This window comes from Ottowia sp. VDI28 (genome assembly GCF_049532675.1).
Taxonomy (GTDB): Bacteria; Pseudomonadota; Gammaproteobacteria; order Burkholderiales; family Burkholderiaceae_C; genus Ottowia.
Window position 1 is genome coordinate 3,641,517 of sequence record NZ_CP149820.1, and the last position, 56,687, is coordinate 3,698,203.

Annotated in this window: 57 protein-coding genes and 3 tRNA genes (2 of these 60 cut by a window edge); 6 read left to right on the forward strand and 54 right to left on the reverse strand. The window is 61.3% G+C overall.

All coding sequences use genetic code 11. From position 1 onward, the window contains the following. From WJU18_RS17190 to WJU18_RS17225, 8 genes are all read right to left on the reverse strand, one after another. Positions 1 to 157 carry the 5' portion of a hypothetical protein gene (locus WJU18_RS17190; protein ID WP_423454198.1) on the reverse strand. The gene continues 26 nt to the left of window position 1, outside the view, so the window shows 157 of its 183 coding nt (coding positions 1–157); the start codon lies at positions 155 to 157; the stop codon falls past the left edge of the window. Next, entirely contained in the window at positions 154 to 966 is an 813-nt protein-coding gene (locus tag WJU18_RS17195; protein WP_423454200.1) for a branched-chain amino acid ABC transporter permease, read from the reverse strand. The genes WJU18_RS17190 and WJU18_RS17195 overlap by 4 nt, the downstream gene beginning before the upstream one ends. Further along, entirely contained in the window at positions 963 to 1,826 is an 864-nt protein-coding gene (locus WJU18_RS17200; protein ID WP_423454202.1) for a branched-chain amino acid ABC transporter permease, read from the reverse strand. The genes WJU18_RS17195 and WJU18_RS17200 overlap by 4 nt, the downstream gene beginning before the upstream one ends. A gap of 169 nt (positions 1,827 to 1,995) precedes the next feature. Beyond that, complete coding sequence (locus tag WJU18_RS17205; RefSeq protein WP_423454204.1) at positions 1,996 to 3,147, reverse strand: ABC transporter substrate-binding protein; 1,152 nt, start codon at positions 3,145 to 3,147, stop codon at positions 1,996 to 1,998. Between the two features lie 321 nt (positions 3,148 to 3,468). Continuing rightward, complete coding sequence (locus tag WJU18_RS17210; protein ID WP_423454206.1) at positions 3,469 to 6,495, reverse strand: IPTL-CTERM sorting domain-containing protein; 3,027 nt, start codon at positions 6,493 to 6,495, stop codon at positions 3,469 to 3,471. Between the two features lie 93 nt (positions 6,496 to 6,588). Then, complete coding sequence (locus WJU18_RS17215) at positions 6,589 to 7,332, reverse strand: response regulator transcription factor (RefSeq protein WP_423454208.1); 744 nt, start codon at positions 7,330 to 7,332, stop codon at positions 6,589 to 6,591. Positions 7,333 to 7,945: 613 nt separating this feature from the next. Further along, a tRNA-Asn gene (locus WJU18_RS17220) sits at positions 7,946 to 8,021 on the reverse strand. A gap of 191 nt (positions 8,022 to 8,212) precedes the next feature. Next, positions 8,213 to 8,288 (reverse strand) — tRNA-Asn (locus WJU18_RS17225). Between the two features lie 157 nt (positions 8,289 to 8,445). Here WJU18_RS17225 and WJU18_RS17230 point away from each other — a divergent pair. From WJU18_RS17230 to WJU18_RS17250, 5 genes are all read left to right on the forward strand, one after another. Next, a tRNA-Ser gene (locus WJU18_RS17230) sits at positions 8,446 to 8,535 on the forward strand. Positions 8,536 to 8,701: 166 nt separating this feature from the next. After that, positions 8,702 to 9,862: a tyrosine-type recombinase/integrase gene (locus tag WJU18_RS17235; RefSeq protein ID WP_423454210.1), complete on the forward strand. Its 1,161-nt coding sequence runs from the start codon at positions 8,702 to 8,704 to the stop codon at positions 9,860 to 9,862. A 41-nt stretch (positions 9,863 to 9,903) separates the two neighbouring features. Beyond that, complete coding sequence (locus WJU18_RS17240; protein ID WP_423454212.1) at positions 9,904 to 10,563, forward strand: SOS response-associated peptidase; 660 nt, start codon at positions 9,904 to 9,906, stop codon at positions 10,561 to 10,563. 66 nt (positions 10,564 to 10,629) lie between these two features. After that, entirely contained in the window at positions 10,630 to 10,911 is a 282-nt protein-coding gene (locus WJU18_RS17245) for a hypothetical protein (RefSeq protein WP_423454214.1), read from the forward strand. An 8-nt stretch (positions 10,912 to 10,919) separates the two neighbouring features. Continuing rightward, entirely contained in the window at positions 10,920 to 11,288 is a 369-nt protein-coding gene (locus tag WJU18_RS17250; protein WP_423454216.1) for a hypothetical protein, read from the forward strand. A 24-nt stretch (positions 11,289 to 11,312) separates the two neighbouring features. Here WJU18_RS17250 and WJU18_RS17255 read toward each other — a convergent pair whose 3' ends face one another. Together WJU18_RS17255 and WJU18_RS17260 are read right to left on the reverse strand one after the other, a co-directional pair. Continuing rightward, the gene (locus WJU18_RS17255) at positions 11,313 to 11,594 is read right to left on the reverse strand and encodes a hypothetical protein (RefSeq protein ID WP_423454218.1); all 282 of its coding nucleotides are present in this window, start codon (positions 11,592 to 11,594) and stop codon (positions 11,313 to 11,315) included. Between the two features lie 31 nt (positions 11,595 to 11,625). Further along, positions 11,626 to 12,354, reverse strand: coding sequence for a crAss001_48 related protein (locus tag WJU18_RS17260; RefSeq protein ID WP_423454220.1), 729 nt, complete (start codon positions 12,352 to 12,354; stop codon positions 11,626 to 11,628). Positions 12,355 to 12,429: 75 nt separating this feature from the next. Between WJU18_RS17260 and WJU18_RS17265 the strand changes: the two genes are divergently transcribed. Beyond that, positions 12,430 to 12,711 (forward strand): hypothetical protein, encoded by a 282-nt coding sequence (locus WJU18_RS17265; protein ID WP_423454222.1) that lies wholly within the window; start codon positions 12,430 to 12,432, stop codon positions 12,709 to 12,711. A gap of 6 nt (positions 12,712 to 12,717) precedes the next feature. Here the strand turns inward: WJU18_RS17265 and WJU18_RS17270 are convergent, their stop codons facing one another. The 44 genes from WJU18_RS17270 to WJU18_RS17485 form a co-directional block, all read right to left on the reverse strand. Further along, positions 12,718 to 13,164, reverse strand: a complete 447-nt coding sequence (locus WJU18_RS17270) for a hypothetical protein (protein ID WP_423454224.1) — start codon at positions 13,162 to 13,164, stop codon at positions 12,718 to 12,720. Further along, the gene (locus WJU18_RS17275; protein WP_423454226.1) at positions 13,161 to 13,310 is read right to left on the reverse strand and encodes a hypothetical protein; all 150 of its coding nucleotides are present in this window, start codon (positions 13,308 to 13,310) and stop codon (positions 13,161 to 13,163) included. Before WJU18_RS17275 ends, WJU18_RS17270 begins: the two co-directional genes overlap by 4 nt. Further along, positions 13,307 to 13,492, reverse strand: coding sequence for a hypothetical protein (locus WJU18_RS17280; protein ID WP_423454228.1), 186 nt, complete (start codon positions 13,490 to 13,492; stop codon positions 13,307 to 13,309). Before WJU18_RS17280 ends, WJU18_RS17275 begins: the two co-directional genes overlap by 4 nt. Continuing rightward, positions 13,492 to 14,181 (reverse strand): glycoside hydrolase family protein, encoded by a 690-nt coding sequence (locus WJU18_RS17285; protein WP_423454230.1) that lies wholly within the window; start codon positions 14,179 to 14,181, stop codon positions 13,492 to 13,494. The genes WJU18_RS17280 and WJU18_RS17285 overlap by 1 nt, the downstream gene beginning before the upstream one ends. A 13-nt stretch (positions 14,182 to 14,194) precedes the next feature. Further along, entirely contained in the window at positions 14,195 to 14,407 is a 213-nt protein-coding gene (locus tag WJU18_RS17290; RefSeq protein ID WP_423454232.1) for a hypothetical protein, read from the reverse strand. A 1-nt stretch (position 14,408) separates the two neighbouring features. Then, positions 14,409 to 15,254 (reverse strand): hypothetical protein, encoded by an 846-nt coding sequence (locus WJU18_RS17295; RefSeq protein WP_423454234.1) that lies wholly within the window; start codon positions 15,252 to 15,254, stop codon positions 14,409 to 14,411. 54 nt (positions 15,255 to 15,308) lie between these two features. Beyond that, entirely contained in the window at positions 15,309 to 15,728 is a 420-nt protein-coding gene (locus WJU18_RS17300) for a hypothetical protein (protein ID WP_423454236.1), read from the reverse strand. 21 nt (positions 15,729 to 15,749) lie between these two features. Further along, positions 15,750 to 16,202, reverse strand: coding sequence for a hypothetical protein (locus WJU18_RS17305; protein WP_423454237.1), 453 nt, complete (start codon positions 16,200 to 16,202; stop codon positions 15,750 to 15,752). A 508-nt stretch (positions 16,203 to 16,710) separates the two neighbouring features. Further along, on the reverse strand, positions 16,711 to 17,136 hold the full coding sequence (locus tag WJU18_RS17310) for a hypothetical protein (protein ID WP_423454239.1): 426 nt from the start codon (positions 17,134 to 17,136) through the stop codon (positions 16,711 to 16,713). Positions 17,137 to 17,138: 2 nt separating this feature from the next. Next, a complete protein-coding gene (locus WJU18_RS17315) occupies positions 17,139 to 17,300 on the reverse strand; it encodes a hypothetical protein (RefSeq protein WP_423454241.1) in 162 nt (53 codons plus the stop codon). After that, positions 17,297 to 18,016, reverse strand: coding sequence for a hypothetical protein (locus WJU18_RS17320; RefSeq protein ID WP_423454243.1), 720 nt, complete (start codon positions 18,014 to 18,016; stop codon positions 17,297 to 17,299). The genes WJU18_RS17315 and WJU18_RS17320 overlap by 4 nt, the downstream gene beginning before the upstream one ends. Next, entirely contained in the window at positions 17,958 to 18,467 is a 510-nt protein-coding gene (locus WJU18_RS17325; RefSeq protein ID WP_423454245.1) for a hypothetical protein, read from the reverse strand. The genes WJU18_RS17320 and WJU18_RS17325 overlap by 59 nt, the downstream gene beginning before the upstream one ends. Before the next feature lie 16 nt (positions 18,468 to 18,483). Then, complete coding sequence (locus WJU18_RS17330) at positions 18,484 to 19,143, reverse strand: hypothetical protein (protein WP_423454247.1); 660 nt, start codon at positions 19,141 to 19,143, stop codon at positions 18,484 to 18,486. Next, positions 19,140 to 19,556, reverse strand: a complete 417-nt coding sequence (locus WJU18_RS17335; protein ID WP_423454249.1) for a hypothetical protein — start codon at positions 19,554 to 19,556, stop codon at positions 19,140 to 19,142. Before WJU18_RS17335 ends, WJU18_RS17330 begins: the two co-directional genes overlap by 4 nt. Positions 19,557 to 19,606: 50 nt before the next feature. Beyond that, positions 19,607 to 21,412, reverse strand: coding sequence for a hypothetical protein (locus WJU18_RS17340; protein ID WP_423454251.1), 1,806 nt, complete (start codon positions 21,410 to 21,412; stop codon positions 19,607 to 19,609). Between the two features lie 2 nt (positions 21,413 to 21,414). After that, positions 21,415 to 21,669 carry a hypothetical protein gene (locus WJU18_RS17345; RefSeq protein ID WP_423454253.1) on the reverse strand — a complete coding sequence of 85 codons (255 nt, stop codon included), beginning with the start codon at positions 21,667 to 21,669 and terminating at the stop codon, positions 21,415 to 21,417. Between the two features lie 182 nt (positions 21,670 to 21,851). Beyond that, a complete protein-coding gene (locus tag WJU18_RS17350; protein ID WP_423454255.1) occupies positions 21,852 to 24,395 on the reverse strand; it encodes a hypothetical protein in 2,544 nt (847 codons plus the stop codon). Further along, positions 24,392 to 25,561: a hypothetical protein gene (locus tag WJU18_RS17355; protein WP_423454257.1), complete on the reverse strand. Its 1,170-nt coding sequence runs from the start codon at positions 25,559 to 25,561 to the stop codon at positions 24,392 to 24,394. Before WJU18_RS17355 ends, WJU18_RS17350 begins: the two co-directional genes overlap by 4 nt. Continuing rightward, a complete protein-coding gene (locus tag WJU18_RS17360; protein WP_423454259.1) occupies positions 25,555 to 26,265 on the reverse strand; it encodes a hypothetical protein in 711 nt (236 codons plus the stop codon). Before WJU18_RS17360 ends, WJU18_RS17355 begins: the two co-directional genes overlap by 7 nt. Next, a complete protein-coding gene (locus tag WJU18_RS17365) occupies positions 26,262 to 27,347 on the reverse strand; it encodes a hypothetical protein (protein WP_423454261.1) in 1,086 nt (361 codons plus the stop codon). Before WJU18_RS17365 ends, WJU18_RS17360 begins: the two co-directional genes overlap by 4 nt. A gap of 13 nt (positions 27,348 to 27,360) precedes the next feature. Continuing rightward, a complete protein-coding gene (locus tag WJU18_RS17370) occupies positions 27,361 to 28,161 on the reverse strand; it encodes a hypothetical protein (RefSeq protein WP_423454263.1) in 801 nt (266 codons plus the stop codon). Between the two features lie 76 nt (positions 28,162 to 28,237). Continuing rightward, positions 28,238 to 31,933, reverse strand: a complete 3,696-nt coding sequence (locus WJU18_RS17375; protein WP_423454265.1) for a PLxRFG domain-containing protein — start codon at positions 31,931 to 31,933, stop codon at positions 28,238 to 28,240. After that, positions 31,930 to 39,192 (reverse strand): hypothetical protein, encoded by a 7,263-nt coding sequence (locus WJU18_RS17380; protein WP_423454267.1) that lies wholly within the window; start codon positions 39,190 to 39,192, stop codon positions 31,930 to 31,932. The genes WJU18_RS17375 and WJU18_RS17380 overlap by 4 nt, the downstream gene beginning before the upstream one ends. Before the next feature lie 54 nt (positions 39,193 to 39,246). After that, on the reverse strand, positions 39,247 to 41,142 hold the full coding sequence (locus tag WJU18_RS17385) for a hypothetical protein (RefSeq protein WP_423454269.1): 1,896 nt from the start codon (positions 41,140 to 41,142) through the stop codon (positions 39,247 to 39,249). Positions 41,143 to 41,161: 19 nt separating this feature from the next. Next, positions 41,162 to 41,767: a hypothetical protein gene (locus tag WJU18_RS17390; protein WP_423454271.1), complete on the reverse strand. Its 606-nt coding sequence runs from the start codon at positions 41,765 to 41,767 to the stop codon at positions 41,162 to 41,164. Positions 41,768 to 41,826: 59 nt separating this feature from the next. After that, positions 41,827 to 42,411, reverse strand: coding sequence for a hypothetical protein (locus WJU18_RS17395; RefSeq protein ID WP_423454273.1), 585 nt, complete (start codon positions 42,409 to 42,411; stop codon positions 41,827 to 41,829). A 61-nt stretch (positions 42,412 to 42,472) separates the two neighbouring features. Further along, the gene (locus WJU18_RS17400) at positions 42,473 to 42,952 is read right to left on the reverse strand and encodes a hypothetical protein (protein WP_423454275.1); all 480 of its coding nucleotides are present in this window, start codon (positions 42,950 to 42,952) and stop codon (positions 42,473 to 42,475) included. 61 nt (positions 42,953 to 43,013) lie between these two features. After that, positions 43,014 to 44,306 (reverse strand): N4-gp56 family major capsid protein, encoded by a 1,293-nt coding sequence (locus tag WJU18_RS17405; protein ID WP_423454277.1) that lies wholly within the window; start codon positions 44,304 to 44,306, stop codon positions 43,014 to 43,016. Between the two features lie 10 nt (positions 44,307 to 44,316). Further along, on the reverse strand, positions 44,317 to 45,360 hold the full coding sequence (locus tag WJU18_RS17410) for a hypothetical protein (RefSeq protein ID WP_423454278.1): 1,044 nt from the start codon (positions 45,358 to 45,360) through the stop codon (positions 44,317 to 44,319). A gap of 236 nt (positions 45,361 to 45,596) precedes the next feature. Then, the gene (locus WJU18_RS17415; RefSeq protein WP_423454279.1) at positions 45,597 to 45,878 is read right to left on the reverse strand and encodes a hypothetical protein; all 282 of its coding nucleotides are present in this window, start codon (positions 45,876 to 45,878) and stop codon (positions 45,597 to 45,599) included. A 73-nt stretch (positions 45,879 to 45,951) separates the two neighbouring features. Next, positions 45,952 to 48,285 carry a hypothetical protein gene (locus WJU18_RS17420; protein WP_423454280.1) on the reverse strand — a complete coding sequence of 778 codons (2,334 nt, stop codon included), beginning with the start codon at positions 48,283 to 48,285 and terminating at the stop codon, positions 45,952 to 45,954. Between the two features lie 7 nt (positions 48,286 to 48,292). Then, on the reverse strand, positions 48,293 to 50,020 hold the full coding sequence (locus WJU18_RS17425; protein ID WP_423454282.1) for a terminase: 1,728 nt from the start codon (positions 50,018 to 50,020) through the stop codon (positions 48,293 to 48,295). Then, positions 50,004 to 51,008, reverse strand: coding sequence for a terminase small subunit (locus tag WJU18_RS17430; RefSeq protein WP_423454283.1), 1,005 nt, complete (start codon positions 51,006 to 51,008; stop codon positions 50,004 to 50,006). Before WJU18_RS17430 ends, WJU18_RS17425 begins: the two co-directional genes overlap by 17 nt. A gap of 39 nt (positions 51,009 to 51,047) precedes the next feature. After that, a complete protein-coding gene (locus WJU18_RS17435; protein WP_423454284.1) occupies positions 51,048 to 51,239 on the reverse strand; it encodes a hypothetical protein in 192 nt (63 codons plus the stop codon). A gap of 34 nt (positions 51,240 to 51,273) precedes the next feature. Next, on the reverse strand, positions 51,274 to 51,771 hold the full coding sequence (locus WJU18_RS17440) for a hypothetical protein (RefSeq protein ID WP_423454286.1): 498 nt from the start codon (positions 51,769 to 51,771) through the stop codon (positions 51,274 to 51,276). After that, complete coding sequence (locus WJU18_RS17445; RefSeq protein WP_423454287.1) at positions 51,768 to 52,223, reverse strand: hypothetical protein; 456 nt, start codon at positions 52,221 to 52,223, stop codon at positions 51,768 to 51,770. The genes WJU18_RS17440 and WJU18_RS17445 overlap by 4 nt, the downstream gene beginning before the upstream one ends. Further along, positions 52,220 to 52,558: a hypothetical protein gene (locus tag WJU18_RS17450; RefSeq protein WP_423454289.1), complete on the reverse strand. Its 339-nt coding sequence runs from the start codon at positions 52,556 to 52,558 to the stop codon at positions 52,220 to 52,222. The genes WJU18_RS17445 and WJU18_RS17450 overlap by 4 nt, the downstream gene beginning before the upstream one ends. Continuing rightward, positions 52,555 to 52,887: a hypothetical protein gene (locus WJU18_RS17455; protein WP_423454291.1), complete on the reverse strand. Its 333-nt coding sequence runs from the start codon at positions 52,885 to 52,887 to the stop codon at positions 52,555 to 52,557. Before WJU18_RS17455 ends, WJU18_RS17450 begins: the two co-directional genes overlap by 4 nt. Continuing rightward, positions 52,880 to 53,329, reverse strand: a complete 450-nt coding sequence (locus tag WJU18_RS17460) for a hypothetical protein (protein ID WP_423454293.1) — start codon at positions 53,327 to 53,329, stop codon at positions 52,880 to 52,882. Before WJU18_RS17460 ends, WJU18_RS17455 begins: the two co-directional genes overlap by 8 nt. Beyond that, entirely contained in the window at positions 53,326 to 53,526 is a 201-nt protein-coding gene (locus WJU18_RS17465) for a hypothetical protein (protein ID WP_423454295.1), read from the reverse strand. Before WJU18_RS17465 ends, WJU18_RS17460 begins: the two co-directional genes overlap by 4 nt. Further along, the gene (locus WJU18_RS17470; protein WP_423454297.1) at positions 53,523 to 54,062 is read right to left on the reverse strand and encodes a hypothetical protein; all 540 of its coding nucleotides are present in this window, start codon (positions 54,060 to 54,062) and stop codon (positions 53,523 to 53,525) included. Before WJU18_RS17470 ends, WJU18_RS17465 begins: the two co-directional genes overlap by 4 nt. Further along, the gene (locus WJU18_RS17475; protein ID WP_423454298.1) at positions 54,059 to 54,661 is read right to left on the reverse strand and encodes a hypothetical protein; all 603 of its coding nucleotides are present in this window, start codon (positions 54,659 to 54,661) and stop codon (positions 54,059 to 54,061) included. The genes WJU18_RS17470 and WJU18_RS17475 overlap by 4 nt, the downstream gene beginning before the upstream one ends. Further along, the gene (locus WJU18_RS17480) at positions 54,618 to 55,592 is read right to left on the reverse strand and encodes a DUF1376 domain-containing protein (protein WP_423454300.1); all 975 of its coding nucleotides are present in this window, start codon (positions 55,590 to 55,592) and stop codon (positions 54,618 to 54,620) included. The genes WJU18_RS17475 and WJU18_RS17480 overlap by 44 nt, the downstream gene beginning before the upstream one ends. A gap of 56 nt (positions 55,593 to 55,648) precedes the next feature. Continuing rightward, positions 55,649 to 56,687 carry the 3' portion of a DNA-methyltransferase gene (locus WJU18_RS17485; protein ID WP_423454302.1) on the reverse strand. The gene runs 158 nt beyond the window's last position, so the window shows 1,039 of its 1,197 coding nt (coding positions 159–1,197); its start codon lies beyond the right edge, outside the window — the gene reads right to left on this strand; its stop codon occupies positions 55,649 to 55,651.

The following is a 56,687-nucleotide window of genomic DNA, read 5'->3' on the forward strand; positions in this document are numbered from 1 at the left end:
ACCCCCGCTCCACGGCCTGCGCCATGGCAGCACCTGAACCGGCTGGTGCCGCAGGCCGTACAGATATCCTGGAAAGCATGCCGACCAGACCATCACGGAAGAAAAGCAGGAACACGATCAGCGCGCCGCCATAGGCCAGCAACTGATACTCCTTCACCCCCTCAGCAACTCGAGCAACGGCACGATCAGCATCGCGCCCAGCAGCGGCCCCCATGCAGAAGCAGCGCCGCCAATCACGTTCATCACCACAAGATCCACGGAAAGCCTGAAACCGAACGCATCCGGCGACAAGAAGCCGATGATGTGCGCATACAGGCTCCCCGCCACGCCGGCCATGGTTGCCGTCAACACGAACACCGCGATACGCCAGGCCAGCGCATCCGCGCCGAGCGAGCGGCTGAGTGGTTCGTCCGCTTCGAGCGACCTCAGCAAAGCGCCGATGTCCGAGCGAAGAATGGCACGCACCAGCCCGAATGACGCCAGCGCGAAGAATAGCGCAACGCCGTAGACAAGCGCCGGATCGGTCAGCCGGTAGCCGAACGCCGACATCTTGGGAATACCATGCAGCCCGCCGTTACCGCCGAACAGATCCGTCCACTCCTGAAAGGCCAGGTTGACAATCTGCCCGAAGGCGTAGGTCAGCAACACGAAATACACGCCCTTGATGCGCAGGAACACCGGCCCGAGCGCCGCCGCCACCAGTGCGCACAGCAGCGCGCTGATCAGCAAGGCCAGCGGCATCGGCACGCCAAGGCGCATCGTCAGCAGGGCCGACGTATAGGCGCCGATGCCCATGAAGGCGCTATGGGCCATCGACAACTGGCCGATCTGCAGCATCAGGTTCATGCCCAGCGCCAGCATGGCCATGATCGCGATCATGATCGACACGTGCAGCACATACCGGTCTCCGATCAGCCAAGGCACGATGGCCGCCACGGCCAGCAAGGCGAAAGGCAACCGCTTCATCTCGCCGCCCTCCCCCACAGCCCATTGGGCTTGACCACGATAACCGCCAGCACGATCACGAACGAGGCGATCAGCGCGAGCGTCGTATCGAACAGCGTCGCGAACACCGACTCGGAAAGCCCGATCAGCAAGCCGCCCAGCATCGCACCCGGCACACTGCCCAGCCCGCCCAGAATCACTACTACAAAGGCCTTCAGCATCGGCAGCTCACCCATGGTGGGCGCCACCGTATAGACGGGGGCCATCAGCGCCCCGGCGAACCCTGCCAGCGCGCTGGCAATGGCAAATGAGCGCAGGTAAACCGACCCGGCTTCGACGCCCATCAGGCTGGCGGTGTCGCGGTCCTGAGCAACCGCCTGCATCGCCAGGCCCAGGCGCGTATGGCGCAGGAACAGGTGAAAGGCCATCAGTGCCGCCACCGCGCACACCGCCACCAGGGTACGATCGAGCGGCACCACCGCTTCGTGCAAACGCCAGGTTCCGGTCACTGGCCGCTCGACCGACTGGTCGGCCGGACCAAAGAAAATCAGCGCCAAGGCCTGCAGCGTGATGGCCACCGCCAGCGACATGATCATGCCGCCCAGTTCCCGGCCCACGAAGGGCCTGTACAGCACGCGTTCCACCGCCGCGCCAAAGATCGCGGTGATGATCGTCGCCAGTATCACGGCCGGAAAATAGCCCAGCCCCAGATGGCCGTTCAGCGCCAGCACGGCAAACGCCCCGACCATGTACAGCTCGCCATGCGCAAAGTTGACCATGCGCATGATGCCGAACACCAGCGTGAAGCCCAGGGCCATCAGCGTGTAGACCAGCCCGGCCATCAGGCCATTGACCGCCATCTGCTCAATCAGCGCGGTCATGTTATCCCCCCTGAGTCGCTTACGCGCCTTCCCCCCGGAGGGGGGACGCACCTGGCGGCCTGGCAAAGCCAGCTCCGCGGGTGCACTGACGTGGCCTGCTCCGCGGCCTTTCGGACTTTTCTTCATATCTGGTGAGTGGCGTGGCATCGCAACGGTCAATTGATATGACTCACTTGGTCTTGCCGATGACCACCGGCTCGCCGTTCCGGATGGCGCCGATGTAGTTGATGCTCATCACCTGGGCATCCACGCCGTAAGTCGCCTTGCCGCCGAAAGTCAGCTGATCGCCCTGAATCGATTTCATCGGCAGCGCTTTCGGAAAGGCCGCCACGACTTTGGACGTATCCTCGGCCGTACCGGCCTTCTGGATCGCACTCACCAGCACGGCCGCGGCGTCGTAGAACGACACGATGATTTCATTGGGATCCTGGCCGCGCGCCTTCTTGTAGGCGGCTGACAGGCGCTTGTATCCCTCGTTCGCCGGATCGGCATACAGCATGTTGATCGTGCCCTCAGCCGCCTTGGCACCGGCGCTGGCCACGATGTCCTTGGGACCGGCGCCACCGGTCTTGCTGAACTGTTTGTCGTAACCCAGCTCCCGCGCCTGCCGGATGATGAGCCCCGCGGTGGCCGGCGATGTGCCGCCCAGCTCGATGACGTCCGGCTTCATGGCGATGACCTTGGTCAGCATCGGCTGGAAGTCTTTCTGGGCACGCTCGAACAGTTCGCTGCCCAGCACCTCGAAGCCATTGCTCTTGAAGACCTTGGTTGCAAGCTGCGTCTGGTCCCAGCCCGTCTCGTCGTTCGGGTTGATGATGACAATGCGTTTGCCCTTGACGTTGTCCTTCATCCACCCGATGAACGAACCGATGTAGTCATCCGGCGGGCTGTACAGTCGGATCATGTAGTGGCTGCTCTTGTCCAGTGCCTTGCCCGTGTACGAAGCCGTCAGCGCCACGACCTTGTCGTCCTCCACCTGCTGCTTCAAGGCCATGGTGGCGGCCGAGCCCATGATGATCACGTACTTCACGCCGTCCTGGTTCACCAGGCGGTTGTAGGCGGTCACCGCATCGGCCGCCTTGTATTGGTCATCGTAGGCAATGACCTCGACCTTGTACTTCTTCGAGCCGACCGCCAGCCCTCCCTTGCTGTTGATCTCCTCGGCCAGAATGCGTGGCCCCTCGGCCGCGGCCAACCCCCACGGTGCTCCTCCGCCGGTCAACGCCGCGATCACGCCGATCTTGACGGTCTGCGCCGAAGCGGCGCCGATGCTCGCGGTGATAGCCAGCAAAGCCAGCGCGCGGGGGAACTTCAGGGTCATGAGATGTCTCCGTTGTTGAATGGATGGTCAGCGCTCTCGTCGCTTTCGAAATTCAGTTTAGGAATTCGAGTGCCACACTGTCCATGCGTTTTTTCGGAAAACGGTCTCCTCGAATCGTGAACCGTCCGGTAAAACCCGCATTCGCAGCCTCTACGAGGACATAGGGAAAAGCTCCCGGCGGCTCCATGCCCGCTTGCTTGACCAATTGCGGCCATGACCGGAACTCAGCGCGGCATGATGATGTTGCCGCACCCATCTATTCAGACCTCACCATGAAAAAAGCCACCCCGAAGGGTGGCTTTGCGAATCAGCCCAGTTCGGCTAGGCCGCGTCGCCAGACAAGCGGCGGAGCGCTCTCCAGCTCAACCCGGCCATCAGCGCGGCCAGCAAGCCCAGTGCCCACTCACCCAGCGTAGGAATGGGGGCCATCCTTGGTCTGGTGCTGTCAGTCACGGTGACCGAACCCTGGCAAGGATTGGAGCTTCCCGTGCAGCGCGGATCTCCTGCCGTCGCCACCGCGGTGTTGGTGATGTCGGAGGAGCTGGTTTTCTTGACCGTCAAAGCCGCTACCGTTACATTGCTGGCGTTGGCAGCGATGCCCGTGGTTGAAGTACAGCTGACAGAGGTCGTGCTGCCATTGCCAGCCAGCGGCAGTCCCGCGCTGGGGGTGCAGGTGAAGCCCGCCCCTGGGCTGACGGCGGTGACCGTGATGCCACTGGGAATGGTGTCCACCACGGTGGTTGGGTTGGTAGTGGCCACCGGACCGCCGACGTTGCTGGCCGTGATCGTGTAGGTGAACGTATTGCCGTTGACCGCGTGTTGGACGCTGGAGGTCTTGGCTACGGTCAGGTTCAGCGCGGCCGGCAGGTTACCGCAGCTCGACGCACTGGCGGTCACGCTGCCCGTTATCGAAGCCGTGTTGAATGCGCCATTGCCAGCTGAGTCGTTGCACGTCAAGGCTGTCGCCGCGGCACTCGTGGTGTAGGTGATCGTCACCGTATAGGTATGCGATGCACTCTTGTTGATGGTGACTCCGGCATCGCTGACCTGGCCTGAAGGACTGCTCGGATTCAAGGCCGGATTCACTGTGCCGCCCGAGGTCGTCACGGTCCAACTGTTCAACGTGACGCCGGATGCAAAAGCAGGCGTATCACTCAACGTGTAGGTCCCGCTGGCCGAGCCCGTGTTGGCCACGGTCACGATATAGGTGGCCGTCCATTGATTGCCGCTGCCATTCGTAAATTGCGGTGAGGACTTCGTCACGCTGATATCGGGTGCCACGATGGGATCGCTGTCCTCCGCGCTGCAAGGTGTTTGCACCGTGCAGCTTCCGCCGCCCGTCACGCTCGCCATGTTCTTCGCCTGGGTACCCGCATCCCCAGTCACGGTGGCGCTCACGGTGAAAGTCACCGAACTGTTGGCATTCACTGTGACGTTGGTGCAGCCCGCAGGCGTACAGGTACCGCTGCTGTTCGCCGCGATGCTGTTGATCGTCAGCCCGGTCGGATTATCGGTCCAACTCACCCCGGTAGCTGCCGCGCCACCTGTGTTCTGGATGGTGACGGTGTAACTGACAATGTTGCCTTTCACCACCTCGCTGAGATTGTTGGTCTTGCTCACAACCAGACTGGACGGGTTGGTCGGCGTGCTCGAACTCGACGTGTTGTTGGCCATGTTGGGGTCGGCGGTCGTTGAGCTCACCGTGGCGGTGTTGTTCAGATTGCCCGTCGCGCTGGCGGACAACGTGCCCGTGATGGTGTATTGACGCGTATCACCCGGGTTCAGTGCGCCGAAGTTGCAGGTCACCGTAGAACTGCCGGAGCAGACACCTCCTGCGCCCGCACCGCCGAACGTCAAGCCTGTCACCGATGCAGGCACCGTGTCGACAGCCGTCGAAGTAGCCGCGGCGGACGGGCCGTTGTTCTGCACCGTGATGTTCCAGGTCACCTGCTGGCCTGGTATGGCCGGATTGGGCGAAGCCTGCGATTTGGTGATCATCAGGTCAGCCGATGGCGTCAACGTGACGGGGTTAGTCGCCGTGTTGTTGCTGGTGTTGGGGTCAGCCGTATCGGCCGGCGGGCTGATCGTCACCGTGTTGGAAATACTGCCCGTTGCGCTGGGATTGATCGTCGCCACCACCGTATAGGTGATCGTGCTGCCCACAGGCATGCTCACCGCGTTGCTGATGTTACCGCTGCCGCTCGCGCTGAACCCGGTAGCCCCGCCCGTGGCCGACGCGGACCAGGTAGCGCTGCTCACCCCAGCCGGGAAATCATCAGCAATGGTCGCATTGGTCACCGCATCGGGGCCGGTATTGGTGGCGGTAATGGTCCATGTCACCGCCTGGCCCGGAATCACCGTGCCCGCCGACGTCTTGGTCACTTGCAGATCCGCCTCACGGTGTGTGTTCGTGATGGTGCAAGTGGTGTTCGGATTGGCACTGGTCAACGTCAACTGGTTCCCGTTCAGGGTACCGCCATTGCAGCTCCAGGCCCCGGGCGTGTATTGGGTTTCCTGGGTGGACTCGCTCAAGGTATAGGTGCCGACAGGCACAATACCGCTGGCCCCGCCCGCGCCGCTGAGCACCACCGGACCGCTGGCCATCAGCCCGAAAGCGCTGGCTTGGGCTTGCCCGACAAGCCGATTGTTCACCGACTTCTGCAACGTCAGAGAGACCGTGGGCGGGACAACCGCTACAGTCGTCGTATTCTCACCTTCGCTGCATTTGGCTCGCGTGTCGGGCCTCAGATTGGGATCGGTATCGCCCGTGACGACAACTTCACTGTTTCGCCACGAGATTGCATACGGCAGCTTCAACTTGCCATTGGTGTCTGCAACACACTGTACCTTGACATTCTGAACCTTCCAGACCTCAGAGCCTTGTCCGCTGAAACCGCCGGCCACATTGCCGGGCAGGGTTGGGCTCGTGAAGCCGGTGCCAAGCGGCGTGTCTCCCGGGAAGTGCGCTACCGAGCAAATGTTTCCGGCAGTTGTCGCGGAGGGATCATTGTTGACTTGTCCAAAAAACAAGCCACCGTTCTCACGTGAAGCACCGGTCGTACCGCTAAGACCCACGACGATATCGACAGTCAACGAATCACCTTCCGTGCAACTGGTCAGTGGAGTTCCGTCCGAGTGATTGAGAACCGTCATTGACGGACTCGCACCGAAGTCGTTGGCCGTGCAGTTCAGGCTTCCACTGAAACGATTACCAACACAAGTTGTATCGGCGGTCGCGGAGGAAGTCGCCGTGATCTGCGCATGCACAGGCAGCGAAAGAGCCATGGAACCAAATGCCAGCGCAACCGCACCCCACCACCGCCCGAAGGCATCGCCAAATCCTTGCAATCGCTTTTCCATCATTGTCTTCCTCGCCCTACGGTCACTCTCACAATGGCGGTGGATATGTCTCTGGCTCAGCCCTGACCTCGGCAGCCAAACTCACGGAGTGAATATCAATCCTTCGCCGAACACGGAACGGACAGGCATAGATAGGCCGGTGATCTGCCTGACCTTCTTGCGCAACCGGCACAGATTCGCTTCGATGCGGTGAAAGCCGCCTTCGGCCTGGGCCACCCCCATGGCCTCGGCCACGGCAAACTTGCTGACCAGATTCCCCTGCGCGGCAGCCAGACAGCCCATCAGCGCTGTCTCGCGGCTGGTGAGAGGCACCACGTCCGCAAACGGCGATACCAATGACCTGCGGGTGCTGTCAAACCGCCAAGGCAAATCGGATGAAAGAGGAAATGCGGTGGATGGTCCGCTCCAGTGCCCCCGGAGCGCGCCAATGGCCGACATGAGCGCCCTTGTCTCGATGGGCTTGGCCAAGTGCATCAATCCTTTGGAAGGCTGCCCCCAGGAGAATTGATCGTGCGATTCATCGGGGGCATCCAGGATGACGACTGGTACGCCTTCCGCCACCAGGCGTTCGGTCAACCTCGCGCTCAACGAACCGGGTTCACCTGCCGCCATGACCACCAGGTCCGCGCTGTCACGCAACAGGCGCAAGCAAAAGCCCTCTGGCGTTGCTTCGGTCCAAACGCGATAGCCTGCTTGCCCCAGACAATCGTATAAATACCGACGCACCGCCAAATCCGCTTCTACTACCGCGATAGTGCTGTCATACTCCACTAGTACATCGGTACTAGGAGCCTGCGCATCCAGCAAGGTTTCGGGGGCATTCATCAGAATGGCTATTGAGAAAATGTGAATTTTTCTCAATTAGATGCACATGGATACAGCTTTTGCTAATCACAATTGCTCACAAGTTCGTCGTAAAACCACTTTGACGTGAAGAAATTCACAGTTTTGCCCGGCGAAATTCCATACCGAATCGAATTTCCGCTCGATACAGCTTGATCTTGTGTTGACGTATGAAAAGCGGCTTCTCTCGTTTCGCCTCGGCCGCTGTAGTACTACGGACCTATCCCTCACGAGTAAGGCTTGGTCCTCATGGCCTTCGAACAGTACAGGTCCAGCACATCGAATCAGCGAACCCCGGTCTGGCATCGGTCAATGACCGATCAAGGATCTGATGCCTGTGCCAAGCCCGATCGTGACTTGGAGGTCCCTGCGTTGAGCACGTTGAGAAGATGGAGCATGAAAGCACGGGATTGCGCAAAGCGGCGCCACGCTGAACAGAGCATGCTTTCTTGCCGTGGCGCTCATTGACCGCAGAATATCTGGCGAGCACTCCATGAAACGAAGCGCAGAAATGAAAGCACAAATGAGAGCGCAAATGAAAATGCCTCGCTACCTTTTAAGTAGCGAGGCATTCAGGAACCACCAGGGTGAATAGTGGCTCCCCGACCTGGGCTCGAACCAGGGACCTACGGATTAACAGTCCGGCGCTCTACCGACTGAGCTATCGGGGAACAAGCCTTGTAGTATAGCCTATTCTTTTGCGCTTTCCGCAGCGCAGCAAAGGAAATGACGGCGAACTTGCAGATTGCCAGAGGAGCGCGATCGCATCGCGCCTCTCGACGTCCAATCGATCGTCTTCATCAACCCGCATCAACCGCCAATGCAAAAAGCCCCGCACTTTCGTGCGAGGCTTTGCTTTATTTGGCTCCCCGACCTGGGCTCGAACCAGGGACCTACGGATTAACAGTCCGGCGCTCTACCGACTGAGCTATCGGGGAAGAGCCTATGATTCTAGCCTAGTTTTTTACAGTTTTTGCCTTCATCCGAAAAGAAGCAAAATTTTGATCGGCCAGCGAACACCTGGAACATCAATTTTGATGCTCCCCACCGTTTTGATCCGCAAGCCTGCTAGAATGCCGAGTTCGACAAGACACTGGAGAGGTGGCAGAGTGGTCGAATGCGCCGGACTCGAAATCCGGTATACGGTTCTCCGTATCGAGGGTTCGAATCCCTCCTTCTCCGCCAGTACAAGAAAAAGCCGCCCCATCAGGCGGCTTTTTTTTGCCCGGAATCCCTTGCCTACTGTAGAGTTGGGTTAAGCAAGGCCAAATACGGCCACTTAAGGACTAAACGGGATGGCCCATGGGATGGCCTACAAAAAATGCCAAAGATTGCGCGTGAACTTGGACCCTTGGAAGTAAGCCGCCTGAAGGTCGAAGGCGAGCACCCCGTGGGTGGTGTGCCAGGGCTCTATCTTCGCATCGATGGCGGATCTCGTGCATGGGTGCTCCGCTATAACGTGGACGGCAAGCGCCGCCGCATGGGGCTCGGCGCCTTCCCCGGTGTTCCGCTGGCCGCGGCGCGCGAACGTGCTCGCAAGGAGCGCGCCCTCCTCGATCTCGGTCACGACCCGATTGCCGAACGTCTGGCCGGCCGCGAGCGCCAGATTCAGAAACGCGCCATGACCTTCAAGGTGGCCATGGAAAAATGCATCGACAGCAAATCGGCTGAATGGTCGAATGCGAAGCATGCGCAGCAGTGGACCAACACCCTGACGACCTACGCCCTACCCTCCATCGGCGAGATGAGCGTTGCCGATATCACGACAGATGACATCCTGAAAGTCCTGCAACCGATCTGGACCACCAAGACCGAGACTGCCACACGGGTGCGCCAGCGGATTGAAACGATCCTCGACTGGGCCACTGTCCTCAAGAAGCGGAGTGGCGACAACCCCGCTCGCTGGGGCGGTCACCTTGAGGTGCTCTTGGCGAGGCCATCGAAGGTAACCAACGTCGTGCACCACAAGGCCGTGCCCTACGCCGAATCCCCCGATGCATTCAGGCGGATCTCCGCCACGCACGGTAACGGCGGCCGGGCCTTGATGTTCCAGATTCTCACTGCTGTACGCTCGGGCGAAGCGCGCGGAGCGCTTTGGTCGGAAATCGACGATCAGAGCGCCATGTGGATACTGCCAGCCGATCGAATGAAGGGCCGGCGTGAGCACCGCGTGCCGCTCTCAAGCCAGGCGATTGCCCTGCTGATGGCCCAGCCGCGTATCGCCGGCACGGACTTGATTTTTCCTTCGCTGAAAAAGAAGCCCCTTTCCGACATGACCCTCTCTGCCGTCATGAAGCGTTTGAGCATCGAGGGTGTGCCCCACGGGTTCAGATCATCCTTCAAGGACTGGGCGACGGAGGTAGCTCATGCGCCGACCGAGCTTTCCGAAATGGCCCTTGCTCACGTGATCGAATCAAAAACGGAGGCGGCCTACCGCCGCGGGGATCTGCTTGCACGCCGCGCCAAGCTCATGCAGCAGTGGGCAGACTATGTGGCTCCGGTTGGCAAATAGAAGCTATCCTTTAGGATTCCGGCTTCTGATCTGAGGCGTGAATGTGCAATAGGTACGTGACCCCCGAAGAACGTGAGATTGAAGACCTCTGGCACGTCGGCCGACACAACCCTGACCGTTGGTGGGACAAGGATGTGTTCCCCCGCGGCCGTGGCGCGTTCATCCGTCGCGCCAAGGACGACGTCGGCTACTCGCGCGAGCTGGCGGCTGGCCAATGGGGCCTGATTCCCTGGTTCGCCAAAACGGCGAAGCTGACCTACTCCACGAACAATGCCCGATCCGAGGAGCTGGAGGCCAAGGCCACCTACCGGCAGCCGTGGGCGCGCGGCCAGCGATGCATCATTCCAGCAACTGCTTTCGACGAACCGAACTGGGAGACGGGCAAGAACATCTGGTGGCGCTTCCGGCGCGCCGATGGGTTGCCGTGGGGCTTGGCGGGGCTCTGGAACATCTGGACCGACAAGGCGACAGGTGAGCAGCATGAGAGCTACACCATGCTCACAGTGAACGCCGACACCCACCCGATCATGAGCCGAATGCACAAGCCAGATCCGCGCCTTGGCCCTGATGAACAAGATAAGCGTAGCGTGATCGCCATCGAGTTGGAAAACGTAGACCTGTGGCTCACCGGCACGATTGAGCAGGTCAAGCCTCTCCTCCGGCCTCCTGTCATGGAGGTCCTAGACGCCGGCCCAGCCTGATCAGTTGCTTTACATTCGCAGCCTCAATATACTGGATAGCCATACAGTATTTTATGAGGTTGCCCCATGCATCCACCCATCTTCCTTGACGGGCCGGGATCTGATTTGCCGAGCGCTGGCCAAGCTGTGCTCGATCTGCATCAGCGCCTGCTTTCACGCTTCTCCACGCAAAAAGCGCTGGATGAAGCCTATGTCGAAGCGCTCGAAGCCGCTGAGAACGACGATGAGTTCGGCATCAGGGAACGGCAGCCGACAAGATTCGAGAACGCATTCCGCGAGCTGGCCGCGCAAGTCCACCTTCAGCGCAGGTTGCCCGCAAATGCCGAGTTCCTTTATGAGATCCCCTGAGAGCGCATATGCCAAACGCCCCTATGCGCAGCAACCCGTTCGACTACGGTTCTCACGAAACCGAAAAGCCGTTTCATCAGTACCTATTGGGCAGCGAAGAGGACGGGTCTTCATTTTTGCCAGAAGCCACCCTGGAAATTTTGGATACAACGCACGACGTAGAGTTTGTCCACCCGCGCTATGGACGCGTGCGGGCCACGTATCGCTGCGCGTCTTACAAGCACTACAAGAATCGCTTTTACCGCTGGAGCCTCGAGTCTGCCGAGCAACTTGATCCAGACGCCCCCCGCCCGAAAATCGGCCAGAGCGGCAATCCGGAAATTCGTTTCTATGCCTTTGGTGAACCTGTGAAGCAATGGCCAAGATCTTCCGGCTGACCTCCGATTGCCTTGTGTGGCTGATCAGGTGCGTCTGCTCTCAGGCGGAAACTCCAGCGTACCCACCCCAGCGGCCGGCTTGGACGAAAGCCAGTACACCCACAGCCCTTTCATCCACGCCAGCGCATAGAGCACGCTGACGACGAAGATGCCCCACTGCCCAGCCTCCCAGCTCGCATAGAACCAGAACGGCTGCCCCAGCATGCCGAATACCGGCGCCCACCGGCGGGCGCTATCGGTTCGGGCCTGGGACAGCCAGGCCGCCAGGGCACCCAGCAGAGCAATGGCGATCTGATCGAAAGACATACAGGAATAATACTGTATGTTTAACCAGTATTCAACTTGTGGCGGGAGCGGCTTCGCGGGCCACTTCTGCAGAGAAAGCTGTGATGCGCTGGCCCAGAATGTCGGAAAGCTGCCCCATGAGTTCCGCCTGAGCCTGCAGGCGACCCTGCTCTTTGACGGGTAGCGTTGGAAAGATAGGGTTGTCCAAGATGAACGCGCAGAGCTTGGCAACGCGGTCGTCGTTCTCTGCCTTCTCGGCGACCACGCGCTGCTGGTGCGGAGGTAAGTTCGCACCAGGCGCCGGAGAGCTTGCGACAAGCTCCGATGGACACATCGCTGCCAGGACGCACATAATGCCGTTGGCAATCGCCCCCGCCTTGGAAGGCTCATCCGCCACCCGAGAGGCCGCGCCAGACACCAAGGCATATTCCAGCTGCTCGCGCCGGGTTGACTGTCGGTATTCCTTGCTGGTTGCAGTCTTTTCAGCTGTCTCGGCCTTGGCGGCTTGACCCTTCTGGAAAGGCATCCATGTGCAATAGTTGCCGGCGGGACGATCCGCGGCGTCTGGATCCTGAACGAGCAGCACGCTGGTGCGCGAGTGCGGGACTCCGTCGGCATCGAGTACGGTGAGGTTTAAGCATGTATCGCTCCAGACGCGGGCGATGATGGCAGCCAGTGGTTGGCCATCGCTGGCACGGGCGAATCCAGATTCCCCGGTAAGCTGCGACGGGTAAAACCAAACAACACGGCCAACGGTAGGTTTGATGGTGGGAGAATTCACGGGGATCCTTCAGTGGTGCCGGCATCCGGCCGGCGCGGTTTGATGAAACATGGGAAGGGGAGGAAAATGCAGGCCATGGCAGACGCAAGCACATTCCAAATTGACGTGTACCGCGCGAGAGTTGAGCGATATGCCGCCGAGGTGGACAGATATCGCTTAGTGGCTGAGAAGGCGGGATACGGAAAAGACCACCCCCTGGTGCAGGCGCTCATGGAGCAAGCGAAAGCGGAGAGCATTGATCTGCCCGAAGCTCCAACTTTTGAGCCGCCAGAACTTCCGAATCTGCCTGTGCTTGCAATACCGCGCATAGAAATCCCCGATCCAAGCATCACGGCACCTGAAATTCCGAAGGTCTGACAGGGATCACTGGCCAGGCCTCGGTGAAGGCTCGGACATCAGACGCGTGGCCTGTAGCTTTCGTTGCCACCTCTCCATATCTTCGGCGGCAGTCGTCGTATACGGTACCGAGGGTAGTGGCGTACTCAAGGACGGAGGCGGGGGAGCGTCAGCGAGTCGGCGGGCGGCATCTGCGGCTTGACTGCGCAGGCCGTCAGAAACAGCGTTGAGATGGTCAATGTCGTAGCGCAGGCGCGCTTCACGTGTGCGGGCAGCATTGATGGCTCCTTGGTATTTGGCGTTGACGGCTTTCTCCGCGGTGCGGGTGGCCTTCTGGGCTTGCGCGAGGTCGGCGGCATGCTTGGCTTCCAAGGCCGCGATCTGGCCGCCCAGGCGCCAGTTCTGGGTTTGCCAAGCGCCGGTAGCAGCTATGGCTGCGCCGAGCAGTGCGGCAGCGACGTGGGTATAGATCACAGCCGCGCCCTCCACTCCTGCAGGCGCTCGCGCAGCGCGCTCCGGCGCCATGCGCCGCGCACTCGATTGCGGATCTCCCAGACCGCCATGAGCATGGCACCGCCGAGTTGGACGGCCCAATACTTGGCCTGCTCCAGCAGCTTCATTTCCGCACCGCGTTGTAGATCATGATGATCAGCGCCATCAGGACGATCGCCACGATGGCCCAGCCTTCAGGCGTGAGCGCCAGGAACATCAGCACCTTGAACCAGGGCGGCATATAGGCGCCGCTGGCCAGGGCCGAAACCGGCAGAATTGCGATCAGGAAGGTAAGAAAGATGGCTTTCATCAACGTCTCCAGAACATGAGGAAATCCAGCGCGCGGCGCCACCAGGGAGCGGGGGCGGGCGCTGGTGCGGAAACCGAGATCTCAGGAGTGACGGAAGGCTCGGCCACCACGGCGGGCGGAGCATCTGGCGTCTCGGGCATTGGTTGCGCGGCCATGCAGTCTTCGTAGCGCTTCAGCTGGCGCGTCCACGAGCCCATGCACACCTTGTTGCCCGGATAGGAGCAATCCTGTTTCCAGGCGCCCTTGACCAGCACGAGACCAGGGCCGGGCCCTTGGCGGCCGGCGTTCATCAGCTTGTAGGCCAGATAGGCTTTGCAGGCGCCAACGTAGTCGCCCGCCACGGTCTTGGCTCGGATGCTGGATGCATTGAAGGCGCCGCAGCCGTATTGGCCTGCAAAGTCCACCGCGATATCAAATTCAGCTTGGCTGACCAAGGTGTCCCCAAGGCTATCTCGGACACATTGACCGTAGGTGCGCTCCAGCTCCCCCAGCGCCAGATCCTTGGCCCGCTCCCTGCTGATTGGAGGGTCGGTCATCGTGACGCGAGTGCCGTCCTCGTAGTGGGTGCTGCCGTAGCCGATGGTTGGCACGTCGCCTTTGGTCGGAATGTAGGGTGGCGAGCTGAAGCCCTCAACCCCCATCCACGCCAAGCCCGCGGTGATCGAAACGACCAGGATTCGGGCCGGCATGCGCGAACGGCCATCACTCGCCATCGGCCCCACCTTTCGGCTTGATCCAGCCGAAGCGCTCGAATGCCGGGCGCCAGATCTTCTTCCAGAACCACTCGCTGATGAGCAAGGCCGAGTAGAAGAACGCCGCCGCAGCAGCAGCCTTCTCCCAGGAGGTGATGCCGAACGCCACCCAGACGCTGATGAGTTTTGCCATAGGGATGCTGATTTGGGTTCGGTCTTCCATGTCAAGCTTCCTTCCATGCCTTGGCCGACCAGCCGATGGCCACCACCGCCACGCGATCACCTTCTTTCGGCGACTTCAGGGCAATCTCCAGCTTGAAGCCGTAGCTTCGGATGCGCGCGAAATCGCGGCCAAGCACGCTCACGCGTTCAATGCTTTTGAAGTGATAGGCGTCCCCGCAGCGCAGGAGGAAGTGTCCAGATTGGCCGGTACTGATAGCGAGGCTGCCGCTGATCAGATCGATAGGCCCGTTGACAGCCGCCCCCAGATCCAGCGCCAGCTTCGTCGCCCGGTTTCGCAGGCCTACCCAGACATAGCGGGCCCAGCGGCTCCGCGGGTGATGCCCTTTGGCGTAATAGGCGTCGCCGTCATAGAAAGGGGTGTCATAGGTCACCTGCAGGCAATCAACCAGCGGATCCCAGTTCAGCACGTCGTGGTAGTCGACCCAGACGCCCTCGCCTGCACTCGCATACCTGATGAACTCCGGATGATTTGCGGGTACCCAGACTCCGCCGGAATCACCGTTCAACGAGATGTTGTTGTCCCAAGCCGAAAACGGCGGCGGCAGCTTGTTGGCCGATCGCGGCACGAACGGTATGACCATGGCCATGACAATCGGCGCCGACAGATCGAAGAAGCGAATCTTCCAGTCGGACACCAGCGCCCGCCACATGCACGACCATGCGAACGCTTTATCCGCCTCTGGCACATCGGGGAGTGCGTCTATGGCCTTCCTGACGGCCCTATGTCCGAGCGCGTCATAGACCAGCATGACAGCCAGCGCCACCCCAGCAGAAGCGCCAGCCCATGCAAGGAATGTTGCGAAGAATGACGCGAGTTCGGTTTTCATGAACCCGGAGTTTTCCGGGCCGGGCTCTATACGTCGAACCCTATACGGGGGTGCTCAGGCGAGCGGGCCGAAAAGCTCCAGCCGCGACAGCTTGCCGGCGGTGCTGACAGTTATCGCATTGGAAAGCGATGCACTGATCTGGTCCCCCACCGACAGGATTGCCATACATGTGACTTGGTTATAGAGCCCCGTCGATGCAGCGCTGACGGCCATTGCTGTTCCATTTAAATGAATCCGCACGTCGGTGGATGTCCCCAGGGACCCGTTCCTTAGAAAGGCGCCCATAAAGTACAGGCCAGCCCTTTCAATGACAGCAGCATTCAATGAGGGAGTCCAGATGCTGTCCGAGTCGACGTCGATCACGTCATAAGGAATATTCGTGGCGGACCCCACTGCGACGTTGGTGCCGCGATATACCAACATGTGCCCGAGCGGCTTCCTTGCGCCAGATCGGGGATTGAGGTCACCGAACATGGTGACCTCCTTGAAAGCCAGTCAGTTGCTCGCCAGCTCCTGCACGCTGAGAAGTGACGCCATGACATTCCCGCCGAAATATGACGAAACGGTCGATGAACGGTTTAGGTACGCAGCCCCGCTCGAAACGCCCCAACGCGTGAGAATGGTGATCGGCGCACCTCCATCTGCTGGCAACGATGCCTCCAGGCTGATCGATTGGTTTGAATTGAATACCGTGGTTGTCGCGAAGAACGCATTGAGTTCCCCACTCCTGAACAAGGCGAAGCGAACGCCAGCCCCGGTTACGGTGGTCACTCCAAACGGAATGAATAGGCCCACGCGCAGCGTGCTGTCCGGCCGCCGCGGCGTGATGCTGATCGAATAGTCGATCAGTGAATCCCCGTCGGATGACGTCGGAACCGTAGAAATGCCCAGGGTGACGCTTGAGGTGGTGGCGGTGCCGGGGATTCTCTTTTGAATGTGCTGCAGCACGGCCCCGCTGCCCTGGAATAGCCCTCGCGGATTTAGCTCGCCAAACATGCGAGCCTCCGTCGATGGACTTGACGTTTTGCCTTGCAGGGGTTACCCCCCGCAAACAAGAGACCATCTATGCGAAGGACTGCCCCAGCCACAAGAGTGTTACTCGTACCGCCGGGATGCAGCGACACCGATACAACATCTTGCGGCTGCAAGATGAGAGCGACAGAGAGGGATTTCCAGTAGTTGGCCAGAGTCTCTACATAGTCATTCAAGCTATTTACCACCAAGGAGCCTGTCACCGTGCCTGAGTTCGTGGTCATATAGCCAAAAAATCGAAAGCTATAGAGTCCGTAATGTGGCGCCACAAAGGAGCTGCCTCGCCACCCAGGTAGAGCGCCCTGCCCTGTCAAGCTGATCGGGGAATACTGGTTCGCGGTCAGCGATTGATTGCTTGCGGACACCAGTTGAATGGAACTCGACCGAACCCGGCTAGAAGTTCTTGGGCTCATATCTCCGAACATCAGAAATCCCCTCCTTCCCCGAAGGCATCAATCACCTTGCCCGATGCCGGCGTGGTGAGCGGAGCAATCTTGATCGTGGTGCCGGCTGCGAGGTTCAGGACGCGGTTGCCGTAGGCGTCATAGCTGGCAAAGGGCAGCAGCGCCGAGCGCAGCACGTCCACACTCGCTACGGTCCCGTTGTTGCCAGAGTTGGCGGGGACAGGGACCGTGCTGATGAGCCGGTCGGTACCGGCGCCGCCCACGTTGATGAACACCTGGACATTGTTGGCAGCGGAGTCGGTGCTGGCCAGGTTGAACGACTTCAGCACGGAGTCGTTCGCGCCAGCCGTGAACACCGTCACCTTGGCCGTGCCGTTGGCGTTCGTGAGGGTGCCGTCCAGGTTCTTGACGGCCTGGAGGAATGGAGAAGTAGTGGTCTTGGCCATGGTTAGAGCAACGCCCCGCCAGGATTGAAGATGAGACCCATATCAGCGCCAGAGCCGCCTGCAGGGTTGTCGATCGGCACCCAGGCCACGCCGTCCCATTCCCAGGTAGCGCCGCCGGCGGTGTGGGTGTCTCCGACCGTGGGGGAAGAAGGGAAGTCGATCATGATGTGGCCACCCGAACTACCGCGAAGCTGATGCTGAGGGCCTCCGATAGAGACCCAGCAGAGATGTTCGTCATGCGAATCACAAACGAATCGGCCACCGAGATCGGCACATCTATCCTGTAGTTGAGACCGCCGCCGCTGTGGGTCGTAACATAAACCACGTCGTCCGAATCAACCGCGGTATTGTTGACGGTGAAAGACACTGTGGCGCCAGCAGCTAGTGCGGCGTTGTGTGTGGTAATTGTTCCGGATGGCTCGTTGATCGAGACAGTGTTGTTCTTGCTGACGGTCTGAGTGACCGTGCCGCCCGCACCGGTTGTGTAGCCTATGGCGCCGCTACTTGAGAGTCCCGACCCGGCTGGGCCTGTCGCTCCGGTTGCTCCAGTGGCGCCCGTCGCCCCTGTACTCCCGGTGGCCCCCATCGGCCCGGTTTTCCCTTGCTTCCCGACCACGCCGACCCACTGCGTTGAATCCGCGTCCTCATAGAGGATGTACATCTGCCCGTTCGAGCTGTTGAACCACAAGTCTTTGGCCGTGGCTCCAACAGGCGGTGTATCGCTGACGAACGCCCGTGCCGGCGTGCTCGGCAGCGAATCGCTACCGGGCAACTCCGCTGGCTGTCCACCAATCAGGACAAGGGGGCGCCGTTCAGCCATCTCAGGCCAGCGTAACGGGAACGCCCCGCTCGAAGTTGATCGCGGTCGCGCTCGTGGCAACGCCAATCTGCTGCACCACGTTACCGGTGGCGCTTGGAACAGTAGAGCCGCCGGCACCGGCGGTGGTCTGCAAGAACACGTTGCCGGCAGTCTGTCCGGTGACCTGCGTATTTGTGCCCTCGAAATAGACGGTAGCGTTCCCGGCGCTGGCTACGGCCGCCAGGACGAAGCCGTGCGCATCCTTGCCAGCCACGGTCGCGTCTGCCTTGCGCACCTTCGCGGTGCCGGTGTCATTCCAGACGTTCACGAAGTCACCAGCGGCCAAGGCCTCTGAGGCGACGATGACCGCCGTGTCGGCGCCGATACCTACAGGCATCATGGAACTATCGATTCGACCGCTATCGTCCAGCGCCACGATATCACCCGCGTTGCCTGCGCCAGCGCTGGTTTGGATACCGAACACCTCGGTAATCACCCCAGAGACAAGGCGGAGAAGTTTTTTTGCAGCCATGAGGCCTCCTATGAAATCAAGATGGGGGTTGGAGATCGATGAGTACCCGAGTCGCCGACAGTGCAAAGCCAATCACCTGGACAAAGATCGCTCCGAGCGGAAGGGTCTGTGTGAGTTGACCAGCCGCGCCCACGTACACCGGTCCCGGCGTCCATGTCCAGCCAGCGTGCTCGAGTGGATAGCCCGCTTTCACCTCTGCCAGGTCGCCGGGCACGTAAGCGTTCTGCACCAGGCCAACCACAGCCCCAAGGTGCGCATAAACCGTGCTGTCGGCCGGTACCAAGAGACCTCCCGCATTACAGGCCACCGCGCTATGACCGCCGATTGGCGCAGGACCGACCTCTATCAAAGTGGCGCCGCCGGCTGGGCCAGGAGGCCCTTGACGCCCCTCAGGTCCCGGAATTCCCCGCGTGACAACTACCGTCTTCGGCTTCACGTCAGAAACGACAACCGTGCTCGGCGGCGGGGAAATCACGATGGGCGTCATCACTTGCGGCTTCACGATCACCGGCTCAGGTTGAGCCGAGACAGACTCAGATTCCCGCTTGGTGATCACGACAAAACCAGGGTCTTGCCGCTTGATCACCACGGTCGCAGCCCCTTGCCGCGTCACGACCACTGACGTCTCCCGCGTGATCACCACGGTGTCTTCGTCTTGAGACACGAGATTGGTCACTGCGGCCTCTTCGGGACGACGGTTGCGCAAACGTTGTACTGCCGCTCGACCTCGCCGCTCTGACGGGTGATTTCCACGATCCCCGCGGCCTGCCGCCAAGCCAGCACTTCAGTTTCGGCGGCAGTCCAAGTGAAAGTAATCTCTTTCCCGCTCAGAGAGATGTGGCCATCCTGTGAGGTGCGCTCAATCTCGACCGTGGAATTTCCCACCTGCGCCCACAGAAGCATCCGGGCTTCACAGTCCGTATAGTCTTCAGGGGTGATGTCTTCGGGAGGAACCGGCGTGCCGCAGTCGTCTTTCACCAACTGGCCGCATGCCCAGTGTGCGCCATAGGGCACCGTCTCACGTTCATGCGTTTCGCTGAACGTCGCGCCCTGATAGATGGTGAATTCGAGACTTGCCGGAGAGGTCATGCTCCGGATGATTCCGGAGCCCTCTTCCTGCGTCTAACCCTATACGGGGGTTATGCGCTGATGCCCAGGTTGGTGTTGTCCGACACCTGGGCGCTGGCCCCCACCATCGCCCAGGCGCTGGCCACACGTTGCGCGCCAGTCGCCAAGCCGATCTTCGCCGCTTCCATCCGTGCGTCGTTGGCATGGGTGACCGCAGCCGCGTTGGTTCTTGCCACATCGAACGTCAGTGATTGGGCGGCCTGGTACTGCCGAATGTCGGCTTCCCACCGACGCATATACGAGCCTGCCTGAGCCTCGGAAGCGTTGGCGCCGATGCGGTAGCCGTCCACAATGATGCTGGATTGACGGGCCGCAGACTCCACGCGCCGGGCGTTGGCGTCGACCTTGGCCCGCCAGCCGTCCCACTCCAAGCGCTTGGCATCGAGCCTGATCTGCACCTTCGAGAGACCCAGGCGAGCAACCTCCACCTGAGCGCCCACCTTCGCGCCATAGGCCTGAGTCGCCGACCGGTAAGCATCGCTCTTGGCTGACTCGGCACCCACCTGCGCCTTGTACATCTCAGCCTTGGCGGTTTCGGCGTTCACTGTGGCGACGAAGGCTTTGACCTGCTCCCCTCCGGCCTGGATCCGCGTGCGCTCCAGCTCCACCAGAGTTTGAGCGGCGCCAACCCGCGCTTTATAGATCTCGACGGCCGCCATGCAGCCTTCAATCTCAGCTTTATACCGGTCGACCAAGCTCTTGTTGATGTCGGCTTTCGTCTGCTCGGCTTGCAGCAGAGCCTTAAAGACCTCGATCTTGGATAGCTCGGCCTTGATAACCGTGTCATAGGCCGCTGCATAGGCTTGGTACCCGGCCAGCAGCGCCTTGAAGTGCTCCAGCGCGGCATTGTGCGCCGCAATAGCGTTCTCGGCTGTCGATTTGGCTGCCTCAAACGCCAGCATCTCCAGCTTGTAGCAGTCCTCCATCAGCGTGGTTTCGAGCTGCAAGGCCTGGCCAATGGCCTCGCGAACGTTCTGCTGCTCGAGCTCGGCCTGCTTGATGGCGATATCGCGGCTCAGGCCGGAGATCTTATCCAGGTATTCGCGGCGCGCGTCGGCGAGCTGGCCAGCGAGAACCCCGGAGGGCAATGGAAAGCCCAGTGACTCCGACTGACGAAGAGCATCTTGCTCGCGCGCCAAGGCCAATTGCGTTTCCCGATCACGGGCCCGGTCCCAGATCTGCTGTTCCACTGCCGGCGCCAAACCGGTACCGCCCTGGATCCGCGCATTCAGAACGGCCTTGAGGTTGTCCAGCAACTGGGATGCGTACTTAGCGCCCGGCTGATAGTTGAACGGCGCCGGCTGCAGGATGGAGAGTTCGGGAATCTCATCGAGCTTGTCCAGCCAATCCTCGTGCAGATTCACGCCGCCGAAGGTATGCGTCTGCAGCGCCAGAAACTGGGGGGCGTCTGGCAGCACCACGACAGGCGCGTCCGGCAAGGCGACATCCCGCACGGCAGGCAAAACCGGCGCTTGCCCGATGGTCAAAGTGGGCGCGATCCCAAAGTTCAAGGCCGGCGCGACGGGGGCATCGCCGTCCACCTGAACATCCGGCACGGTGTCGGAAAAGGCGGAGGGTGCCGCATCGAACGCAGCCAGCGCCATATCCGGCAGCGGCGGGAGATCGGGAATCGGCGGCAAAGTGGGCGCCGCCAGCGTTTCCCATTTCACATCAATGGTGGGTGGCGAGTAGAGACTGTCGGTCAGTTTCTGCTGCAAGTCTTCAATCTGCGCATTCGCCGCATTGGCGAGCGCGACCGACTGCGCATACTTCTCGGTAACGATGGTGGCAGCAATGCTGCCGCTTGGATCGGCCATGTTCAGACTCTCCTGGATTTCGATTGGGCTTCAAGTACTTCCACGCGATCGAGCGTGAAGGCCTGGCCGGCTGGGGTTCGAACTCCGAAACCCAGATAGTTTTCTCGGATTCCCCTGCCCGGTTGCGCGCGCGTCTGACCACTGCTCACCAGGGGGAACTCGTACCCCCAACGCTCATGGTTCGGGCCATAGACCAGGAATTGGGCACAGCCACAGCCACGCATGGACAAATAGGCCATGGCAAGGCGTTTCTTCAAGGTGTTCTCTCGCAGAGTGGCAGGAAGCCTGATCTCTGCAACTATGGGTAGGCCAGCGTCCGTTTCGCCGCCAAGTGCAAACAAGCCTGACGCCGACCCGGCATGGGTTGCCGTGATGCTTTGGAATGCCGGCCAGTCATATTCAGTAACCGCGCCATTGAGTGTGTTGCAGACGATCATGGTTAGAACACCGACATTGTTGTGAAGTCCAGACCTGCCGCCATCTCTTCTGACATCTCCTCAATAGAGCCGGCGGTTATGAGATATACCTTCCGACCGAAGTCCAGTTCTGGCATGCCCTCAGCCGGAAGGATGGCGAGAATCGCCCCGCGCCGGTCCGGTGACTCCTGAAAGTACATGCGAGTGAATCGATTCAGTGCGACGGGACGAAATCTGCCGCGCCCTTCGTAGTTGCCCCTGAAAGGCCCTGGCTGAGCGCCAGTTTTCTTATCGATCGTCCAGAGCAAATTGGGTGCGTCGAAAGTGGTTCCATAGACGGCCCCTATCTCTGGCACACCGGTATCAGAAACGGTGGTGTAGTTCGTCCCGCCGCCGTAGATCCCTCCCCCCAAGGCTGCATCGCGCATATACATAGATACCGTCCCACCGTCGTAACCCGGATATAGGCCGGCAGCAGGGTGTAAAGACGCGACGAAGACATCGTCATAGACGGGCATGTTTGTCATCAACCGAATGGTGTCTGACGCGTGCTCTATGACAAGACCAATCTTCGGCCACTCTCCTGCCGACAGTGAAGGGCGGGGGCTGAACGTCATATCCGACGTGCCCACTCCAGGAACTACGTCATAGGAGTAGCCAGCAGTGAACTCGGTCTCCAAGTAGCAAAGCAGATTCAAATCCGGATTGAATACAGCGATCTCTCGGAGGGTGCGCTGGACGGAATGCGATATGGCATGCGGACCAGACGATGCGGTCGATGCGGTCTCAACAAAGAGCGCATCCTCCAAGACAAGATTCTCGCGCCCCTCAATCTCAGCGGTCCTGTGCTTACTAACGGTGAGCGTCGTATTGGCCGACCAGGAAGAGGATATTGTTCCAGACGGGCCGCCGCCATCCTTATAAAGATCTTCGGGAACAAATGGAGTTACGGATCCTGTGGGTACGATTTCGTACGTGTTTTCGACGTACGTATTGCTCCCAATCATGTCGTAATCAATCTCCTCAACCGAAAGCTCGATGACTCCCTGAAGCTCGTCGTCTTTAAATGCTCCCTGAAGAATGCTGCGAGAGGTAATTTTTGAGTGGCCATTGAATGTGCAAGGCCCCGAAATTGTGCGAGCCCAGGAGACTCTGGACATATTTGGGGACTCGACAGAAACACTCCGACTGAGGGTTGGTACAGGCGATGAAGCGGTGCACATCATGCCCACGCCCGTGCCGCCTCCCCCGCCTATGCCGGTGGTGGAGGTCGATTGAATCGGTTTCGTCCTCACGAGGAATGGGTCATACACCCACAGCAATCTGGTGTAGGGTTTCGGTTCGGCAATATAGGCACCCTCTTCCCAACTGCTTTCAAGGACCTCATCGTTCTCTGTGTCGACTGATGCCGAGAACGTGCCTGACACAAAATCCGTCACTTGGGGCATTTGGTAGTCTCCGGTCCCAAGACCTGTGGGCACGCGCCGCCACCAGCTGATGGCTTGCCTCGGCTCAAGATCGATGCCCCAGTAATACCTGTTCAGTGAAACATAAGGCAGTTCGACCAAACGGGTCTGCCCTGACGCAAGCGTCGAATCCAGCACCGATGGGTGATGCTTCGTACCGTTTAAATAGAGATTCAACCTCGTCCGATCTTTGTTGTAGCTGGAGGTCGGCGTGGTATCGCCCAAGGTGGTTAATTCCACCGGGATCGGAAACTCCCAAAGGTCCGAGAGATCAGTTTCGGGTGCCAGTTGCGCAGGGAGCATCTTCCCCACAAAGGCATCGCCATCTTTCTCAAAGTACCCGGCACCGCTGAGCGCAGCTACTGGACGTCTGAACGACCTGAATAGGCGAAGATTGAGGGTGTCACCGTCCCATCTCGTTGAATGGAAATAGCCCAAGAAGATCGTTTCGTCTTCGCGGAAAAGAGGAGCGCCGGTCACCGATACGGCATCACCCCCTTCATTTGCAAAGGGAATCTTGAGGAGCCCCGCCCTGCTGACGCCGGTAGTAAAGTCAACCACTCGGAAGTAGTCCGCAGACGGTGAGGCAACCGTTCCAGCTCTCGTCGCGCCATAGTTCTGCGGCGCCAAGTTGGGAATCTCGATCACGTTACCCTGATCTTTGGTACGGATCGTTTGGCGTGTCCATTCAGCGAGAACCGGCCCAGGAGGGCTGACCACAGTCCAGAGGTAGGTTCTTGTGGGTAAAGGGGGTCCGCCATCTAACGGGGGATCTGCCACCATCCCGCCAAAAAGAATACCAACCGGAACATAGAACGTAGCAACCTCGTCCCTAACATCCGCGGGCCACACCTGCATGTACCTGTTGCGCCCAACCGTGAAAGCCTTATAGCGCGAGCCATCAGGCAAACGGCCTGCCTCTACCGGGTTCGGGACGCTCGACAAGCTGGCCCGTTGGTTGTAGTTGGTGAAGGCTCGTTGAGCCATCTGGATTTGATCGCGCGACATCCCCCGCCCGACGATGCGTAGCTCAGGCAGCGGCGCAATGGGCTTCGGATTGCCGAAGATATCGAACGCCAGGTGGTCGTGCAGAAACGTCATTGCGGCACCGCCATGTACTGGGGGATGTCGTCAATCACCCGGAAGGCAGCGGCGACTTCCTGGACCGTTGTTCGGTACCGGTTGCCCGTCAGGCTTACAGTCTGCCCACCTGAAAAGCCCGCCACGATCTCGCCGCCGGCAATGCACAGCATGGCCTCGCCGCTACCGGATCCGTCACCCACCTTGATCTTGTCGCCAGGAGCGCTAACCCCTGATCCCAGCACCACCGGCCCGCGCTTCGTGGCCACGTGCGCCAGGCCCACCCAATCCGTTCCGGAGAGGAATATCAGATCCTTCTCGGTGCCCACATACACACCGTCCAGGACCGGCTGCACGGCCGTGATGCGCGAGCCGAGCGCCTTGAAATCGCGCCAGTCAGACAAGTGTGGCGCATTGGGGCGGCTCGCCCACAGAACGTCACCTTGAACCACCAGGACACGGCCGCGCCAAAAAGCGGTCAGCGTGCCGACAGGGAAAGGCTGAGCGCCGAGCGTACGACATGGCAGCACCAGCGCCGAGTTATTGCCAGAATACTCAAAGCTGCGGCCCGTGGCCACGCCGGCCAGATAGGCGCCCTCCCCGTCATGCCCGCTCAGGTAGACGTTGACAGCATGGCCTTCGAGTTCGGGCAAACCGCCTAAGCGAAGCCCGCCCTGGTCGACGGTGAAGGGCTCGGAACTTGCGGAGGCAGGACCCTCGATCCGATCGGCCAGGCGCACGAAGGTCAGGTAGTACCGATACTGGCCAGGATGCAGCGCGCCAAAAGCGGCATCAGGCACACCCAACGAATCGGGTGCAGGCACGCTGCGTTCAACCCCGGTCAGGCCATCGGTCACACCCTGAATCAGCCCGTTGGTATACGTGGTGCGGCCGTCTGGAAGGTTGCAGTACCAGACTCGATCATGACCAAGCGCGGGATGGATCACGTGCCGATCCCCATTCGGATGGATGGCCGTCAGCACGCTGCCGCAGGTGGCCAGCATGAAGCCATCGGCTTGCCACACATTCTTGTGGCACTGGTCTGACGACTCCGTGAATCCACCGCGCCGCTTGATTTCCTTTGTCAGGCCGATATCGACATTCTTCGCTGCAATCAGATCTTCGCCACTCAGGCGGTGCTCGGGCAGCACATTGTTGATGCCTGTGAATTCTGCAAACGTCAGCATCCTGTGCCTCGATCAACTCGGGGTGTCCCGATTTCCAGCGGGAATGCCGGCCGCGCCATCACCGCATACCGGCATGGACCCGGGGTGCCCAGCTCCAGCGGCGCATGTCCTGGCACGGCGAATGTGGCCCCGCCTACTTCGACCGTGGCCTTGCCAGCACGCAGCAAATCGAAGCCTGCGGCGCCGAATCGTGCAGTTGCCCGGGGTGTCCCGAACTCCAACGGCCATGCGCCCGCGGCTACCGCGCGCTGCTCCAGGGTCGGCGTACCCAACTCAAGTGGATGATGGGATGCCGCCGCGAACCTCTGACGCGTCCGGGGTGCCCCAAACTCCAGCGGCATGCTGCCGCCGACCTGAAAGGAAATGGGCCCCACTTCCAGTCTAGGTGTCCCGAACTCCAGAGGAAGGGCGGGGTTCACCGGGTACGATGCTGCCACGCTGACCGGATAGATGAACACCTGATGCGTGGGCGCCCGTACTAGGTCGATCCCTTCGTACACAGGATAGGCCGGCGAGCGCACCACGGCCACGGGCTGCCCAGCGCTCACCAGATCAATGCCTTCGAGGACTGGATAGATCGGAGCGGCGCCTACATCAGCCGTGGCCTGCCCCGCGACCACCAAATCAAAACCGAGCGCCCGCAACTCATCAGCCCCGGAGTCCCCGGCGTTGACAGCATGAGAGTTGACGAGTTCTGGGATCATGGGGTGATCAGTGCGTTCTGAACGTAGAAGCCCTTCCAGTAGAAGCGCCCCATGTATTGCTTGTCGGAGGGGGTCTCCACGGTGAACACCAGATCCTCCACTGGAGCGCCGCCGGCCGTGACCGCAATTCGGTGGATGTGCCCTGCGGCGGTGATCTGATCCAACGCCACGCTGTCCGCGAAACGCGTCTGGTCGGCCTGGGTGCCGATGGATACCACCGGTGTCGTCGCCTCGCTCTCCAGGCTAAAACAGATCGCACCCACTTCTGTGACCACGAAGCCGGCTGGGTCGAGGCCGCTGAAGTCGCTAGATCCGGCCAGAGTGACGGCAACCACGGCAGGAATTGGGGTAGGCACCCATATGCGGGTGAGGTTCCCGGAGATGTACTCGGAGGTCGAATTTGGCATGCTTGCACTGAAGTCCGGCTGCACCGTGCCCACAGTGGTGTCGTACACGTCGCCCACCGAATACTGATACCCGTTTGGCGTGGTCGGTTGAACAACACTGCCTGGCACATAAGTGGTGGAAGAAGCCCACGCGGGTATGGTTCCCAAGCCGACCACCACACTCCCGTTGACGATTTCTCTGCTCGGGCTGGGATTCTGATCCTGCGGGCTCTGGCCTGCCCAGTCGCGCACCTCCAGGACTGGGAATCCCGTGGTCCGCGTGACCATTGAGAGTGCGGGATAGCCGGTTTTGGCTCCAACGAGCCACCGATAGTTGGCAAGCTCCCCAGGCTCGAAGGAACCTTCGCCGTCAATCCCCATTGACAGGAACGAGTTCAAGGCGCCGGCCGTAATCCTTGCCTCAAGGATGGCGCCCGTCAACCACTCCCGCGCCGTCGTCCCCTCCAACCCGCGAGCCATGTAGATCGCCGTTCCACTGGCGGCAGTGATCCTGATGATCTCCATCTCGCCAGGCTCTGCCGGGCTCGTGATGGTGACCAGCAAACCAAAGGCTCCACTCTCCGGCACGGAGAGCGACTCCCAGCCGTCGAGACTCGACTTAAGCACGTTGGTGGCGCTTGCCCCAAGGGTGCCAGTCAAGGTGGCGCGAGCGTTGTTGACGAAATTGAGCGCCATAACCCCTCCCAGATTAAGCCGACGCCAAGCTAAAAATGCGCGCCGCGCCGTTCGACCAGATCAGGGAGAAAGCCCCGCCAGTCGTTCCAGCCGGAAAGCCGACCACATCAGTGATGTGCATCAGTAGCGGCGAATCGGTGGCATCGGCACCCTCCACGTACATGATCGCGCTGCCCACGGTACTGCCAGACGCAGGTGAGCCGAAGGCGGCGTCCGCGGCATCGAAGACGCCATTTGCAACGGACACACTTGTCAGCGCTTGGGCGGTGCCAACCAGCGTGCCCACATCGTCCAGGAACTCGTGCGCCGCGCTGTAGACATACGAGCTGGGCAGAAGCGCCACCCTAAGAGGGGCGGTCAGAAAATTGACCCCGCCAGAGAGTACCTTCTCTGCCCCCAAGGGGTAGAACGGCAGGCCCATCCGAGCAATTCGCTTGGCTCCGTCATCCCACGGGATCGAAACACCTGCCCCGCTGGTCGCCAGCGGGAATCCGGTAATCGTGTCGATATAGAGCAGCAACGGCGAAGTCGAGGCGTTGCCGGTGTCCTTGTAGAGCACCAGAGCCTTGAGCGTGCTGCCGGAGGCAATGGCGTCGAAATCAGGATCATCAGCGTCCAGCACGCCGCCGGTGACCGATACGCCCGCCAACTCCTGATCGGTGCCCACGGTGGTACCCAAGTCCGACAAGAATTCGTGCGCGGTGCTGAACGTGTACGCGGTAGGTACGAGCGTTACTTTGAGGGTGTCGGATGTGCAGTCGATGGCGCCCTGGAGCAACTTCTCCATGCCTTTGGGATACGACTTGTTGGCCATGCGAGGCTCCGGCTGTTGAAAGGTGATAGCCGGGAGTTTTCCCAGCATCCCCGCCCGCGTCGAACCCTATGCTGTGTCAGCGGTTGGCTTCTTGAGCCATCTCCCTCATCTGGTGGCGGATCGCCTTGGGAGCGGTTGCTGCGATGCGTTCCGTGCGGTCCTTACCCATTTCCCGAACCTTCTTCCAAACATCGTTCATCTTCACCACAATGGGTTGGTCCGGGTTGTTCCGATTCCAGGCGGCCAGGCGCTCGCGCACTCGCTCCAAAGCAACTTCGTCCTTTCGGAAGAGCGCATCAGCCCATTGAGCCTTGATCTCACTGCTGGTCTGGGTGTAGAAGCTGCGGCTGCGCATCATGAAGCTGTTGGCCTCTTGCACCTCGGCAACGCTCTTGGGCTGAAAGCCGATAGCCTTGGCTGCCGCTTCGGCTAAAGTGGTGTCCAGCACCTTATAGCCCTTGGTGTCTTTGTACATGCCGCTGACTGCCATGTCGATGCCCTTGGCGGCGTTTCGCACTGCCGCTGGGGATACCTCCAGCACCGCACCGCCCACATCGCCGGTCAACAGCTTGCGGCCACCCGTGAATCCACGTGTGATCAGATCACCCGCCGGCCCCACAATCTCGGTCAAATCCCGCTCTCGGTTCTGCTTTGTCAGCAATAGACCGGTTCCCGGTATCAGGTTACCCATCCCCAGCCGACCGGAAACGTCCACAGGCGCTCCGGGGAGGCCGGAGATGCCCTGCTCCATAAAGTCGCCCATCTCCTTGCCCACCACGCTGACGAGCAATTGCTTGCGCCACTGTTTGCTGCTAACGTTGTAGCCCATGAGTTGCCCGGCCCCGTCGATCAGGTCTTCGGCATCCTCCATAAACGGCAGGCCGCCCGCACCACCCATCAGCAGCAGCATGGCCACGGCCCAGCCCACGGCGCGCTTGCCTTCGGGGCCGCCCTGCGTCCACATGCGGTGCATCAGCTCCAGGTAAGACACGCTGTAGGTCTTGAAGGTGAACAGCGTTCCGCCAATGGCGCCGCGCGCCCACTTCGGCTTATTGGCCTTGGAGTAGACGAACTGGGTTTCCAGAACAGCCTGGCGCGCGAACTCGGCCGGGCTCGCCATGCCGCGCTCCTTGGCGATGCGGTAGGCCGCGATGAAGGTGGAGCGGCGGTTGAACTGCTCTGCCAGGGCGAACGGTTGGCCCCAGAGCACCTTTCCCTGCTCCCAGCGGTTGGCCAGCCCGGCGCGCGCATCACCCATCTTCGTGCCATCGCCACTGCGCAGCGTGCCGGCGCCGCGCGCTTGGGCCATCAGTTGATGGATCTCCTGAGGGCTGACGGTGCCGTCGTCCTCGGCGTCGTGCAAAGCCTTGGCCAGGTCCGCTTCGTACTGAAATCCCTTGGTGCCCATATCCCTGAGCGCTTTGGCCAGGGCAGCCCCGGCATGCCGCATGCCGCCATACTGGGAAAGCCACGGCATGGTGATCTGGAATGGCTGAGTCATGTTGACGAAGGCCGAAGCCACGGAGCCGCCCAGGTACTGCGCGAACAGCATGCCGCGCACGGCCTGACCTTCCTCCTGCGGGTCTCGAATGTAACTCCGAAGGCCCATGGCCAGATCACGCAGCTCGCCCTGCTCCTTGGGGATTGCCTCGATGGCCTCCTCCATCTGCCCAGCATTGAGCCCCATGGCGCCTGCCCGGGCATTGGAATAGATGAAGTTTGCCAGCACGCGACCCACATCCTCACTGTAGCCGGCGATCCCCTTACGGTGGATCAGCCGTTTGAGCGCGCTATGGTTGTTCTTGGTCAACTTCAGGTACTCCTGAAATGCCTTGTCTTGGGCTTCGTTGCCCTTGGCGTCCAGGCCGAGCATTTCCCCGAACTGCTCCAGAGTCTCGGGCGAGACGCCAGCGAACAGTTTGTAGGCCTCTGCACTCATCGTGCCCTGAGTGATTTCAGCATCGGGGAAGCCTTGCGCCAACTTCACCTTGGCAAGGTTGGATTCGCGCTGGCTCTCGTACATGCCGAAATACAGCCGCTCCCCGTCTTTCCCCACCACATCAACCGTGTATCGGCCGAAGCGCGAAAGTGGTGCATATCCCGCCTTCTGCAAGCCTTGGGCGGCGTCCATGCGCTGGCGCACCTGGTGCATGAGACCGGCTAGCCTGTCCCGCGCGTCTGGGCTGGCCTGCGCATCCTGCTCGAGCGTATCCAAAACCAATTGAGTCGCGGTTTCCAGGTTGGGAGCCTCCAGCACGGCCTCGCGCATAGGTGCATAGTCCTCGCCTAGCAGTCTCAGCATGTCAGACCGGGCCGTCATGTCGATGGACCGGTCGATTGCGGCGCGAGCCTCGCGATACAGGCTGATCTGCTCCGCTGTGGCATTGAATCGCGATTTCAACTCCTCATCGGTCCAAACGATACCGGGCTTGAGCATCTGGCTTTCGAATCGGGAGGCGAGCAGCTTCTCGTAATGCTCTACCGGTAGGCCGCGCCACATCTTGAGCACGCCCTCATCGATTTTTCCGGCACTCATCAACATTTCGGCCTTCTTGTCGGCCGCCAGATTGGCATACTTTTCAGCCAAATCATCCGCTAGCATTGGCTTGCCGTCCACATCACGCCCCCACATCAGTGTGCCTTCGAAGAGGGGTTTGGCCACCGCTTTGTTGTCTGTAGCCGAAACTGGCTTCTTCTTTAGATCGGCCAGGGTTTCGACACGTGGCAGCAGCCGCGGCGCCATGTTGGCAGCGTCGTTGGCCATCATGGAAACGTCATCGATATTGCGCTGCGCGGATTCGTAGACCGGTTTGAAGGCTGGGGCCCGTTCCGCCAGGTTGCGCATCGTGCCCACCGTCTTGTCCCAAATCGACACCTTCCCCTCGTGGGTGAAGGCGGCATTGATCTGCTCGAGGGCGCTGGCCTTCAGATTGGTCACGTCCGCTACGCCGAAATAGGCATCGGACTCCCCATTGATAGCTCGATTCAAGTCCGCTACACTCACGGTTGACGGCTCGGATCCAGTAGGACGTAGCGGGCCGGTGGCGACACCGGCAACGGCTCCAGACATTTCCGGGCCGTTTTCTATTTCCAGCGCCGTGAGGTCATAGAACTTGTGGCGCTTGTCCGCGAAATCATGCAGCGACTCGCGCAGAGTAATCTTCGCCGCCAGCACCTTCCCATTGACTTCGAGCGGAGCCACCAGCGTGTGAAAGGCCACCGTGTCGTGGGCCCGTCGCGCATCAGGTGCGTGCTCGGCAACTTTTACCGCTCTCTGGATCAGATGGGGTAACGTCTTGACCATCTCAGCCCGCCAGCCTGCTCGCAAATTGCCCGACGTGGCGAAAGCTGTGCGCTTACCCTCCGACGAGAACTGGACATCCACCCCCATGTCATCGTTGTGGAAGCTTTTGCCCTGAAGGTTCTCAACATACCAGCCGCCGGCCAGCGCGCGCAATTGAGCTTGACTACCTGTCCAGCCCTGCAGCTTCAGGGGTACCGGTTCGATACGCTGGTCCAACCACCGGGCTTCGCGCGCGCTGCGCTCCCTTATCACCTTGTCTTCTCGCATTACGGCCGCGCCAAGCGACAGCGCCTGAGAGAGCGCATCCGATGCATCTTTTGAGAGCCCCAGGATGCTGCGCAGAACGCGAACGAAACCTTCCCACGCCGATTTGATGCTACCGCCGACCGGCCCCTGCATTTGACGCAAGGCATTTTGGAACTCCGGGTTCGTGAATGCTTCGGCAACGAATTCGCCCACGTTCTTCATGCCGTACTGCCCCCGCGCCCCCCTTGCTTCTTCACGTGCTGATAGAGCCGACGCAACTGCAAGGAAGCCAGTCCGTTGCGATCGAGTGCGCGCAGGGTGGCCGCATGCATCATTTCGTGCATGAATATCTGTTCCGCTCGGCTCTCGGCGCCAGGCGTCATAGTGATTGCATCGGCCTCGCGGCTGTATTTCGCGAGGAAGGTGAAACCGTCGCCGCCACCGAGCGCGCCCTGTTCGAGGACGACAGATGGGGTCACACCCGATTCGATGAGCATCCGCGCTATCTTCCTGCGGAAGAGGTTGCGTGACGTTCCGGATACCACGCTCAGAATGTCATGCGCCTTGGCTCCCTCGCGAACCATTCCCATGACTGCCCGGTCGGTGGGGCTGGCCGTTCGAGTGCGATCGGGTCGGACACCTGCAGGGGCGTCACCTTCCGAGATCGGGGTCGCAGCAGGCTTGTCGATCACCACCATCCGGGCATTCACCCCAGTGTTTACAGGCAGGGCCGGATCCATAAATGAACCATCCGGCAGCTTCTCGTTGGTGGCTCCGCGCTCATCCAACCACGCACGGAAGTCCTCCGCGGACTTGTTGCTATGGAAGAATGCCCCCTCGCCCATGATTGCCACCAGACGTCCACCCGGGCGCAGCAGATCATAGGCGTGCCGCACATGCTGGATGTCTCGCCCCTTGGAGAACGGCGGATTCATGATGATCCGGTCGTAGCCACGGTCACTGTTGCGCTGCTCCACGCCAACCAAGTCGTCGCGGTTCACCCAAGAGGCGCGGCGTGCGTCAGGCTTGCCGTTTTCGTCCAGAGGCTGGAACCCCACGCGGTCGCTAGCCATACCACCCGAGCCCCGCATGACGCCCAGCCTGCCGTCGGTGTCGCGGAACACGTCCCCGTAGGTGAAGCCGGTGCGCGGCTTCATTTCTGTGAAGTCGGTGCCCACCAGGTTGTAACCTTTGGCTTCCAGGAGTTCGCGGCGTTCTCCCGACAACTCCACCACGTCCGGCGCCACGCCGACCTGCTCGCGGATGGCGTCAGCGATATGACCCATGCCGGCGGATGGCTCCAACACCGCCATGCCCTCGCCGATCTCGGCCGCGGCGAGCATGCTATCCACCACTTCGGCACTGGTCGGGAAGAAATCCAGGCCATCGGAGCGGCGGCCGATCATGGCCCGCTCCATCTCCTTGATCTTGTCAGGGGTGGCGATGGCTTCCTGGATGTCCGCGAACTCGCGCAGCGCAGCGCGGTACTCGGCAGCGGTCTGGATTCCCATGCCGGATAGGCGCTTGCGCTTCTCGAAAGTCGACTCCAGCACCCACGGCAGGCGGACGGCACCGTTCGCGCGCCGTCCCACTGCCTGCACCAACTCCTGACCGAAGTCGCCGCTAAGCGTGATGCGCTTGTCGCCGTCGCCCTGCCACAGACCAAGTTTCATGGCCTCGCTCGGCGCCAGCACCACGCGGTTCTGGCCGCGCTTGATCGGCAGCACGATGGCCTTGTCCGCTATGCCGGAGCGGCGAATCGCGCGCTCGGCGTCATCCTTGCTGCTGAATTCCGCCAAATCCCCGGCTCGTCCGAAGCGAGACACCTGCAGTAGATTCGCCTTGGCCCATTCTGTGTAGGCATCGCTCACGTCATCGGCCACACTCATCAGGCGCGCGCCAAGCTTCTTGGTACCGTCCACCTCCATCATCTGGCGGCCCAGAGCAGCCAGGTCGGAGCGCATGGCGGTGTAGCTTGGAAAGTTGGAAAAATCCACCGTCTCGGCGTCCACTGGCTCGCCTCGGTGGCGCTCCTGCTCCCCGTAGGTCGGATACTTGGCACGGATCTGGGCATCTTTGGCGTTGCGCAGTTCGCTGGCCAGGAATTCCACTTGCACCTTCTGGCGCACCGCGTCCAGGAACTTGGCCTTGCCACTCTCGATGGCCTGAGCCAGGTTCTTCATGGTGCCGGCCAGGGCCTTGTCGGCACGCGCGGAAGCGTCGGCGCTTGCGGCCATGCGCGCACGGCGGTCGGTGTTTGCCTTACGCTCGCGCGTCAGCGATTCGTCGGCTCGATCGTTCAGGGCGTCGGCCATGGCTCCAAGGCGTTCAACCGCAGATTGGCTGCGATCATCGTCAAACGCATCGCGCCGAGCCTGGGCCACAGCCTGAGCATCCGCAGAATCACCGGCAACCAGCTTTCCAAAGGCTTCGGCCGCATCGCGGGTGCGGAACTGGAAGCCCGGCACCGCGCCATTGCCCCGGTAGCTGCTGTAGCTGCCGCCCATGCGCTTGGCTGAAGCGTTCAGAGTGTCGTAGTCCTCGCGACTCACTCTCTCGGCCAGTTGCACCACGAAGAGGTCATGCCCCTTCTGCGTGTGCTTCGTCTCGATCACTTGGCCGGTCGTCAGTTGCCCTGCCGTGGCCACTTGGGAGCGCAGTTTGGACTTTGCCGCCTCTCTGGCGTCCTTGGTGCTAGCGGCCTCCAGTTCGTCATAGCGCGCGCGCTGTTCGGGCGTCAGGCGCAGGAATGCCGCTTGCCGATCGTCGCCTTGTGCAATGTGATGGCGCATCACGGCGCGGAAGTCCGCCAGCGTCTCGGGATTGGCCAAGGTCTTGGCTTCCGCCTCCTTGCGGCCGGCCGCCTCAGCACGCGCTGCAGCCACCTCTTGGGAGTGCTTCTGGATGTCCTCGTCGGTGGTGTTGGCCACCAGTTCGCGCAGCGCCGCGTCCTGGGCTTTGCGATGGGCTGCCAGACCTCCGGCGGTCATCACATAGGATGAGGGGCCATAGCTGCGGCCCATTGCATACTCATCCAGCACGCGGTTGGCCAGCGCTGCAACGATGTCGCCCTTCTTGTCAGTCCGGTACCGGTGGTAGAAGAAATAGCCGCCAGCCTTAAGCAGCCTCTCCTTGGTCATCGTGCTCAGTTCGGCGATCAGCGCGTCATGACCTGCGTCCGCCTGGGCAAAGCCTGCCTTGAACTCGTCCGCCGTGGCCTTGCCGTCGCGGACGCGCTTCATCAGATCCGAATGTGCATCCAGGGTCGGCGTTTTCGACTCACTGGATTTTGTGGTCTCCGGTGCCGGGGCGCTCGCTTCTGAGGCAGGAGCCTGCTGCGGCGCCGGTTCGGCCCTCTCCGCAGGTTGGCGCTCCTGCCTACTCTGCTCGAAAGACATTCCCGAAGGGCTGTGCAACACCTGCACCACCTTTTGGTGTCCGTATGCTGAACCGTAGCCGGGCGCCGTCATCAACAACACCTCAACCCTGTCGCCATTGAGATCACGATGGAACTCATCGGCCTCGGCGCTGGTGGCCGGACGGACGCCAACACCTCCCGATTTGCGATCGACTACCTGTAGATCGCCGTTGACATCGATGCGGAACGAATCCCCCGCCACGACACGTAGCGTGGGGTAAAGGAGTCGACTCCCTCCCTCGCGGGAAATCACACCGCCGGCGGCCTGCTTGATCGCAGCCCACACAGCATCCGCCGTTTCTCCCAATCGAGGTTTTGGCGGGCTCCGACTTTCCTCTCTGTCCAGTTCACCCGCACTCTCAGTTGGCTGTGAAGGGGCGCGCTCCACCGGTCCTGCCTTCAATTCTCGCGCGTCAGGCGGTGTGGCATGCACACGCTCGCGTTCGCTGGCCTTGTCCACCCAGGTGTCACCCTGCTTCTCCACCGCCCGGACTGTCACGCTCCAACGTCCGTTTTCGTCAGGAGGCCTGTAGGAGATCACGCGATCATGACCACTGTAGCCCTTCACCACATTCCCAGGGGTGAAATAGTCGGCCCGGGCTTTGGCGTCGGCCTCAGCCTTCTTCGCCAGCACGCCCCGCGGCTTGCGTGCGGGCGGGGCTACCGGCTCCACGGCGCCAACTTCGCCCAATAGGCCCCGGATAGGAAATTGCAGGCGGTCCTGCCCGTCCACCTTGATGTGACCAACTTTCACCCGAATGGCGCCACTTCCTCCCTCGAAGGTATATCCGCCGTGCACACCCGGACGAACGTCGGCCGGTGTAGCGGCTTTCAGCCACTTCATATAGTCGATGGCGGCGGCGCGTGCGGCATCCGGCGTCAGTGCATCGCCGTGCGGCTCGCTACCCGGCCCGGTGGTCGGACGCTCGCGCGCCTTTGATCCACTGGCGGGCAATTTTGTCTTGGCCGGATCTCGTACCCAGGCCTTGAACTCGTCCTGACTCATCTGAGTGATGGCGCCAAGGCCGGTCCAGCCCTTCTCGTAGTTGCCGAGATAGGTCTGGCGAGCATCAGCCTCATTGGCTGCGCCCATCACAACCTTATGCTCGTCGAAGGAGCCATCCTTGTTCATCTGATCCACCACAAACACCGGCAGATCGGGATCGTGCGCGCGATCCGTCATGAAGACATCGACGTGATCCTTGTCAGCGCCAACCGACCCCTTGAAGTAACCGTAGTGGTTCTTCAGTGGCGGCCACTCGGGGCGACGGCGACTGCCGGCCGGGTTCTCGATGCTGATGTCGTGACCATTCAAACGGACATGGCCCTTGGCGTAGTTGCCGGCCTCCTTCTGTGCTTCGGTGGGCTCCGGAAGGTCATTCTTGGGGCTGGTAGCTGCCTCGTGTGCCGCTGCGCTGACCTGCTGCGCCTGATCCCGCTCGCCAAGCGGCTTGAGAATCTGGCGTGGCACTGCCGGTTGCTCTCCGAAGAGGTATTGCTCAGCACTATCCTTGTCGGCCTGCTGGGGCTTGTTCAAGGCAGACTCAAACTGCCGCGCATTGAAGCCATCGTTGCGCAAGCGGGCCTCGTCCAGGGCGTTTTGCATCAACCACTGGTCCACAGCCTTCATGGTGTTGACTGCCTTACGGCTCGTATCGGTGCTGACGTTGGGAAACGGACTGGTGGCGCGGCCGGAACTCGTGAGCACGACCTCTCCGCTACCCAGCATTTCACCCACTTTGCCCTGACGCGGTAGCGCGGCCTGCGCGTCTCGCAACTGCCCCTGCAGCTTCTTGCGTGCGGCTTTGAGCGTCACAGGCACCTTGCGACTCTTCATGGCCGATTCGATGTCGCCACCACCTACCCCCATCGCGTCAGGCGCGGCGCGAAGGATCTTCTCCTCTACTCCTCTCAGTTGCTCCCGCAAAGCTTCAACTTGGCCGTTTTGCGTTTGAACTTTCGGGTCTGCCTGCGGTGCAGCTTTAGCGCCATCGCTTTGAGTCTCAGCGGAGCCATTGTTCAGCCCTGCGGGCGCGGCGTCGGCGTCTCCTTGCGCTCCTGGCGCTTGCGCTCGTTGCGGGCGGCCTTGCTGGGTTTGATTGGCTTTCTGGCCATCGATCGGTGCTCCTTGGGTGGTGGTTTGGCTTTGGATCTCCGCAGGCACTGGGCCAGCGTCTTCACGTACTGCCGCGAAACCCGAATCGGGCTGATCGGACTCCATGGCGTTTTGATCGGCCTGCAGTTCGGCCTGAAGCGCCTTCTGCTCGCGCTCCATGCGTCGGCGCGCGAGTTCAACGGCCAGTTGCCGCCGCACGCCGGATACCTGGGCAGCTTTGAAGGCATCTCGCAACTCGGCATCGGACCATTGGGCAAGGTGGGCTCCCTGAGGAAGCTCACCGGTCTCTGGATCTGCCTGTTGCGATGCCAGCGCGGTCTCGCCCTTCTTGGCATTTCCGGACTTCTTGGCATCCTCCTCCGCCACCTGTGCTGCGGTATCCAGCAAAGAGGCCTGCCGCATCTGCTGGTGTGCGCCGGTATCGACGGCCAGCGCAGCTGCATTCTCCAGGGAGCCTGCGGTAGGACCGCCGTTCAGACCCATTGCCGCGGACGGCCGCTCTGTGACCCCTGTGGACTGAAGGATCTCATCATCCGGGCTTTCAACTGCCCGGGATGCGTCTTGCTCTGCTTGGCGCCGCGCCGCTACGGCCGCCTGCTGCTGGGCAAGAACTGCGGCGCCGTCGGGCGGCGTCGACTGCGGCACATCTGGCTCACCCTGCTCCTGTTGCTGAACTTCACGCAAGCGGGCAAGCGCCTCCGTCTTCAGCCTTTGTGTGCCAGAGTTGGTCTGCTGAGGCTGCGCCGGATCAGCAGGTTGGGCGCCCAGGTTCAAGAGCTGTGCGCGGGCAGCCATCCGCTGCTCTTCTGGCAGTCCGTTGACATAGGCATCCACCTCGGCCTGCGTCCCCACAGTGCCATCGGGGAAGACAACCATCTGGCTCGGCGCGTAACCTAGTTGGAGGGACTGTTCCGTCTTGGGTGCCTCAGTGCCGGTTGTCGCTTGCGCACCAGGCTTCGCAGACGCCTCATGGAATGCGCGAAAGCCGGACGCTGCGCCGCCCATAGCGCCACCCGAGAGGACTCCCATAACCGCTGAGGCGTCGACATCCTCACTCCAGGGCTTGTCCAACGCCAAGTTCTGAAGAATCTGCTCCGCGACTGATTGAGGCAATTCCTCTAGGAAGCCCTCGGAGATAGCTCCCTGCAGCACCTTGGTCGGAATGGACCGCAGAGCCGATTGCTCAGCCGATCTTGCGACGGGGCTGGCAGCCATGCGGGCAGCGTGCTCAGCACTTTGCTCCTTCAGGCCCTTCATGCCCTGGGCCAACATGGTGTCTGCCTCGCCTATCCCAAGGCGATTGGCCACCTTGCCGCCCAATGCGCCAAACGCGGTGGTGGCCACACCCGTCGCAGCGGCCAGTCCGGCCTGCTCCGGACTCAGTAAGCCGTCCTTTGTTTCCTGGCGGATTTGCTCGGCGGCAGATCCTGCACCGGCAACTCCCTCGCCGATGGCGCCAGCCAGCCACGGCGCTACGCGCGGTGCGGCAGCAAGTACGCCGCGCGCCACAGCTCCGCCGGCCAGCATCGAAGGAATCGACTCACCCACTGCGGTGACAATGTTCGAAGGATTTTCGAGCGCGGCGACGGTCTTTCCGACAACGCCATCCGCGGCCTGAAACTTGCGCTGCGCCTCCTTTGTCGCATCGGAGTGCCAGTCATTGACAATTTCCCGCGCCTGTTTGGGCCGGAACCCTACGGCACCGCCCTCGTTCTCCAGGAACTTCCCAACGGCACCGCCTGTGGGAATGTCAGCCAAGCCCACGACGGCCTCAGGAATGCCAATCGCGCCCTTCACTGCCGTGGCGGCCACATCCTTAGCCCAGCCTTTGAGCCCGCGCGGCTGAGTTTCACCCGCAGCCTCTTCGTAAGTGAAAGTCTTTGTCTGCCCGGAGTTTGTCGCCGGAGCAGGCTTGGAGGCGTCTTCGTAGGAGAAAGTGTCACTCATAGCCCCACTATCTCAATGGGGCGCGCATGTCCATAGCCCTATGCAGGGCGAATTTCAAACGGCAGTGAACTGCTTTCCGTCCCAGCGTGCCGCACCTCGAGAGGTCTGGTACACCGCACCGGCTTTAAGTTGATCCCTCGCGGGCATCGGTAACGCCTGAGGACTTCCCCCATCCGCCCGTTCTACCTGTCCCGTTTGGGTGTTGTAACGATAGATACTGCCTTCACTGGTAGAGCCGTCTGCATTCTTGGTGGCTGGCGTCACCTGGAGCTTCCATGGCGATTCCACCGGCTTCCCTGCCATAGCGGCCAAGGCCTGTTGGGCTTGTGTGCGCTGCGCTGGCGTGGACTTCGGATCCGCCAGCACGGCACGCAGCTGCTCCTGCTGCGCCGCGGCACGGTTGGCGTAGCCCTGAGCCTCGATGTCGCTGTCGGCCTTACGCGTATCCAACGCAATCCGATCCCGGTCCCGCAGGCCTCGCGCGGTTACCTCCGCCAAATTCGTTCTGTTCGTCAACTCGTTGCGTTGGTTGGCGCCCTGCTGTTGCATAGCCTCTCGCCGCTCCGCTGACTGGAAGCCTTGAGCGGCGCTTTGAGCGCTGGCTTGGTTGCGCTCCAGTGCCGCAGCCTCTTCGGCAGCGAGATTCGCGGGCGCCCCAGGCAGGCCACGGCGTGTACCGAATACACGCGGCTCATTCATCAGGCTTCGCGAGCTAACCCGCGCGTCTCGTAATTGCTGCTCGGGGGTGCGCTCAAACAAGCTTGTCGGCGATGTACCCAGCACGGCCATGCCGCCACCAGGAATCAGCCCGTTCTGAGCGTCCTCAGCTTGTTGGATCTGCTGGCGCAGGCCGCCGATATCACGATAGATCGCTCCTGTGCGGTTGTACTGGTCGATGCGATCTGCACTCGTCAAACCCTGGCCACCCAGGTCCGTAACGGTTCCTCTTCCCGCGCCACCATTGACCGTGATATCACCAGTGATGTTCTTCCCGCTGTAGGTAACCTGGCCGTCTGGTCCGACCGCCTTGGTGACATTGGATGGTCCGGGAGGATTGACCGGTGCTGAGGGTGCTGATGTGGATGCCGTCTTCCCTATGTTGTAGGGGTCATCGCCTACACCGGCCCGTTGAAACGAGTTAGGCGCGGCTGGTCTGCCAAAAGACGGCGCCACCCGCGCGGGAGCGGCTGGCGCTGCCGCAGGTAGGCCGCGTGGCGCATCGACTCCCATGCTGGGTCCATAGGGCAGATTCTGGCTCGCGGCCGCCGCACCTTCGGCGAATCCCCTCTGCTCCTGCTCGAAATTGGAGGTCACCGCATTCCGCTGCACAGGCGAAAGAGGAATTCCGGAGTATCGCAAGGAGGCATCATTGGCGCCGGCCACTGCGCCTTCAGCCGTCGGGGCGGGTGCTGGTGTGGGCGGTGGCGCCGGAGATCTGGGTACGAACCCCGCCGGACCATAGTTCGGTGCGTAAGGGATCAACCCCTGTCGGCCGGATGTTGCCGCGTTGGATACGGCAGCAGCATCACCAAAGCCGCGCGGGCGCAGCCGCTCATCGTCCGCCACACCACCATTGGCAAAGAACATGCGCGGCTCAGGTGCCCCTTGGGTTCCAGGGGCAATACCTCCCACTGGCGAATGTGTGGCATCCTTCATCTGGTCAAGCGCTTGCACACCTATGGCATGCACTTGCTCAGGCGGCAGCTTGTATTCCCCGTTGCTCAACTGCACAGGGAGCTTGTCACCGGCAGGACTGAATCCACGGGCCCCCATGGACGCCAGTTGATCCTGGCCTACGGCTTGGGTGCTGTCTGCCGGCATGATGTAGGTGCCGCGTTCAACCTCGTCGGGCACATCGTCGGACGTACCAGTGCCCGGGCCGCGTACAGGTCCGCCGTTGGCAAAAGGTTTGGCCTTGGCGCGGGCCGCGGCAGGTTGGAAGCCTCGCATGGGAATCCCCTCAATCATTTCATGCCATGTACCCGATCACGTGGTGATGGGTGTCATGGCGAGTGGACCGGCGCAGGTCGCTATCGGGCAGCGGGCCGAAGTAAGCCGTGAACTCCGCCTCTGCGTCTTTGGATCGCACCGGATCATAAAGGTCGTTATCCGGCACGCTGAACACCCTGTGCAAGACCCATTGCACCAGCCGCTCATGATGCGCCACGTGGATCTCCGGCTTGTCACGCTCAGCACACAATGCCGCCATAGGGAGCCGATAGCACTCGAGCGCCAGTGAATCTCCGGTTTGGACTGCACCCACCAGCCGCAACGAGGTGTCGTCCTGAATCGCGAACCGGGGAGTCTCCTGGCAATCGCGCCAATCCGGCATCTCGGCATCCAGCCACTCCCGGGACTTCAAGATAATCCACTGTGAGTGGCCTCCTGAGGCAGGAAGCAGGCGCAGATTGATGATTTCATACACCGATTCATGTAGTTTGTAGACCTGTGTGCCTGCCTGAAGGGCGATTCGGCAAACGTCAGCCCGCTCATCTTCCCGGAGAAGGCGCCCGCGGATACAGGCCTGTATTTGGGCGTCGACGAACAAACCGATGACGTCTTCCGTCTTGGTCATGAAGGGCTCCACCCCGTCCTTGGCCAGGAGTCGATACCGCTGAATCAGCTCTTTCAGGGTCATGGCATGCCGTACTGGTCAACGAAGCCCTTGGCCATCTCGCGTGCCCGCTTGTCGCCCAAGTTGCCCGGGATCTTCTGCTTGTAGTGGTCCATTGCCCACTCGGCAACGGCCTTCTTGTCCATGGAATCAATCTGATCGAGCAGCGCGAAGCGTGCATCTTCCTTCTGGCGCGCCTGGTCCTGCTCCTTCTCTTGCCGGGCCAGCAGTGCAGCGGTGTCATCCTTCTTGTCGCCTTGAGCCTCTTCCTGCCCCTTACGGGCAGCCTCGGCGGCCTCATCGGATACACGTTTGGCATCTGCAGCGGCCTGCTCTGCAGCAATTCGATCGGCCTCTGTCTTCGCTTCAGCCTGCTTGCGCGCAAGCTCCTCGGCAGCCTGGGCGGCGGCCTGGGCTTCCTCAGTCAGCTCCTCGGCTGTCTTGCCCCGCTGGAATACGTCAGCGTGCCGGAGGAAGCGGGCGGCCAGCGCACCGGGCAAAACCCGTGTCTGCCCCGGTGTGAAGGTAAGGCCCGTGCGATAGATCCGATCAACAAACGGATCTTCGCGGCCCGAGTAGGTAACAGGCACATCATTGGTGGTCATGTCGAATTCCTATGGATGATGTAGAAAGGGCGGGACTCGCCCGCCCTTCTCCGCTACCTGATCAGCGCGGGCCCATCCGCTCACCGTGGACGATGAAGTCCAAGCGCGCGGCCTTGGCGTTCGCCACGGTCTTTTGGGTCCAAACCAGATAGGCCTCTTTTGGAAGCTTCACGGGAGCCTTGGCGCTGGCGTTGCGAAGCCGAGCGGCCGTTGCGGCATTCAGGCCTGTGCCAAAGTAGGCGGCATCCTGAGGCACCTCGGTACTGTCCACGCCATCGACGTAGATGAAGCCCAGATCGCCTGTCGCTGTGGCGGTCATGCCCGTGGACACAATCACCTGGCTGTCTTCCAACAGGAAGCCTTCGGGCAGCTTCTCCAGGATCACGACATCGTTCACGGCAATCGCGGCCGTGGAGTCGGAGTTGATGGCGGCGCCGGCCGCATTGGTTAGCAGAGTGGCGCGCAGCGTCGTGACGTTGCCGTAAGGCGTGAAGCCGCCGAATTGCTGGTCGCCGATGAACTTCTTCTTGATGGTTGCCATGTTGGCCTCCGAGAGAATAATGAAAGATTCAGGGCCGGCCGGGACCAGCCCCTGGAGTCCATCAGCCGCGCGGCTTGATGATCTTCACGGCGGTATCGAGAACCGTCACACCGTGGTCGGTGATCTCCTTGTGGTCGCCGTGATCCACATTGAAGCGGATCTTGGACATACCCAGGATGGCGCCGATCAGGATTTCCCGCTTGTCGCTGTGGTCCATGTCCTTCTCGCTCCAGAAGAACGGGATGCCGGAGTGCTCCGACGCACCGAAAGCCATGGCCAGCGCCTGGCCGCCGAGCAGCAAGCCACGGTCCACCGCAAACTGCGTACCGAAGGAGGCTGGCACCACGCAAGACGATTCCGCCTCGCTGGTGTAGTCGGCGCAGTACTTGATGGTGTCCCCGGCGTAGAAGCGGATGGGCTTCGGGTTCTTCAAGATCAAGATGCCGTTCCACAGACCGGCATCACCCAGGAACAGCGGATGGTCTTTGGCAAGGCGAGCGCGAGCATGGGCATTTGCCTGAAACGCGCGGAAAGCAGGGTCCGTGCTGAACGTGCTGTACTGGGCCGGAGAGGCCAGAAACACGCGCAGAGGACTGTCCGTAGCCGCCTGGTCGCCGTCGAATTCCACGGGAGGAGGTGGCAACGGGATGCTGTCGCCCCAGGCCCGAACGGAATCCAGCACGTCCATGCTCAGCAAGTCCGTAGTGGCAATGGTCAGCTCCCCGGCATTCACCTGCACTTCGCCGACGCTTCCAGCTCCAGCCACGAGGTGCCGGTTCTTGGAAGGCGCCCTGACGGGGTTCACCAGGATGTCAGCGAACTTCGGATGGGTGTCAACCGGTACAGACCATTCGATCTTGTGATCGTGGTAGCCACGCGCGCCGGATAGATGCACCAGGATGGATTGATCCATGTACTGGTTCATCAGCTTTTGCGCTTTGGGACGGGCCATGCGGCGCATGTCATACGGGCTGCGGATCTGCGTCATGGTGTTACCCATGTCGACAGGGAAGCGAGCCTGGTTGACGCGCAGCTTGTCGCCCGTGAACGACATACCGATGCCGCGGCCCTCCGCATACTCGCTGCCCATGATCGGATAGCCGCCGATGGGGTTGTCCAAGTTGAAGGTGATTTCGTCACCCTTGTTCTTGGTCAGGTTGTCAGCACGCACAATGGGCATCGAGGTCTTCGATTGGTTGCCCTTTGCGGCAGCTACAGCTGCGTCAATCTTCGGCATGGAGCCGGTGAGATGGCGCATCTGTGTGTTGCGCTGGGTGCAGACGCCGAATACGCCTACGGCCTGCTGGATCATGGCGCCTTCGGCGCCGTGGGGGACGTTGGTCTTGGTGTCCACGTCGAACTCCTTAAATGGTGCGGTTCAGCCAGGCCTCGATCTGCTCAGGCGACATTCCTGCCGTCGCGTTGAGCATTTCGGGGCCGGACATATCCGCCGTGCGGTCCAAGGCCGAAGCGCCCATGGCATGCCCACCGGGAATGCTGGAAAGGCTTGCGGGCGGCTCGGTCTTGGTGCCAGCGACGGCGGCGCTCGCTGCGGCTTTCAGGGCTGCAGCGTTGGGTTCGGTCTTCGGTGTGGTCGAGGCCTTGAAGGCATCGAGCACCTCCACGATCTGCTCGGCAGTGCCGCCGGTCTTGGGGTCAAGAAGTCCCCAATAGGCGTTGCGCACAACACTGGGATGGCTGTCCACCCAAGCTTTGAACTCATTGCTTTCCGCAATCGAATCCGCGTCCGGGTGTTTGCCGTAGATGGCCTCGTAGTGGGCAGTCGCAGCATCCTTTTCCTGTCTGGCCTGCAGGGGCTTCAAGGCTTCTGCCACTCGGGCTTCCACCTGTGCCGCCACCTTCTGATCAATCAGGGTCTGAATGCCCTTTGCCAGAGCCTCTTCGGAGAAATCTCCGAAGAGGTTCGCGTCCGCGCCGGCGTCGATGGCTGCCTGTGCTTGGGCTGCCATTACGTCAGTCTTGGTCGCGGCCTGACCTGAATCTGCCCGCTCCTTGGCCTGCGCCTGCAGTTCGGCCAGCTGCTGTTGAGCGGTTTCTGCCTGCGCTTTCCAGTGCTGCTCGCCGTTGCGCGCGTCGACCAACTTTTGGTAGGGGATGGTGTGTTTGCCATCCCGCGCCAGCACCACGGATTTCGCGGGATCCTCTTCCGCTTCGGCAGTGGTCTCTGGACCTTTATTGGCGTCCTCGTTTCCGGCGGGCTTGCCGCTGTCGTTCTCACCTGTGGCGCTGGTGTTTTCCGTTGCAGTGGTGGTCGTGGGCTCGCCACCGTTGTCCGGCAGTGCGCCGGTATCGCCCGAATCGCCAGCGGCCAATGCCGCAAGCGCCTGCTCCGGCGTCAAAGCGCCGCTGATGTTGGAGTAATCGAATTCCTGAGTTGATGTCGTCATGACTGTCCCGCCACATATCGCCGTGGCCGCAGGGCCAGCAATCCGGTGCACACGCCTGGGACGTATGCGCCATCTGCTATTGATTCCGCAGCACTTCCGTGCATTGGGCTTCGCCCTTCGCTTCCGCGTCAGGCTTGGCGGTCACTGTCTTTTCGGAGTCCGATTTCTCTAAGCCCTATACCGGGCAGGCACAAAAAAACCGCCTCGGTGGGCGGCTTTGGCTGGAGCGTGGCGGGTCATACGCTGGGGCACATGCGCCATTCAGGCATCACGCATGGCGTCTCCCGCTTGATCTGTCGCAGGTGGAAACTTCGTGCCCGCACCATTTCCACCACGGGCAGCACAGAGGGCTCGGTCTCTGCGGTTGGTGACGGAATGGGTACGCGCTCAATCGCATTGCCCCAGCCTCGCCGGACGGTTTCCGCGATGGCAATGCCCGCACTGGCTACCGCCGAGACAACGGATGCGCTAGCCATACAGATAGCAACAGCGATGGATGCGAGGAGCGAACGGCGCATGATGGATCTCCTGTTGACGTTGATCGAGTTGAGGGAGCCCCATTGCAACTCCCTGCCCTTCGATGCCGAACCCCTATACCGGGGCGGCGCTCAGGTTGTCATCGGTCTCCAGCGTCTCGATACCCCGCTGCCCAGTACCGCCCTCACGGGGAACAGGCGGGAAGTTCGGGCTGGTGTTCTCTCTCACCGATTGCGCGGCTCCCTCCTCTCCGGCTTGATTGGTGGCAAGCGCTGCGCCTTCCGGCCCTTGGCCCTGGATGTACGGGCTCTTGATGTTCATGGCGGCCGTCTGTGTGGGCGTCGGGAAGTTTGGATCGTCTCCGCCCGGATTGGGCTTCTGATAGCCGGCGCCCTGCATGATCGCGTCGGCGATGGGTGCAATCATCGGCATCTGTGCTACCTGAGCACCACCTTGCATTGCACTGAAGGCCGCCTGCACGCCGGTCTGAACGGCCTGGGCCATGGTCTGCTTGACCTGAGCCTCGGTCAGGCGCTCCTTCATGTCCAACTCGCGTGCCTTGAGGTCGTTCCCAGCTTTGGCTAGAGCGTCAGCCACAGCATCCTTGATACGCTGCTCAACCTGCTCCGGTGACCCTTGCGCGCCCGCGCCCTGCAACGCCGCCACCAATTCATCCTTGAAGGGAACGTCCATGAGCGAAGCCATGAGCGGCATGGCCACAGCTTGGAATTGCGGCGGCATAGACTTGACCACTTCGGACAGGCGAGCCAACTGCTGGCCGCGATAGGTCGGGCTGCTCGGAACGTCTTCAAGCCCCACCAGCAAGCGAGTGCGCTGCAGGTCGTTGGACAGGTACGGATAACCGAGCTCGTCTTCTTCCGGGTGATTGATGACGATGGTCCGCTCGGGCCGGATGGCATTGCCCTCGATGACCACCGTAGTTTCTTCCCTTCCCATGTCCTGCACGATCATGGACATCAGAAGCTCACCTACCTGGGTCCGGCCTCGCTTAAAGTTGCCCATCATGTGCGCCAGTGACTGGTTAGCCTGCTCCACTTGGGTCTGTTCCTGCACGCCACTGGTTGCGGTGCCGCGCCGACCGCTAAATGCACCGGCGGCCGCCGGGTTGACGCGCTCGATGGCCTGACGTGCGTTGGCCAGCATGTCCAATTGCTGAGCGTTCATCTGAAAGTCCCGCTCGACTTTGAACCGGGCACCAGGCTGCGCCATGTGAGCGGCATCCAGTTCGATGTCAGCGTCAAGTCGGCCAACGGTGCGACGGAAGACGTCGGGAGCCATGGCCACCGCGCCCTTGGTGCGCTCTACTCGATAGGCGCTCATACCCCATCGCAACCGGCTATTTCCGCTGTTCAGCGTGTCCTGTTGATAGAGCATGTTGCGGATGTAACCGAACGGCACGCGCGTACCCTCTTCACGGAATCCCCAGAACGGCACATAAGGGAAATAGCGATGCGAGTAGGGTGTGGGCCCGTCGAAGAGCGCATGCGGGCCAAGCCAATAGCTGCGGCGCACTCGAGGCACCACGGCGCGACGAAACTCCACCAGTCGGTTGGCTACGGCCGCGAGGTGCGCCGGATTGCGCTCATCGAACTCCACCACACGGCCGTCGCGGCTCTTCAATACCACGACATCCACCCATCGGCGGTACCACATTTCGGTCGCGCACACCTCCTTGTTGAAGGGATTGAACCAGCGGTCCTCGCTCACAGTCCACTCGCGCGCAACGTCGAAAGCGCGGTTCAATCCCGTGCTACCGCCACCGTAGCCAACATCGTCGTACTCACTCCACCACCCAATGCCGGCCTTGCCAAAGCGGCGGATCAGCTCCTTGTGCTCTGGGAACACACGCGCCAAGCGGCTCGGGTGCATCCAGCGTTGACGGCGCAGCCAGCGAGCGTCCGATAGGTCGTCTTCCACGCTTGACCAATCCCAATGAATCTCGTTCCGATTCACGGGCTTGCACTGTAGGGGGAAGGAAAACGGGTCGTCGCTCTTGCTCACCTCCACCCAACCCAGGCCCACGCCGATCTGGGGGTAGAAAGCCTTGCTGCACGCGTCGTCAGCCTTGGAATTGCCCTCCGCCTCGTTCAGTTTGAACGATATTGCGTCGGCCACGTCCTGACCCCCAGGCTGACCGTTGGCCGTAACCCGCCAGTCAGTCCGAGTGGATTCCTCATACCCTCGGATACCCTCCAGCGCCGCACCGATCAGGTTCTCCATGCTGGGTGGAATGCCCAGCGCCTTCTGAGCCTGGAGCAGTTCGGTACGGAGTTGATTGCCTTCGGCGTAGTCCATCTCGCGATCCGCGATGGGCCGCCACTCCCGCGGCTGGTTCTCGATCTCCTCGTGGATCTCGCGGTACTCGGCGACAGTAAGCGCCCCTTCAGGGGTGTCGACAGGCTCAATACTGGTCTGTGTGTCGTTCATGGTGTCCTCACATACAAATGGGTTCGGGCGCCTCGACGTAGCCGCCGCCTACGCTCAGCAGGCTGTCCAACAGCTTCAATTCCTTGGCCTGGGCCCACTGGCGGAGCGCGTCAGCGCCCTCGGTGCAACCGTTGCTCTTGTCGGGCTGGTCCAGGTAGCGCTTCTCGGATTGGCTGTACTTTTTCTTGTATCCGTCGATGCGCTTGATGCCTTGGTCGCATCGATCTATGTCGAAATAGCACCCCTTCAAGTGCTTGCGGGTGGCATAGACGCCGGTCATCAGTTCAGAGATCTGCGGCACAACGAAGAAGGTCTGGCCGGGTAACAGGTCTTGCAACTGCTCCCGTGTGGACTTGTTGTAATCGGACAAACGCTTGTGAGCGGCGTCGTGGGGCAAGAAGTGGGCGCCGTACAGATAGCCCTTGTCGACCAGAATCCGGGCGTAGTGGCGCAAGTCCTCGTTATGCTCTTCGTAGTAGTTGATGAACCTGTCTTCCTGGCCAAGAATCTGTAAGAACCATATGGCCGTACCGTCACTACGCCCGATGTCCCAGAACGTGTAGACAGGCAGATCCAGCACTGGAATCTCGCGGATGCCACCGCGCTTGCGCAGCAACACCATGTCTTTGGCGTAGTAGTTGCCATCGGTGGACTGCTGGAAGGCTTCCTCAGGTGTGGACGGGTATTCCCGCCACATCTTTTCGTCCTTGCCCGCGAAGTCGTTGCGTAGCTTCTCGACGTACCAGGCGCGCTGCCCGGTGTCGATTTTGCAGGCCATTGCCTGCTCGATGCCATCGAAGTAATCGTGCTGCTCGCGTGAGATGGACACGCCGGCCGGATCCATCCTGTAGGCAGGATCCTGCCACCAAGCGTAGAAGTGGAAGCGGTACTGAGCCCTGGTGAGTAGTGCCTTGGCGGTCACGAGCGCTTGAGCACGCTGGCTCATATCGTAGAACTCGCCGTTCGCGCCCTCGGCGGTGCTCTCGATCACCACGATGCCATCAATCGGCACTGCCTGGATGGAGCCGGTCACAACCTCATCCGCCTTGGCGGGGAACTTCGCGCAGATCTTCCCGAACTCGGAGACGTGTAGGCGGTGGATGGTACCTCCGCGCACGCTGGTGGCCACGCGGATGGAGCTATTGTTGTGAGCGAACAGTAGTTCTTTGGTACTGGCCCTCGCTAGGGGGAAGCGCTCGCGGATCTCGGCCGGCAGGTGGTCATAGGCGAACACCACCTTGTCGCGGAAGATGGCTTCGGCTGTCTCGCGATCCTGGGCGATCATGCCGCAGCGCTGGTTGCCGTTGAACAGCGCGTGATCCAGCCACATGATGGCGATCAGCGTCGTGAAGCCCAACTGGCGGGCCTTGAGGATGATGTTCCGATGCCAGAGCCGCATGATGAAGCGGCGCTGCGCCCTGTTGGGCTTGAACGGCATGACGAACGACTCGCCCTCTTCATCCTCACTCTTGACGATGATCTGGTACAGGCAGCCGGAGAAAAGGCGCCACTCGGCATCAGCAAGGCATCGCGCCAGCTCTTCGGCATTCGTGGGGATATGGTCAGGGTGCGCAACGATGTGCGGCCCGCGCTTGGGGCGGCGGACGGCCTTGTCCCAGCGATGGCCGAGCTGCTCGTCCACATGGCCGCCGCTCGCCACGTCGATGGCGCCATCGTCCTCCTCCAGCGTGCCGGCCTCCACGGGCACCGCTTGGCGCTTAGTCTTCGTTGCCATTGCCTGAGTCCTCGTCGGCCACGTCTTGGCGCGGCTGCAGGCTATTGGCGGCCTGCGATGCGGCCGGGCCTTCTGGATCCACGGCCACGGGCTTGAAGCCGTTGCCGTTGCCGTTGGCCAGGGAGTGCAGCAGAGCCGCCAGCGGGTCGGTCTTCTGCTGGTTGTCTTTCTCGTAGAGCCCCAGATGTTTGAATACCTTCTCCAAGGCATCCAACTTGGAGTTCAGCTTGATCTCGATGCCGTGCTGGGTTTGTTTGGCTCCAGCGTAAAGCGCCACGGCCTTCTCGCTCATGGAGCGGGTATCCTTGAGGACCACGCGAGACTGCCCGTCGCCGCCGCAGATGGGGCAGGACGGGTGCGGTAGCAGTAATGGATTGAAGCCAATGCCGCCCGCTTCATCAAACTCGGCCGGGTTCTTGCCCTTTTCTACCCAAGCCTCTCGGTCTCGGTTGAGTTCGCCGATGGTGCGTTGGTACTTGTGGCCTTCGCCGTAGCAGCACCGGCAACAACCCACTCTCAACTCCACAAGCTCCCGCGCATCTGCCGTTGCCACATTCCAAGCTTCACGAAGCGCTCCATCAGCGGTGATGTTTGTCCTCTCCTGCTGCGCCTTTCGGGCATTCAGAAGGGCAAGTTGGATGTCAGGTTTTTTAAGGTTCTCATGCCCAATGGAGCCGGCCGTATCAGGGCTATATCCAGCACGAATCGCCGCTTGGGAGGCATTGAGGTCAACTAAGTACTCCTCAATGAACCGCTGCTGCTTATCGGTCAGGCCGAGTTGAGGCTTATCCTTGGGGAGGGGTGTAGCCTTCGTCGCAGCCGCTTTGCGCTTAGTTGGAGCCTTGATGGTCGCCTTGGTTACCTTCTTCGCTGGTGGCTTGGCTTTCGCGGGCACAGCTTTGCCTGCGGCCCTCTTCTTCGGAGCAGCGGGCTTGGAGTTAGGGGTCTTGCGGGGGGCAGGCTTCTTGCCTGCTGGTTTTTGGGCCATGGCCGGAAGTCTTCCGGCGCTCGGCTCTCTATCAAAGCCCTATGCTGGGCTATCCAACTCAAACTTCCTCAGCTTGGCTTGAATGCGCTCCAGACGCTCGCACAATGCCACATAGCGCGCGCTGGTCTGCCTGCCAGTGAACTGTAGCTCGGCTAACTCCACCAGGATTTGGCCGTGGAGTTTGTACACCTGGCGATCCAACCGTTCGATCCTGAATTTTCTGAAGAGCATGGCTTCCCCCTTCCTGGCCTATTCTGAGGGCTTGTCATTCCAGCAAACTGCCCTGGCGTGAGGCGGGCCCCTTCTGGATTTCTGCCCTCAGCGCTTTAATCTCCCGGCCCTGGGCTTCCACCTTGGCTGCGAGTTCGGTTGCGAGGAAAAGATGCTGCCTGCCTGTCTCGATGGCGGCTGCCTGGGTCGCGGCGCCGGCCTGAAGCAGAGCCAGGCTACGGTCTTCCGTGGGGGTCAATTCCAATACATCATCGCCGATCTCAATCTTCACTGTGCCATTGGGCATGATGGTCTTGCTCATTGACCGTGCCGGCGGGAATGTCTCCACAAGCTCGTAGATGCCTCTAAGTAGGCGCTTCAGCTTTGTATCATCCACCAGGGCGCGCAGCCGATCGTCCACGATGGACAGCTTCAGGCCGGTGAGTTCCGCCACGGTCTCGCGTGTAGCAATCTGCTCCTGGGCACGCAACTCGCGCACGGCTTCATAAATACGCTGGGTGCTGGGGATGGGTTGGCTCTCGGCGGTGCTCATGCTGATGCCTCGTTGGGGAGTTGCAGGGGAATTCCTTTTGGCCATAGACCCATGGCTTGAATCCTTCGCTGGGTGTCAGCCACCCATGCCGGCTCGATCAACTGGCGCTCAGCCTTGGTGAAAAGTGCGCCTTGGTCGAACTTGGAATGGCAACCGCGGCGTCTGGGCTGGCAGGAACACAGTGGAAAGGAATCCAGATCGGAGGTTTTGAGACCAGTGCCTTTCCCGGTATTTGTGTGCGCGCACTGGCTGATTCCGGGCATTCCGCAGCAGATACAGGGAAGGCTTGCGACGATCTTCCGGTATGTCTTGCTGCGGAAAGGCTTATCCTTTTTGACGGACGCAGCCGGCTTGGCGCTCACCCTGGCGTAATTGGCGGGCTTAGCCAACGGCGCGTAGACCACCGGAGCGCGGGGCGGCAGTTCCTTGCGCTTGAATCCTGTGCGCTTCATCGGTGAATCCTCGTCATTTTCCCGCAGTGATCGCATTTGCAACGCGAACGTTCGGCCAACCGCTTCATGGAGTCCTGGTAGTCGGCCAGTGTGCGCATCCATCGGCTTTCCGCCTTCATCAGTTGGTCGAGCACGAACATGGGGCCCACCTCTTCGCCGCAGGCCTTGCAGCGGCACTTCCCGGCTTTGACGTCCACCTCGAAAGACGTGAAGACATGCTCGCACTTTCCATAGGGCACCGGCTGAAGCATGGCGCCCTCTTCCGGGCTCGGCCGCGGCTTCACCGGCAGGGCCAGAATGTTGGTCTGGGTGGCATCGATGGGAGGGAGGTTCATCGCATCGTCCTGTCCAAATTGCGGTTGTTCGCGTTTTCACTGCGCCAGACCTCGACCCGGAGTTGGGCCGCAGTCAGCCGCCAGCGCAGCGCCTCTTCAATCCGGACAGCCTCGCGCAGGCCTTCCAGCAACTGCGTGTAATCGGGGTGGCTGTAGGCATACATTTCCTTGGCGGCGAATGCTTTTTCGCTGCATTCGCTCATCAGGATGGCTTTCTTGGACTTGCGAAACTGCTCCAGGTGCACCCGGTCGGCCTTGGCCTGGGCGTACTTGTTCGCGTGCTCGAGCAGGAAGTCGATAGCGCGGTTCGGCTCCGATTTTTCAGCCACGGACTCCCCCTCTTGACGTCGCCGAGCGCCGGAAAGGCCATGCCACCATCGCCGCATCGCGTTCATGCTGGTTACAGCGCTCAGTCCACCCAGTCACGCGGCTGAAGGCTGGAGCGTCCAGTTTGGCGCCCTTTACGGCCGGGCTGATACCGTGGGCCGGGATATTCAGATCCGCGCATACCGCCGTGATCAGGCTGCACCAGGCGTCAACCTGGCCCAGACTCCTGGCCGTGGCGAGCGCTGCGCCGTATGCGCCCTTGGTGCGAGCGTTCCAGGCGCGCTTCTCCAGGCGCGAGTCCTCGAAAATGACGCGGCCCGGCTGCCGGCCACGAATTACCCTATCCACCTGATACGGCTCGAATGTTTCCAGGCTGGTGAGTTGGCCATCGATGAACGTGGCCACGCCCGTGCTGGCGCCAGGATCTATTCCCAGGATCATCATTGCAGTTCCCTCCCCAATTCGCGCTCGACGCGTGCCTTGAGGTCAGCGGCGGCTGCCTTGCCCCGTCGCTTGGCGATGTCGCCCAGGATTTCGAGCAACCGTTTGTTCCCGTCGGCCCGGGTATGGCCTTCCTTGCGCACGCGCTGGATCCATTCGCGCGCTTCGGCATCCCGCATTTTGTCGTCGTGAGTGCTCATGCCGGCTCCAGCAGGCCTGCGGCGATCAGCACACTTCGGCGCGAGGCTCCGCGGCGAATGCGTGCAACCACATCCGCAGCCAGATCAAATGCCCGCGCTATATCCGGGATGGAGCCTTCCGCGCGAAAGACCTCCACGACCACGGCATCCGGGGTGGGCGCGATGCCCCTCGCGGCGTGAGCCATTGCCAAGGACTTCAGCCGATTGCCTGTCCTACCTTTGAATTTCCCAGACTGAGCCATCACCCGCCCGAGTTCCGCCCGGTCGGACGCGCTCCGCAGGTGATCGGGTGCCACGCAATCGGCGCACCAACAGCGCATGTAGGGAATTCGCCCACCCGTGCCGCGGCTCAATGCGATGTTCCAGACGGCCGACGAGCCATTCAACATCTTCTTTTCGCCCTTGTCGTGATCGACGGTGTAGATCCGTGGGCGCTGCTTGTGCATGCCGCCTTGCCAGTGCCAGCAGCCCGTTACGGGGTCGACAATCGAATTCGCGCGCAGATCGGCCACGCGGTTGACGTTCAGGCGCTTCACTGCGCGCCCTCCTGGTGCCGAGCGCGGATGCTCAGGCTGGCCATCGCTGCCCGCTCTGCAGGCGTCGGCCCGCGCGTCGTGGCGTTGTGCGTGATGGCCGGCAGAGGTCTCGGCGGTGCCTCTCCCCAGCCGGCCGCCAGTTCGCGGCGAAGGTTGTATGTCCAACGCGTGCGGTGCGCCCGCCAATCACCGCTGCGCACCTCAGGGCCCATCTTCGATGCCGCGCGCCACACTGCCGGGTGAGACCAATCACCCACAAGCCCGGCATCCCGCTGGCGCAGGCAGTCGCCCGCCTCCAGCCATGCGTATTCCGGATCCACGGCGGGCCTGCACATGCGCAGGAACTCGCCCAGCGTTGGCGCGAAGGCACGCTCTCGGCACATCGCCACCCCGCGTTCGATCTCCTTCGGCTGGAAACCCGCCAAGCCGGCGCCCCATTCGTCCTGCACCAGCCGGAGATCCGCGCCAGCGTACAGATCGGCCATCTTCCCGCCGAGTTGAGCCTGCAGGCGATCGAAAACCTCGGCAATCAGCTTTCGAGGGATGGGCCTGGCCTCAGCCAACGAAGTGGGATTCAGCGTCGATAGTGCGTGTTTCATCGTCATCTCCAGGGTCTGAAAGGCCGCGCATCGTGGCCATGCGGCGCTCTTGGGCGGTTTGGGTTCGGGTGGCTGGGGCGCGCTGGCCAGCCGCTCGCTGGCATGCGGCCCTCATCCATGCGTCGGGCTCGGCGGGACGCTGCACGATGGCTGACTCCATGACCTCGATCAGGATGTCTCCGCCGTAGTCGTGCGCCAGCTTCCCGAGGAACGTGCCTGTCTGCGCCTTCGGCATCCTTGCGGCATGGAGTAGCGATTTCGCGCCGTTCCACGCGGCACGTTTTCGCTCCTCGTAGTCGGTCGAGGTCGGCGGCGGGGCTGGCGGAGGTGGCGCAGGTGATGGTGGCGGCGCGCTAGCGCCGTCCGTACCGGTAGGTACGGAACTAGAGTCTCCCTGTCCCTCTCCGTATCCCTCTCCCTCTCCCTGTCCCTCTCTTAGCCGCGACAGGTCGGGGACGGGTGCTGGACTGTCCGGCACCTGTCCGCCGGACAGGTCGTGGACAGCTTTTCGAAGGTCCGCCAGATTGGTGTTCCATGGCTTGTGAATTCCGGCGGACTTGAGCGCATCAAACAGGCGTGCTCGTTCCTCTCGTTCGAGGCGCTTTCGGTCGCGTTCGTGCTCGTCGCGCTTGCGGCGCTCCTGCTTAGATGCCCATGCCTCCTGCACGCGCTCGCTTACCACGGGGTGATAGAGCCGGCCGTCCGAACACTTCACCCAACCGCGCAACACGTCTTCGCGCACTCTCACCCATTTCGAAGGGTCGCACATGGCGGCATCTGCGAGCACATCGTCATCGTCGTCCAGGCTGCCGGCCGGCACCTCGTGCCAAGCCGCCATCCAGAGGTTCAGCATGTAGAAGCCGAGCGCGGGATTGCGTCGGGCCTTCACCCATGCCTTGGACTTGCGTAGGCGCAAGACCATCAGAGGCATAAACGGAAAGTCCTGCAGGTCGCAATCTGCGGGCGTCAAAGGCTCGAGACATTCCGTCACGCCACCTCCAACAGGGATGGTTGATGGCCTTGCCGCTGGGCGCGCTCGATTCGGGCGCGGGCAATTTCGATGTAGTCGGACTCGCGCTCGATGCCGATGAATCGCAAGCCTTCTTGCATGCATGCTTTACCGGTTGAGCCGGATCCCATGTAGGGGTCAAGCACCACGCCGCCGGCTGGCGTGACCAAGCGGCAGAGATAGGCCATCAGCTCAGTGGGCTTCACCGTCGGGTGGTGGTTACCTTTGCGCTCGCCGTTGGCAATCAGGTTCTCGGCGTCACGTAACGTCGAACCTTTCTTGAATTGAGGCCCAGGATCGGACATGCCTTCATTTCGGTCTTGGCGACTTGCCTTAGCGCAGTAGAAGAATCTGGCGGCACTCCCACTATCCAGACGCCGCATGCCTGGCTTCATGCTAAATCCGACGGCGCCGGAGTTCTCGCTGTGTGCGCTCGGCTCATCGCCGCGCCCGCGGCGCAATGCCCCGTAGACGTTTTGAGTCTTGCGTGCCTCAGAGTTGGTGCTTGCGTCGGCGAGTTGCCCTGGCGCCGTCGGAAAGGCCGCCAACACTTCGTCGCTTCCGTCATGGATCAGATTGGCTGGCCATCGGCCTTCCACCGGGCGAGCCTCGCCTTCTCCTAGTCGGTAGTTCCGCCCACCAGATTGAGTAGGGTCATCGCTGCCGCCGCGACTGCCGCCCCAGCCGACAGCATCTGTTCCAATCCGGCAACCATCAATATTCAGCGCACCAGTGCCCCACTCTGCCCAGTTCTCCGCGACAGTGCCTATCAGCGGCTTGCGGGCAACGACGATAGGTTCCCATGCGGGTTTCAGTGCCGTGCCACCCCACCGGCCGTTGTGCGACTTCGGGAAACCCGAACCGAACACCCAGCCGATCTGGTCCCGCACTTCGAAGCCTGCATCTTCAATGTTGACAACGCCACGGTGGTAGGTGCGCGTACCAAAGAAGGACAGCAAGTAGCCGCCCGGCTTGAGGACTCGTATGCATTCACGCCATACTTCCATCGGTGGAACC

Bases quoted from the DNA above. Each gene is read 5' to 3' on its own strand.
- WJU18_RS17195 (WP_423454200.1), bottom strand. From the start codon at position 966: ATGAAGCGGTTGCCTTTCGCCTTGCTGGCCGTGGCGGCCATCGTGCCT.
- WJU18_RS17200 (WP_423454202.1), bottom strand. From the start codon at position 1,826: ATGACCGCGCTGATTGAGCAGATGGCGGTCAATGGCCTGATGGCCGGG.
- WJU18_RS17205 (WP_423454204.1), bottom strand. From the start codon at position 3,147: ATGACCCTGAAGTTCCCCCGCGCGCTGGCTTTGCTGGCTATCACCGCG.
- WJU18_RS17215 (WP_423454208.1), bottom strand. From the start codon at position 7,332: ATGAATGCCCCCGAAACCTTGCTGGATGCGCAGGCTCCTAGTACCGAT.
- WJU18_RS17240 (WP_423454212.1), top strand. From the start codon at position 9,904: ATGTGCAATAGGTACGTGACCCCCGAAGAACGTGAGATTGAAGACCTC.
- WJU18_RS17245 (WP_423454214.1), top strand. From the start codon at position 10,630: ATGCATCCACCCATCTTCCTTGACGGGCCGGGATCTGATTTGCCGAGC.
- WJU18_RS17250 (WP_423454216.1), top strand. From the start codon at position 10,920: ATGCCAAACGCCCCTATGCGCAGCAACCCGTTCGACTACGGTTCTCAC.
- WJU18_RS17255 (WP_423454218.1), bottom strand. From the start codon at position 11,594: ATGTCTTTCGATCAGATCGCCATTGCTCTGCTGGGTGCCCTGGCGGCC.
- WJU18_RS17265 (WP_423454222.1), top strand. From the start codon at position 12,430: ATGGCAGACGCAAGCACATTCCAAATTGACGTGTACCGCGCGAGAGTT.
- WJU18_RS17275 (WP_423454226.1), bottom strand. From the start codon at position 13,310: ATGAAGCTGCTGGAGCAGGCCAAGTATTGGGCCGTCCAACTCGGCGGT.
- WJU18_RS17280 (WP_423454228.1), bottom strand. From the start codon at position 13,492: ATGAAAGCCATCTTTCTTACCTTCCTGATCGCAATTCTGCCGGTTTCG.
- WJU18_RS17285 (WP_423454230.1), bottom strand. From the start codon at position 14,181: ATGCCGGCCCGAATCCTGGTCGTTTCGATCACCGCGGGCTTGGCGTGG.
- WJU18_RS17290 (WP_423454232.1), bottom strand. From the start codon at position 14,407: ATGGAAGACCGAACCCAAATCAGCATCCCTATGGCAAAACTCATCAGC.
- WJU18_RS17295 (WP_423454234.1), bottom strand. From the start codon at position 15,254: ATGAAAACCGAACTCGCGTCATTCTTCGCAACATTCCTTGCATGGGCT.
- WJU18_RS17300 (WP_423454236.1), bottom strand. From the start codon at position 15,728: ATGTTCGGTGACCTCAATCCCCGATCTGGCGCAAGGAAGCCGCTCGGG.
- WJU18_RS17310 (WP_423454239.1), bottom strand. From the start codon at position 17,136: ATGGCCAAGACCACTACTTCTCCATTCCTCCAGGCCGTCAAGAACCTG.
- WJU18_RS17315 (WP_423454241.1), bottom strand. From the start codon at position 17,300: ATGATCGACTTCCCTTCTTCCCCCACGGTCGGAGACACCCACACCGCC.
- WJU18_RS17325 (WP_423454245.1), bottom strand. From the start codon at position 18,467: ATGGCTGCAAAAAAACTTCTCCGCCTTGTCTCTGGGGTGATTACCGAG.
- WJU18_RS17335 (WP_423454249.1), bottom strand. From the start codon at position 19,556: ATGACCTCTCCGGCAAGTCTCGAATTCACCATCTATCAGGGCGCGACG.
- WJU18_RS17340 (WP_423454251.1), bottom strand. From the start codon at position 21,412: ATGGCCGATCCAAGCGGCAGCATTGCTGCCACCATCGTTACCGAGAAG.
- WJU18_RS17350 (WP_423454255.1), bottom strand. From the start codon at position 24,395: ATGACGTTTCTGCACGACCACCTGGCGTTCGATATCTTCGGCAATCCG.
- WJU18_RS17355 (WP_423454257.1), bottom strand. From the start codon at position 25,561: ATGCTGACGTTTGCAGAATTCACAGGCATCAACAATGTGCTGCCCGAG.
- WJU18_RS17360 (WP_423454259.1), bottom strand. From the start codon at position 26,265: ATGATCCCAGAACTCGTCAACTCTCATGCTGTCAACGCCGGGGACTCC.
- WJU18_RS17365 (WP_423454261.1), bottom strand. From the start codon at position 27,347: ATGGCGCTCAATTTCGTCAACAACGCTCGCGCCACCTTGACTGGCACC.
- WJU18_RS17370 (WP_423454263.1), bottom strand. From the start codon at position 28,161: ATGGCCAACAAGTCGTATCCCAAAGGCATGGAGAAGTTGCTCCAGGGC.
- WJU18_RS17375 (WP_423454265.1), bottom strand. From the start codon at position 31,933: ATGAAGAACGTGGGCGAATTCGTTGCCGAAGCATTCACGAACCCGGAG.
- WJU18_RS17380 (WP_423454267.1), bottom strand. From the start codon at position 39,192: ATGAGTGACACTTTCTCCTACGAAGACGCCTCCAAGCCTGCTCCGGCG.
- WJU18_RS17385 (WP_423454269.1), bottom strand. From the start codon at position 41,142: ATGCGAGGCTTCCAACCTGCCGCGGCCCGCGCCAAGGCCAAACCTTTT.
- WJU18_RS17390 (WP_423454271.1), bottom strand. From the start codon at position 41,767: ATGACCAAGACGGAAGACGTCATCGGTTTGTTCGTCGACGCCCAAATA.
- WJU18_RS17395 (WP_423454273.1), bottom strand. From the start codon at position 42,411: ATGACCACCAATGATGTGCCTGTTACCTACTCGGGCCGCGAAGATCCG.
- WJU18_RS17400 (WP_423454275.1), bottom strand. From the start codon at position 42,952: ATGGCAACCATCAAGAAGAAGTTCATCGGCGACCAGCAATTCGGCGGC.
- WJU18_RS17410 (WP_423454278.1), bottom strand. From the start codon at position 45,360: ATGACGACATCAACTCAGGAATTCGATTACTCCAACATCAGCGGCGCT.
- WJU18_RS17415 (WP_423454279.1), bottom strand. From the start codon at position 45,878: ATGCGCCGTTCGCTCCTCGCATCCATCGCTGTTGCTATCTGTATGGCT.
- WJU18_RS17420 (WP_423454280.1), bottom strand. From the start codon at position 48,285: ATGAACGACACACAGACCAGTATTGAGCCTGTCGACACCCCTGAAGGG.
- WJU18_RS17425 (WP_423454282.1), bottom strand. From the start codon at position 50,020: ATGGCAACGAAGACTAAGCGCCAAGCGGTGCCCGTGGAGGCCGGCACG.
- WJU18_RS17430 (WP_423454283.1), bottom strand. From the start codon at position 51,008: ATGGCCCAAAAACCAGCAGGCAAGAAGCCTGCCCCCCGCAAGACCCCT.
- WJU18_RS17435 (WP_423454284.1), bottom strand. From the start codon at position 51,239: ATGCTCTTCAGAAAATTCAGGATCGAACGGTTGGATCGCCAGGTGTAC.
- WJU18_RS17440 (WP_423454286.1), bottom strand. From the start codon at position 51,771: ATGAGCACCGCCGAGAGCCAACCCATCCCCAGCACCCAGCGTATTTAT.
- WJU18_RS17445 (WP_423454287.1), bottom strand. From the start codon at position 52,223: ATGAAGCGCACAGGATTCAAGCGCAAGGAACTGCCGCCCCGCGCTCCG.
- WJU18_RS17450 (WP_423454289.1), bottom strand. From the start codon at position 52,558: ATGAACCTCCCTCCCATCGATGCCACCCAGACCAACATTCTGGCCCTG.
- WJU18_RS17460 (WP_423454293.1), bottom strand. From the start codon at position 53,329: ATGATGATCCTGGGAATAGATCCTGGCGCCAGCACGGGCGTGGCCACG.
- WJU18_RS17465 (WP_423454295.1), bottom strand. From the start codon at position 53,526: ATGAGCACTCACGACGACAAAATGCGGGATGCCGAAGCGCGCGAATGG.
- WJU18_RS17475 (WP_423454298.1), bottom strand. From the start codon at position 54,661: ATGAAACACGCACTATCGACGCTGAATCCCACTTCGTTGGCTGAGGCC.
- WJU18_RS17480 (WP_423454300.1), bottom strand. From the start codon at position 55,592: ATGCCTCTGATGGTCTTGCGCCTACGCAAGTCCAAGGCATGGGTGAAG.